This is a genomic window from uncultured Gimesia sp. (assembly GCF_963976445.1).
Taxonomy (GTDB): domain Bacteria; phylum Planctomycetota; class Planctomycetia; order Planctomycetales; family Planctomycetaceae; genus Gimesia.
On sequence record NZ_CAXBKP010000010.1, the window covers coordinates 57,672 to 115,342 of the forward strand.

The following is a 57,671-nucleotide window of genomic DNA, read 5'->3' on the forward strand; positions in this document are numbered from 1 at the left end:
GAATGGAATGAGGAAACACTCAATCACGAAGTGGCGCGGCGGATCTGCCATCGAGAAGTCAGGCACGGCTATGAGTGATCTGAAGCCGTATGAACTGATGCAGGCAGTGGTTGATTTTCTGGAAAGAGAGTCTGTCTCTTATCGCATCGTGGGTTCTATGGCGAGCATGATCTATGGCGAACCTCGATTTACCAACGACGTCGATATTCTGGTTGATCTGCCGCTAGTCAAGATCAATGCACTTTGTCAGGAATTTCCACCACCTGATTTCTATATCTCTGCTGATGCAGCCCGAGAAGCGGTGTCAGCTCGAAAACAGTTTAATATCCTGCATCTGCCTTCCGGTTTCAAAGCGGATTTGATTTTAACGATCGATACAGAATTCAGTCGATTAGACATCAGCCAGGGAAGACGAGTCAAAAGCGAGGGATTCTATGACGCGATGTTTGCTTCTCCGGAAAATGTGATTCTGAAGAAGTTATTATTTTACCAGAATGGTGGTTCAGATAAACACTTGCGGGATTGCGCCAGTATTCTTTTGGTACAAGAAAAGAATATTGACCAGTCTTATCTTGATAAGTGGGCTAAAAAACTCGGGGTTTCAGACGAATTCAAGCTTGTAAGCGATCGTTTGAATAAAGAGCGTGATTAACGGCGCACAAAAAAACGCTCGCTGTCATTTCTGACAACGAGCGTGATAAGCGAGGCCGACGGGACTTGAACCCGCAACCCCCGGATCGACAGTCCGGTACTCTAACCAATTGAGCTACGGCCCCTTACAGGTGGTCGGAAATGATAGGCAAAGATTTTCATGAATGCCACTCATGCGACACAAAATTCGTGAGAATGTTCGAAAATACTCTCACTGAACCTCTTGGGATGCCTCCCTTGAGTAATAACCCCAATATAACGCGACCTGCGACAGTCGGCAAGTCATATGAGAATCGTATCTTAGGAATCGGAATTCTCGCCGGAACTCATTAAATATAACCGCCGGTTTCAGTTAAAAATACGAAACTTGGCAGCCGTCCCGGGTTAGGCTGTAATCGTTGTGCGGTAAAAATCATTTGCAGCAGCTACGCCGGCACCGGGGGTCAGTTGATGGCCGGCATGCAACAGACACTGATCGAGAGCCGCCAGAAACAGCAGCACATGCGAACTATGGCTGCTTTCCCCCATCAGGCCAATTCGCCAGGTCTTGCCTTTCATGGGGCCGAGTCCCCCGCCAATTTCGATGCCAAACCAGTTCAACAGCTGGCTGCGAATGGTGGCATCATCAATCCCGTCGGGAATCTTGACGGCGTTGAGCATCGGAAGCTGATGGTCGTCTGCGACTGCAAACTGAATGCCCATCGCCTGCAGGCCTGCTTTCAGAGCACAATGGTTGGAGTAATGACGAGAAAATCGGTTTTCCAGGCCTTCGTCGAGCACCAGTCGCAGTGCCTGATGCAGGCCGTAGTTCATGTTAATTGGTGCAGTATGATGATAGGCCCGCGAGCCACCCCAGTAGGAACGGACCATTGACATATCCAGGTACCAGCTCGAAACCTTTGTCTTGCGGGCATCCATGGCTGCGACCGCGCGGGAACTGAAAGTGACGGGGGCCAGACCAGGAGGACAGCTGAGGCACTTCTGCGTGCCACTGTAAGCGGCGTCGATATTCCATTCATCAATTTTGACGGGCATTCCGCCGAGTGAGGTCACGCAATCGACGAGGAATAACGCGTCCGCTTCGTGGACGACTTCGGAAATTTCTTTCAGTGATTGGGCGGCTCCCGTTGAGGTCTCTGCATGCACGATGCCGACCACTTTCGGTTTTTCCTTTTTGACGATTTCCGCCACTTCTTCAGCAGAAAAGACTTCGCCGAAAGGGCGTTCAATCTGAACCACTTCTGCGCCAATCCGACTTGCGACATCCGCCATCCGAGCACCAAACACGCCGTTTGTACAAACAACAATTTTGTCACCCGGTTCGAGCAGGTTGACCACGCAGGCTTCCATTCCCGCACTGCCGGTACCACTGACGGCCAGCGTGAGTTCGTTTGTGGTATGGAAGATCGTTCTGAGCATATCCTGAACTTCGTCCATAATTTGCAGGAAATAAGGATCGAGGTGGCCTACCGTGGGTGAGGCCATCGCTGAAAGAACGCTGGGAGAGACATCGCTGGGACCAGGGCCCATCAGAGTGCGACGTGGAGGTTGAATCGGGCTGTGAAGATGGTGTTCTGTGATCATGGCTTTTGCTCTTTATGATTTGAAAGTGCTTAGAAGGGATTTGATTTCTTGCAAACGATATTTCAAGTCGGTGTTTATTTTTCGGCGTTTATTTTCCAGTCACCAGGCGACTGATCTGTTTAAATTCCTCGGTTCCAGCGACTTCACACCATTCGAATAAAATGGCTTCGGTAGTCGTGATGCTGGCTCCCGAATTTTCCATGCGTTTGATGGCGAAGTTCCAATCCAGTTGATTTCGGCTGGCAATCGCGTCTATGGGAATGATAACGCGATAACCGGCGGCTAACAAATCCAGAGCGGTTTGTTGTACACAGATATGCGCTTCAATTCCCGTCAGCACAATTTTCGTGCGGCTGTCGACAGTGTTGGATACGCTGCCCCAGCCCAAACATTCCGCCGCGCTAAATCGCAGCTTTTCACCAGGGGGCGGCAGCAGGGGGACCAGTTCAGGAATCGTGGGTCCCAGTCCTTTGGGGTATTGTTCTGTGCAACTCAGTGGAATTTGAAACAGGGTGGCTGCCTGGACTAGTTGTTGAATGCGGTGGACCAGTTTTTTAGCAACTGGAATCACGGGGACCAGCTTTTCCTGCACATCTATGACGACAAGCTGGCATTCCTGATGTGAGAGCAGATCGATACTGCGAGGAAACGAAGGAACAGACTCTGACATGTGTTGACCTGACTGGCAAAACAGAAAAGAGCGAGACCACAAGGTATTGAAGCAGGCACGAGGATCGCTCCAGACATCCATGTGCAGCCAACAGCAAACATCAGATGGAACAGCGACTCCACTTTCGGATTCCATCCCGCGTTGATAAAATATTGTTCAGAAGAGTACCCTAACAAATTCGGAACCAGTAGTGAAGCACATGAAACATCACAAAACGATTGCCGCGTCTCTCGGGCCGCTCATCCTGTCAGGAATGTTCCTGTCTTTTCTCGAAACCGGAATGTTGTCTGCAGACGAGAAGCAGGTGAAAGCCGCTGATGCCGCTCCCGATGCACAACAGATGGCGATACTGAAACAGTTTGTGAAAGAACTGGTGGCGATTACGCCCGGCAAAGGCAAATTTCCAAAATCGTTTCAAATGGGTTCGACGAAAGGTCAGCCTGCTGAAATGCCTGTTCATACGGTGACATTCTCCGATGATTTCTGGATTGGCAAGTATGAAGTGCCGCAGAATTTGTATCAGGCCGTCATGGGAAATAATCCGAGCCGCTGGGGAGGCCCGAGAAATTCAGCAGAAATGTTTGACTGGCGAACCGCTAATCGGTTTTGTCAGAAATTGACTGATTTGTTACGGAAAGAAGCACTCATCGCCGCCGATGAAGAAATCCGACTACCGACCGAAGCCGAGTGGGAATACTGCTGCCGTGCAGGAACGACGACCGAATATTGTTTCGGCGATGCAGCACAAAAACCGAAAGATGCAGGTAAATTGGCCCGAAATCTGGACGAATACGCCTGGCATACTGGAAATGCAGCCGGAAATGATCCTCCTGTCGGGGCACTTAAGCCAAATCCGTGGGGGTTGTACGACATGCACGGATACCTTTGGGAGTTCGTCGCAGATCCCTGGCATGAGACCTATAAAAATGCTCCCGTGGATGGTAGTGTATGGGGCTCAGGGGCTCCCAATTCGCCTCGCGTGATGCGGGGAGGGGCCTGGACCGACCGGTATGACCGTCTCCGATCGGCGTTTCGTGCGAAGGTGGAACCAACTAGTTCCAGTCCTGCATTGGGGTTACGTTGTGTAAAAGCAAAAGTGAAAAAATCGGAAAACTAGGCTCTGCGAATTGCAGGGGCGCAGCAGCGGTGATACTCTTTTACATAGTCCAAGTGGCTTTCAACTTGAAATCTGAAGTTCCAGTAAAAAATGGGATCGGATGTGCGTTGGGCCAAGCAATCGGTTTCGAATCAATCCTGTTTTAAAGTATGTAATTAGGCGAGAAAGTTCATCTCCCATGAGTTCAGAACAACCATCAACTGAAGAAATCAAAACCAGTGAAGAAGCAGTGGAAGCAAATGCCCCAACGGGGCAGGATCTCTCTGCACCAAATCAGGCTGGTGAAGCAGCTGGTGTGACCGAGGAAGCTGCTGCCTCTGCTCCACAGGAAGAACCTCAGGCCGAAACGGTTGCTGAATCGGCACCAACAGCTGAAACAGGCAATGAAGAGAGCCCGCAAGCTGCAGCAACTTCTGAGCAGCAGGAGCACGCTAAAACCGAACGTAAGATTCAGCTGAAGCCCAAGGTTGATCCGGAACAGTTCAAAGCAAAGCCTTCTCCTGGTACCAGTGTGCCCCCTCAACTAAAAACAGCCGAAGGGGAAGAAGCCTCATCTGAAGAGGCTTCGCAGGAAGAGCTTGATGAAGCGGCCATGCTACAGATCGCAGAAGCAGCAGTCCCCATTGATATTCCACCTGAAGTCGATGATCTGGGCGAAGGATTGGAAGCAGAACTGTCAGCCGCTCTGAATGCACAGGGAGGCCAGGTACTTCCCAAGACATTAAGCGATGAAGAAGCGGCCGCAGAAGCAGCTGCCGCAGGCGCAGTGACAACACCTGCAGCAAGCCCTGCTGAAGAAGGTTTGGCTGAAGGCGATCGCCTCAAGGGAAAAGTTGAGTCAATCAACAATGACGACGTCTTTGTCGATTTGGGAAGCAAGGCTCTGGGAATCCCCGGGATCGTGCCCCTGCGACAGTTTGGGGATAAGCCCCCTGTAGTAGGACAGGAAGTCGATGTCAAAGTCACGAGTATTAAAGAAGCGGAAGGCTTGGTCCAGCTTTCCTTACCACGTGGGCATCACAAACCCGCAGGTGACTGGGATGCCGTCTCTGCCGGACAAGTCGTTGAATGCATGGTGAATAAATCAAACAAAGGGGGACTGGAAGTGAATGTCGGAAGCCTGAGAGGCTTCCTGCCCGCCAGTCAGGTTGATCTGTATTTCGTAGGAGACCTGGAACCGTTTGTCGGGCAGAAACTGACCGTGGAAATTACCGAGGTAAATCCCAAGAAACGAAACCTGGTTGTCAGTCGCCGGAAATATCTCGAAGCAGAACGCGAAGAAATTCAGAAAGAACTGTGGGAAAAACTGGCCATCGGTCAGGAACATACGGGAATCGTCAAAAACATCAAGGACTATGGGGCATTTGTAGATATCGGGGGAATTGACGGATTCCTGCATATTGGCGAGATCAGCTGGAACCGCATCAAACATCCCAAGGATGCTTTGAGTGAACAGCAGCAGGTCAATGTGAAAATTCTTAAGATCGATAAAGAGAAGAACCGGATCAGTCTGGGCATGAAGCAATTGCAACAAGACCCCTGGCAATTGGCTCAAGATCGTTATGCGACCGATTCCACCGTAACCGGAAAAGTCACTCGAACCACTGATTTTGGTGCCTTCATCGAACTGGAACCCGGGCTGGAAGGCCTGGTTCATATCAGTGAGCTGGACCACCGCCGTATCAATCGGGTAACGGAAGTTTTGACCGTAGGTCAGGAAACAACAGCGAAGGTCCTCGAGGTTGATCAGAACCGAAAGCGAATCAGTTTGTCACTCAAAGCATTGATTGACAAGCCAGAGTCAGCTGCAGGTCAGGTAGAAGATCAACCGGCTTACGAGCGGAAACGCAAAGGGCCACTACTTGGTGGCAATGCAGAAGATAAGTCCAGTGGTGGTGGTTTATTTGGAAATCCCAACGATTTCAAATAGTCGACTCACTAGACTAATAATAAAAAACGGCAGCTCATGTTTTGATGAGCTGCCGTTTTTTTGTAGTTATTGACTGAAAATGCCTGAAAGCGGTTTCACATTAGATGACAACCGATTCCAAAAGCATTCGCAACTTGCGCAACTCCAAGGCACGGTCGACGTCTTTCAGTAAAGCCGGAAGAACCTCGACCGAGAGGAACTGTTGATATTCCTGTCGTTCCAGCATACTGATCAGGCGGCTGTAATCGATCTCCCCCAGTCCCACCGGAACCTGAATTTGATCGCTGGTAGAGTCCCTGAGATGCACATGGCAAACATAGGGAAAGACCATGTCATAAGACGTAGTACTGTAAGGACCACAGGTATAATAGCTGGGATCAAGTGTCAGCCCCAACCCTTTCACAGACTGACAAAGTTCCGCCGCCGTTCGCGGGTCTTCCGTAAGCTGACCCGTCTTAGTTTTAATCGAAAGACAGATGCCGTTGCGGCTGGCAATTTCCAGTAAGGTCTTTAAACGATCAATTTCAGAATTAAATGGAGTCCCCAGTGGAGAAGCGGGAATCGTAATCTGGGCGATTCGCATCAGTTTCGCTGTTTTGCACAACGATTGAAACGAATCGGGGGTAATATCGTTTTCCAGACAAAAAGCAATCGGAGTCAGCCTAGTGACTTGCTTAAAACGCGAATAAAAGTCTTCTGGTGAATTGGCCACCTCAGATGGCTTCAGGTGATCACTCTCTTCATCCATCCAGATTTCGATTTTATCGAATTCCAGATCGGTAAGTCGCTCACAACTGACTTCAAACGATTCATCAGAAAAACAACGTGATGATGCAGCTACAAACACGCCGAACACTCCCTTGTTGGCAAAGATCAAATCAAAACGAGCACTTCGTCACTGACGGTGTCTTGCCTTAAAAACGCAAACCTTAAAATAACCCACTCTCACCATATTTACATAGAACAAGTCATAGAGTAGGGAACCATGACAATCTATCCCGGTTTTAACGATTCTGCAAGGTCGATCAGTTTTGATTATTACAACGGTTTTCCATTTCTTGGGGATTTTAACAATTGTTTGACTCTAGCTGGCCGATAAAAGAAATAAGTCTTCTGCTGATCAAGATGGGATCTCTCAAAATCCAATGTCAGCATTAATTGCATTATGTGTCAACGTTTTGAGCAGAATCTAAGATTCGTTCATATTCAGGAATTCAGGGGAAGGGAAGCCAATGAAACCTCAATTGTTATGTAAAATGGCCGCTTGTTTGATTCTGCCATTATGTGTGGGGTGCACGAATGGCCAAGTTATTCGAGGGCAATCGTCCGACGCCGAATTCATGAAGCAGCAGCAGGCTGAAATGGTCAAATACCAGCAGCGCATGCAGCAACAGCAAATGAGCCAACAAGCTCCCATTCAGCAAATGGGCCACAATCCCCAAGGAGGCAACTATTGTCCTCCTGGCAGTAACGCTGGTGGTAACTACTGTCCTCCGGGCTGGAATAATGGCCACAAAAACGTCTACAACCACAAACAACGCCCCAGGAACTACCAGACATACAAATATAACCCTCCAGCGGCTGTCTATCCTCAGCAAAATCAGCCACTGGCAACCGTTCAATATCCCTACTACACACATAAGGGACCAGATGACTTCTTCCTGAAATAAGAAGACGCCTTCCAGAACGATCTATTGATTCAGGAGCTGACCGTATATGAATACGGTCAGCTCTTTTTTTATTGGGAGAATAGGCAGGAAGACTTACTCTTTTTTGATAAAGAATCGAGTTGTATAATACGCGGTATCAATAGGAACTGTTTTCAGTCTTGAATGAGTCGAGTATCACCACCGATTATGAATTCCAATAATTCCAATAATTCCGAAATTGCCAATGCAATCAAAATCATAGAGTCTGTTGCGCCGGACGGATATGGCCGAATGCTGATTCCCAGTGAGACAGATTCAGAACTCTACCAACAAATTGAATTTGCGCTGCAATCTGATTCCAGAGCCGATTTTCTGCTCAATCAGCATGGCGTGAACAATCTTTTTAAATTTGTAGAACGGATGGCAACGCACTGTTTGCGCGAAACAGAGTTTCTTCCTTGCAGCCATGCAGCAGAGGCACTGGAACTACTGTTGTGGCAGCCCGAGTACGATGAGCATATGATTCTGGTCGCGCTGGCGTTGACTCACGATGCTTATGAGCGCCTGCCCGAACCGCAGCCCGAATTTGACGGAAAACGATTACCTCGATTCAGTAAAGCATGGGACCACTTTTTTTCAGACTTGGATCACCACAAATCGATCTCTTCCGTTCACTTTCGGATTGGAGAAGAAAGAGACGGCCCACGCTATATTTGTTACTGGTGAGCCCTCTTTCTGTCCCTATTCACGTTTATTTCGTGAGTGGAATTTCCAGTTGCGAAGGCACCGGCTTGACCGTTTTCTGATGCTTTTCAGCAGCAGCCTTTAATTCCTTGATCACATCGGGATGGTCCTTGGCTACGTCATATTTTTCCGAGGGATCATGTTCGAGATGATACAGCACAGGGGGATCATGTTCCTTGAACGGTTCTCTGCCGTAGGCGGGCTTGGTGATGAAATGCGCTTTCCAGGGACCTTTACGCAGCGCCATCAGTTTGGTCCCTCGATAATAGACCATTTCTTCTCGTGGCCCTTTGCCGGTTTCCGTTAAAACGGGCGTGAGATCCACACCATCAATCACTCGGTCCGTGGGAACTTTGCCACCGGCGAGTTTGATAGAAGTGGTAAAGATATCCAGCGTACTACCCAGTTCCTGTGACACAGTACCGGAGGGTATATGGCCAGGCCACCAGGCGAGTGTTGGTTCACGCATTCCACCTTCCCAGGTACTGCCTTTTCCCTCACGCAATAACCCGGCAGAACCTCCCTGCTGATTGAAAATCAGCCAGGGACCATTGTCACTGGAGAACCAGACGATCGTATTTTGATCCAGCCCCTGAGCTTTCAATTCCTGCAAAACTTGCCCGACACTCCAGTCAATCTCTTCAATCACGTCGCCGTATAAGCCACGCAGACTTTTGTTGGCGAACTCTTTTGAACGAAAGAGTGGAACGTGTGGCATACTATGAGCCAGATAGAGATAGAAGGGTTGCTTTTGATTCTGCTTGATGAATTTGACCGCTTCTTCGGTGTAACGTTTCGTAATGGTTGTCTGGTCTGCGGGACGTTCAATGACTTCTGTATCTCGCATCAAGGGGACATCCCAGTATTTGATCTTTGGGTCCAGAAAAATACCGCGGCCCCGTTTTTTTTCCGCCACGCGATCCATGTCGTTGGAATAAGGAATTCCATAATAGGAATCAAAGCCATTGCTGGTTGGTAGAAACTGGGGCAGATGGCCCAGATGCCACTTTCCGACACAGGCTGTTTTGTAGCCGACGTCCTTTAATGCTTCGGCCAGTGTGACCTCGCTGGCAGGAAGACCACCACCAGAGTTCGGGAACAGAACCCGACGTTTATCACTGCACATTCCGGAACGAATCGGATAGCGGCCCGTCAGCAAAGCAGCCCGACTAGGCGTACAAACGGGGGCTGCAGAATAGAATTGGGTAAATTTCATCCCTTCCGCCGCCATCTGATCCAGGTGAGGCGTTTTAATTGTGGGATGCCCAAAGCAGGCCAGATCTCCATATCCCAGATCGTCAGCATAAATCACGATCACGTTCGGCTTGGACTCTGCGTAAACCTCGGCGAGTGAGAAGCACAGTAAGGCCAGGGTGAATAGAGGCAATAGGACGTGTTGTGTTTTACTACGAAAGAGTGCGGTCCGTTTCATGTAAAGCTTTCTCACGAATGGGTTTTTGAATTAAGGAATCACTGGCTGTCCCACTGATTGTTCACGCTTTTACGCTGAAGTGCAACCTAAAAACAAGATTTTACTTATGTAAAACTTTGCCGGTTATGCCGATAACTCCTTCAGATACTAATACTTCACGTCCGAAATATTAGTAAGGGCAACCTTTGTGCTCAAAGAGGCAGGGCGTCATTTTTAAACGAATTATCAAAGTGTGAGGCGGATGCGTATGAAACAGGATAGCAAACCCAATTCAGAAGCTCGATCTGGTTCTACAGACTGGAACTCATTACATCACCATGAATGTGTGGAACAAATTGATTTATTAATCCGAACCGCTCATTTGGTCAGGGCGGCGTTGAATAATAGTTTCGCACATCTGGAAATCAATGAAGTGCGCTATTCCGCTTTAAAGGTGATTGATGATATTTGTGAGACCGGTTGTTCCCAATCAGAGTTAGCGCGCAGACTGGGACAGTCAGAATCGAATATCTGTACGTTGATCGAACGGATGGAAGGCGATCAGTTAGTCATTCGCAGGCAGTCACTAAAAGACCGACGCAAACGCGTACTGCAGATAACCGATCAAGGGGCGCGTATTCTGGAGCAGGTCAAAGCGTATCACGGGATCGTGTCGCACCGTCTGTTGGGTACATTGAATCCGGATCAACGACGCCAGCTGACCAGCATTCTGCAGGCATTACTGAAGTCGGCCACGATTCAACGTTCCCAACGTGAAACGGTCAAAACGTTTCAGGATGTCTCCAGTCCTTATCCCTTCCAGGGCGCACCGGCGGCTTAGTTCGTTCGTTTGTTTTTCAGCTTACCTATCCAGGCATTTTTTAATTTCTGTAACGGATTCCCCTCTATGAGGCGCACAAAACTGATTCCATTTTGTGGCAATCTCAAACCATATTTGATGATCGCTTTGATTATTTCTATGGCCTTAGTTCACACTGGTTGCTCTCCGACCTTCTGGTTCGATCAGGCGAATAAGGATACGTATGAAATTCTCGCCGAAAACGCGAATGATCCTGCATGGCAAGTTCCTCGTTTCGACGTGGAACCGGACCCGCGCAGTCGATTTTATGATCCGTATGATCCAAACCATGAACCCCTGCCGCCGGATGACCCTGCTGCGAATGTTTATATGCACTGGCTGCAATGCAAAAAAGGTTATAAAAGCTGGCACAAATTGGGCCGCGCACTCAGTATCGAAAATCCTGACTGGCTTGTGCAGTATGGTATCAGTCCGGAACTCAGCGCGGAAATCGCCGCCTCTGGTGATGCACTGGAAGGCGTAGAGTTACCTTCGCTTGATGATCTCACACTCGATGAAACAATTGATATCGCCAATATCAATAGCCGTGAATATCAATTTCAAATTGAAAATTTGTTTCTGGCAGCCTTGGATTTAACCTTCGGTCGATTCCAGTTTGATGTTCGCTATCTTGGTGTTGGCGGACAGAATCCTCAGGTCGAACTCAATCGTCGTCGTTTGGCGAATGGCACACAGGAACTGGATCTCGCCAGCCGTATCGGAGTCAATCAGGTCCTCCCCAGTGGTGCCCAATGGGCCGTTGAATTGGCGAATAATACGCTCTGGTTGTTCTCTGGTTCGAATCAAACCAATTCCGTCAGTCTGCTCTCATACTCGCTGGTACAACCTCTGATGCGCGGTGCGGGACGAAAAATTGTGTTGAATAATCTGACACAGGATGAGCGGAATGTATTGTATCAGACACGGATTCTCGCTCGATTCCGAAAAGAGTTTTTTACTGACAACGTCGCTGGAGGGAATGGCTTTTTACAGTTACTCCAACAGATTCAGGTGATTGAAAACGAACGAGGAAACATCCAGCGGCTTGAACGCCAGGTTGAAATTCTGCGAGCTCTGTCTTCTCAAAAATCCAAAGTGCAATCAGAAAAACTCGATCAACTACCTCCCAACTGGATCATTCCGCCGGAGTTGGTTGAGAAACTCGAATTTGATGATGAATCAAGGATGCTCTCCTGGAATGGTGAGATGACCGAAGAACAGGAAAAACTCCTGCTGGCTCTGAGTGATGCCGATTCCTTTCAGGAGACTGCAAATGAACTCGTATCGCGCATTCGCACAGAGGTCGTGACATTGGATGTCGCTCAGCTGGAAACGCGACTGGCACAATCGATCAATCGATTGAGAACATTTGAACGACAGTATCAGGATTCACTGGGCTCGTTCAAAATCTTTCTGGGACTGCCTCCCAATATGCCTATGACAATTAATGATTCTCTATTGAAGCCATTTGAACTCATCGACCCCCTGCTCCCTCAGATCGAACAGGAAATCTATGACTACGTCGAAGTCTGGGCGAAGGTCTACGTCGAGAATTGGGATGACCCGAATCTGATGCCACCAACGACAGCGGAGTTAAAAGAAGTCGTAGCAGGTCTACAGCAACTCCTGACCAAGCTCCACGTCGATGCCCTGGCAACCTTAGAGCAGGATATCCAAAACGTGGAATTGCTGCTCGGAGACAATGCTGAAGGGGTGAACGACGAACTGCTGGCACTGCGTCAGCGCCGTTTTCTGTCGGAGGAGGATCGGGAACGGGTCCGAAAAAGTACCCAAAATGATATACGATTGTATTCAAGCATCCGAAAGGAAATGCAGAACATTGAAAGCCGTCTGGCAGGCCTGCAGAGCTTTTTGAGCGAGGACAAACTAACCAATGTACAAAAAAAGAAAATAATTCTGGAAATGGCTAACCTGCGAGAAGATATGCTGCGAACCTCTCAGGGAATGCAGGTGATCGAGATCGGTTTGCGTGTGGAACTTATTACACTGGAACCATTTACGATGGATATCGGCGAGGTTGTCCGGATCGGCCTTTCAAATCGGCTGGACCTGATGAATCAGCGTGGTTTGGTAATGGATACACGAAGATTGATGGAAGTGCGGTCTAATTCCTTAGAAGCGGTGTTAAATGTGGTAGTCGACGGGGATGTAAGTACGCCTCTTGGTAGAAACAAGCCTTTGGACTTTCGCGGTAGTCAGGCTGGTTTTCGCGCAGGAGTGGAATTTACAGCTCCTTTAGCATTAGTACAGGAGCGAAACGCGTATCGAGAGTCGCAAATTGATTATCAGCGAGAACGACGTGCTTTCATGGCAGCAGAAGACGCTGTGAAGTTTGAAGTCCGCCAAGGCTGGCGTCAACTGTCTGTCTTGCGACAGAACTTTGAGACCTCTCGAGTTCAGATTCGTTTAGCTGCTTTACAATATGATAATGCTGTCGAAGCGACCTCAGATCCATCCCAGGCAGGACGCAATCAGGGGTTAAATCTGTTAAATGCGTTAAATGCAGTATTAGACGCACAAAACAGTTTAATTAGCAACTGGGTAAATTATGAGCAAAACCGACTTAACATCTATCTAGATATGGGTATTATGGAGATAGATGAAAATGGAATTTGGAAAGACGATTTCTATCAACACCGCGCGGGAAGAATCAGGCCCACCAATGAGCACCGCCAATCCACCCCAGAAACAACCGAAGTCGGAGTCACTGCAGAAGAAGTCATCAGACCCGTTGTCTTCCGACCTGCCGGAGAACTCAACGCCCTCGCCACAGACAGCGAAGAAGCGCCGCAAGCTCCCTAGTACAACAGCGTTGCTCTTTTGGGCAATTGTGCTAATCGCGATCGCAGTCTTGATGGTTCCGGCAATTCGAAAGCCGTTATTTTCCTCGTTCTCTTCTGGGAGCAAGAAAAATACACTTTATATTACCGATCAGGTCTCACGGGGACCATTCCGCGTGACGGTGACCGAAAAAGGTCAGTTGGACAGCTTGAATAATGTCACCCTCACCAGCAAGGTCAAAGGCTATACGACGATCATCAGCATCGTTCCCGAAGGGACGATGGTCAAAGCGGGAGATCTGGTCTGTGAACTGGACTCTGCGATATTAGTCGATAAGGAAAAGCAGCAACAAATTCAGGTCACACAGGCAGAAGCAGAACTGAAACAGGCGACAGAAAACGTGGCCATTCAAATAACGCAAAATGAAAGTGACAACTCTGCAGCGGAACTGGCATTTGAATTGGCGAATCTTGACTTGGAAAAATTTCTACAGGGAGAATCACAACGGGATCTGAATGTCAAAGAAGGGGCGATCACCAAAGCCCGTGAAGACTTGCAACGTGCGGAAGAAGCATTTGAGTTCTCCAAACGAATTGCGAAGAAGGGATATAAAAATCAGAATGATGTGGAAGCCGACCGCATCAACGTTGTGAAAGCACAAATCGATCTGGAGATTGCCAAAGAAGACCTGGCAGTTGAAAAAAACTATGTACAAAAAAGAAAAGAACGAGAGTTAAGAGCGGACGTCAAAGAGAAAGAACGAGATCAGGAGCGCGTCCGACGTAAAGGGATTGCGACTTTGGCTCAGTTTGAAGCCAAACTCAAAGCCGGACAACTCACGTTCGAGGTTGAGAACAGCGAATTGGAACGATTTCGAGAACAGATTCTGGCTTGTAAATTAATTGCCCCACAAAATGGGCAGGTCGTTTATGCCAATCAAGACAGCGGGCGTCGTGGCAGTGGCGAAGATGTCATCGAAGAGGGCACAGAAGTCCGCGAACGCCAATCGATTATACAATTACCAGACTTCAGTCTGATGAAAGTAGATGCGCGGATTCACGAATCGAAAATCAGTATGATCCGAGAAGGATTACCCGTTGATATTCGTGTTGACGCCTTTCCAGAACATGCTTTCCTGGGTGAGGTCGATCAGGTCTCTTCCGTACCGATTTCCTCCAACTGGATGCGTCCCGACTTAAAAGAGTACAAGGCCTCGATCAAGATCGTCCCTAACGGAGCAGATATCACGAAGCTTAAGCCGGGCTTAACCGCGGAAATCGAGATTCGCATCGAAGAACGAGAAAATGTGCTGCAGGTTCCCGTTCAATCAGTCATCACGATCGGAACCCAACACTATATTTTCGTGCTGGCTGCGGATGGAGAGGCGATCAGAAAATCAATCAAAATCGGCCAAGCCAGTGATACCACGATTGAAATTCTGGAAGGCGTTGAGAAAGACGAAGAAGTGATTTTGAATCCTCGAACTCACTTTGCCGATCAACTGATTGACTTGGAAGAACAAATGGCGCTTGACCGGAAAACGCAGGCTGAAAAGCAACCAGCCAATGCCGGTGGTCAACGTAAAGGGGGCGCTCCCAATTCGCAAGCTCCTGGAAAACCGGGAGGAAAGCCACAAGGTAAAAGACCAGACAAATCTTCTGCCAGAGATGCAGGAGATGGTAAACCTCGTGGACAAAGACCACCTTCAGGAGGGCAAAAACCCTCTGGAGGCAAACGACCATGAAGTTGGCTGCACAAGTTGTCAACCTCACCAAATTCTACGATCTGGGCTCTGTTGTAGTAAAAGCGCTACGGGGTGTTTCCACTGACTTTCCCGAAGGTGATTTTGTAGCCATTATGGGCTCTTCAGGAAGTGGCAAAAGTACGCTTCTGAATCTTCTGGGCGCGCTAGACCGTCCTACCAGTGGTCAATATATTCTGGGGGGCCGCGATGTTTCGACTCTGGATGACGATGAATTGTCGGAGATGCGGAATGATATGATTGGATTTATCTTCCAGTCATTCAACCTGATTGCACAATATACGGTACTGGAAAATATCGAAGTCCCCCTGCTCTACCGAGCGGGCTATCCCGCCATTGGTCGCGAAGAACGTGAGTGGTGTAAGGAACTGGCCAACATGGTGGGACTGGGAGATCGCATGGATCATCGCCCGTTCCAGCTATCCGGCGGTCAGCAGCAACGTGTGTCGATTGCGCGTGCTCTGGTGAATGACCCTCAAATCGTTCTGGCTGACGAACCGACAGGGAACCTGGATTCCGCCACGGAAGCTGAAATTATGGATATCCTTCACAATTTAAATGCGGAAGGACGTACCATTATTATGGTGACGCACGAACCCGCTATCGCTCGGCAGACCAAACGCCAGATTATTATGAAAGATGGTCTCATCGAGACGGAAACCATTATACAGCAGACTCTCCCCACACGTTAACTCAACTCAAGCTTATTTCATTCCCTTTTAATTCCGATTCACTCAGGTCACCGTAATGACTCGTATTATTCGCATCATTCGACTCGCATTGAAAAGCTTATTGCTACATAAGCTAAGGTCGGGCCTGACGATGCTCGGAATTGTGTTTGGTGTATTTTCCGTGATTGCCATGCTGGCGATCGGTGAAGGAGCCAGCGCTCAAGCGCAGAAACAGGTGCTGGAACTCGGTGCAACAAATGTGATTGTCCGTAGCGTGAAGCCCCCACTTGAAGCGACGCAATCTTCCACTCGCTCTCGCGTTTTGCAATATGGCTTACTGAGATCAGACTATAAAATTTTAGTCGATACGTTACCCACGATTACCAAAGCGGTTCCGATTCGGGAAGTGGGGAAAGAAATTCGCTACCTGAAAGAAGCAATGAATGCGCGGATTGTGGGTTGTACTGCTGATTATTTAGAAATGAATCATTTGACACTATCACAAGGTCGTTTCCTGGCACACAGTGATCAGGCAAAGCTGCTGAATGTCGCTGTGATTGCCAACGAAGTCGCAAACTCCTTGTTTAAGCACGAAGATCCTGTGGGAAAATCCATTCGCATCGGTCCGATGTTTTATACCGTGATTGGTGTTACAAAAGATCGTACCGCCTCGGCCGCAATTGGTGGCAGTCTTTCCGGTCAGGATTATAACAAGGATGTTTATGTCCCTATCAAGACACTCCAGGTACGCGAAGGAGATCTTGATATCAAAAATCAGGCCGGTAGCATGACGGCAGAGCATATCGAACTGCATCAGATTACACTCCGTGTGAATGACAAAGACGCAGTGCTGCCCACAGCTCAGGCAATCAGAGAAACGTTAGAGCAAACACATTCGCGATCCAAAGACTACGCCGTTGTTGTTCCGATGGAGTTATTAAAACAAGCCGAACAGATTCGTCTGATCTTTAATGTCGTACTGGGTTCGATCGCCGCCATCAGTCTCGTGGTGGGAGGCATCGGGATTATGAATATCATGCTGGCGACTGTGACAGAAAGAACAAGAGAAATTGGGGTACGCCGGGCTCTGGGCGCACGCCAGCGAGATATTGTCGAGCAGTTTCTCACCGAGACCATTGTGCTGGCCGGTTCGGGAGGATTAATTGGCGTCGTGTTTGGTTTGCTCACGCCCATCACATTTTTGGGCATCCAATGGTTTGTGCAGAATTTCGTGATGGAAGGCGGTACGTCTGTCTCTGAAGTAGGGCGTATGTTTTTCGATCTGAAACCACAGATTGCATTCTGGAGTCTACCCGTGGCGTTTGGTATCTCGGTGACGATTGGAATTATTTCCGGTATTTATCCAGCCATTTCCGCAGCGAAACTTGATCCGATTGAAGCCCTCCGACACGAGTAACCATTCAAATAGTCACGTGTTGCTATCAGCATCAAATGACTGGCGTTGATCAATGAATCTTGATCCGTCTGTTGAATTTTCGCCCCTGAACTGTTCCCCTTAAATTGGGGACGCCTACAATAGATATGATGCTCTTTCAGAGTCATCGAATCTCTAACGTGAACCTACCTCAAGTCGCCAACCAAGACAGGGAGAATCAGGCATGCCGGGAAAGCGAACTTTTCTGAATCGAATCCACTTCATTGTTGCCATCATCGCATTTCTTTTTGCCGGCAGCACAATCCAAACCGCATCTGTTTTGGCTGATGAAAAACCGCCAGCAAAAGAGACAAAGCAGGCAGACCAGAAGAAAGAGCTGGCTGTGAAAAATCCGTTTCCGAATCGTCCCAAGGCGCCCAGCCTGGATGGCGGCAAAGAATGGTTGAATACAGCAGGGGAGATCACACTCAAGGATTTGCGGGGTAAAGTGGTCCTCATCGATTTCTGGACTTATTGCTGTATTAACTGCATGCACGTGCTCCCCGATCTGGCATATCTGGAAGCAAAGTATCCGAATGAACTGGTTGTCATCGGCTGTCACTCTGCCAAGTTCGATAATGAAAAAGAGACGGATAACATCCGCCGCGCGATTCAGCGTTACGAAATCAAACACCCGGTCATCAACGATTCCAATATGACGGTCTGGCGCAAGTTTGGCGTAAGGGCCTGGCCATCAATGGTGCTGATTGATCCTGAAGGAAATTACTGCGGGCATTTGTCCGGCGAAGGCAATCGCGAACTGCTTGACAAGGTCTTGGGGCAGGTCATCGCGTATCACCGTGCTAAAGGAACGCTTGATGAAACCCCCGTACATTTTGAACTGGAAGCAGCCAAGCTGAAACAGACGCCATTGAAGTTTCCCGGTAAACTGCTTGCTGATGCACCCAATCAGCGGTTGTTTATTTCCGACAGTAATCACAATCGCATTGTGATCACGTCACTCGATGGAAAACTGATCGATGTCATCGGCTCCGGGCAAATTGGAAAACAGGATGGCGATTATAAAACCGCTTCCTTTGATCATCCGCAGGGCATGGCACTGGTCGGCAACACGCTGTATATCGCGGACACAGAAAACCACATGCTCCGTACTGTTGATCTCGATAAAAAACAGGTCGCAACTCTCGCAGGAACCGGCGAGCAGGCCCGCTATCGTTCACCCGGCGGCAAGCTCAGAGAGTCGGCTTTAAATAGTCCGTGGGCGCTGGCAGAGATTAATGGTGTGCTTTATATCTGCATGGCCGGACCTCATCAAATCTGGCAACACAAGCTCGGCTCTGATGAAATTAGCGTGTATGCCGGCTCGGGACGTGAAGATATCACCAATGGGTCGCTGGAAAAATCCGCATTTGCTCAGACCTCCGATATCACAGTCGATGGCGATGTCTTTTACGTGGTTGATAGTGAAGGCTCCTCAGTGCGGAAAGTCGATACGAAGAAAAAAGAGGTGACTACGGTTGCAGGGACATCCGATCTGGAACGGGGACGATCCCTGTTTGAGTTTGGTGATCAAGATGGCATCGGAGATCAGGCACGCTTACAGCATCCTCTGGGTGTGTTGTTTGATAACGGTCGGCTCTTTGTAGCTGACACCTATAATCACAAACTAAAAACCATTGATCTCAAAACCAACGAAGTCAAATCATACCTGGGGACCGGCAAAGATGGTAACGCCCTCAATCCGGTTCAGTTCTCGGAACCATCGGGTTTGGCGCTCGCCGGGAAGCGGCTGTTTGTCGCCGACACGAACAATCATCGGATTTGTGTTGTGAATCTGGATGATAACAAAGTCACAGAGTTCAAAGTTCAGGGCTTGACGCCGCCCAGTCTGCCGAAAAAGGCGGATGACAGTTTTGCGCCCGCAAAGAACGCTCTGGCGGTCTCTGCGCAATCCGTGGCAGCAGGTAGCCCGATCAAAATCAGCATCACACCCCAGTTGCCAGCCGAATATAAACTCTCTCCGCTGGCACCGGTGAAGTTTTCCTTTAAATCAGACGCCGACCCAAAGCAGGCCCCCGTCAAAGGCAAGGGGACAGTGAAGGGCAATCAGCTCGTGCTGGAACTACCCGCTTTAAAAAGTCCGTCAGGAACCTACACGCTCAATCTGCGATTCGGATATTGTCGCGATGGGGTTGGCGGATTATGTAAGCAGCATTCTGCCCACTGGAACATCCCCATTCAATCTGTCGCCGGAAGCAAGACGACCGAAATTTCATTACCGTTGGATCTCTCAAAAGATTGATGTCTGGAATAAGAATGAGTATCACCAACGGTTGCTGATCTTTCGAAATGACTGATCAGCAACCGTTTTTTACTTGACCATCGGCAATATGCCCGTAAGTTTATTGAGAAGCTAAGGGAAGGGCAGCTGAATCGCTCCCCATCACGTTGGCATGGTACTTGCATCTTTGACAGGGAAGGATGAGTTCCATTTATGAATTGAGCTGTTTATTTCTAACAGACTGAAGTATAAATCCGTGATGCTGATAGGAGAATAAGCCATGTCCTATAAAGATAAAAACTACAAACAAGCCAAAGAACGCGTCGAGAAAAAAATTAGTTTTCTGATTCATGCCGGCGTGTATGTGGTGGTGAATGCCGGTCTGATTACGTTAAACCTGATGCGTTCACCTGAAAAATTCTGGTTTATCTGGCCTCTGGCAGGTTGGGGGATCGGGCTTGCATTTCACGCCTACAAAGCCTTTGGGGCCGGGAGTGCAGCGAACTGGAAAGAAAAAATGATTGAGAAAGAGCAACGGAAACTCGATCAGTGATATATCATACTCAGTAGGAAACAGGGTAAGCATGACCGCCATTGATCCCATTTGCCACATGGAAGTTGACGAGTCCACGGCGCTACAGGAAACCGTGGACAATCAAACTTGGTATTTCTGCAGTCCGAGTTGCCGCGATAAATTCCTGGCACAACATGCTGATGGAAAAGCACCAGAAAAAAACGCGGGAAAAAAAACGGAGCAGAAGTCTGGGTGCTGTGGTCATGGAAGCAGTGATCATGCAGGGCATCACGAACAGAAAAAAACGGAAGTCAATGCGCCCGCAGGCACAATCTATTCCTGTCCGATGCACCCCGAGATTGAGCAGGTAGGCCCCGGCAGTTGTCCGATCTGTGGCATGGATCTCGAACCACTCATGCCTCAAAAGGAAGACTCACCTGAAGAGGTCGCCGAGTATGCACTGATGGCCCGCCGCTTCTGGGGCGGTCTGGCACTGGGTTTACCCGTCTTTCTGCTGGCGATGCTGCCGATGACGGGGCTCCCCATTCATGATTGGGTTTCTGTCAAAGCGTCAGGTTGGATTCAATTCCTGCTCAGTACCCCCGTCGTGTTATGGGCGGGATGGCCTTTATACCAACGCGCTTACCGTTCGATTCTCAGTATGAACCTCAATATGTTTACGCTGATTGGCATCGGAACCGGAACCGCATATGTCTATAGTATTATCGCCCTCCTGTTCCCGGGCATCTTTCCCGAATCGTTTCGGACTGATGGCACCGTCGAACTTTACTTCGAAGCGGCGGTAGTCATTACCGTACTGGTCTTGCTGGGGCAGATGCTGGAACTGCGAGCGCGCAAGCGAACCAACAGCGCCATCCAGGAACTGTTGGCGCTGGCGCCTCCTACGGCGCATCTGGTGGTGGATGGCGAAGAACAGGAAATATCCCTGGAAGAAGTGCAGGCGGGCAATCTGCTCCGTGTGCGTCCCGGTGAAAAAATTCCCGTCGATGGAATCGTTCAGGAAGGGAAGAGCCTGATCGATGAATCGATGATTACGGGGGAACCGGTGCCGGTCTCCAAAACTCAGGGAGATGACGTGATTGGCGGCACGGTGAATCAGACTGGCTCCTTCCTGATGGAAGCGCAGAAAGTCGGCGGCGATACTCTGCTGTCGCAAATCATTCAAATGGTTTCCAGTGCCCAGCGCAGTCGCGCCCCGATTCAACGTGTGGTAGATACGATCGCGGCACGGTTTGTTCCCGCCGTTCTACTGACGTCGGTGGTTACCTTTCTCCTCTGGAGTTGGCTGGGTCCCGAACCCCGCTTTGCGTATGCGTTGATTAACGCGGTGGCGGTGCTGATTATCGCCTGCCCTTGCGCATTGGGACTGGCGACACCGATGTCGATTATGGTTGGTGTCGGACGGGGGGCCAAAAGTGGAATCCTGATTAAAAATGCCGAAGTGCTGGAGACACTGGAAAAAATCGATACGTTAATTGTCGATAAAACAGGGACCCTGACTGAAGGAAAGCCAAGACTCACTGAATGTATTACGTCGGGGAAGCTCAATGAAAATGAGCTTCTGCAAATCGCAGCTTCCGTGGAGCAGCATAGCGAGCATCCTCTCTCACAGGCCGTGGTAGTCGCGGCGAAAGACCGGGAGTTGCCCCTGTCTGATGTGCAGGATTTCGATTCGATTACCGGCGCAGGTGTCACTGGTATCGTCGATCAAAAACTGGTTTTGATCGGCAGTGCGGCTTTTCTGAACGAACAATCCATCTCTATTAAGGATGAATTGATGACGCAGGCCAATGCACTCCGCGAACAGGGGCAGGGGGTGATCTTTGTTGCTGTGGCAGGAGAGTTGGCAGGATTCCTGTCTGTTTCCGATCCAATTAAGGAGACCACGCCGCAGGCGATTGAGAAACTGCATGAACTGGGTCTCAAAATTGTGATGCTGACGGGCGACAATGAAAAAACGGCGAAAGCGGTAGCACAGTCGCTCAATATTGATGAAGTCGAAGCAGGTGTGAAGCCTCAAGACAAATACCAGAAGGTCAAAGACCTGCGCGCAGCAGGGCATAAAGTCGCGATGGCCGGAGACGGCATCAACGACGCGCCCGCACTGGCGGAAGCCGATGTGGGAATCGCGATGGGAACAGGCACTGATGTCGCCATCGAAAGTGCCGAGGTCACACTGGTGAAAGGGGACTTAAGAGGCGTAGCCGATTCGATCTATTTAAGCCGACTCGTGATGCGCAACATTCATCAGAATCTGTTGTTTGCCTTTGGTTACAACGCGCTGGGCATTCCCATCGCCGCCGGGATTCTGTATCCCTTCTTTGGGATACTGCTGAGCCCGATGATCGCGGCGGCGGCAATGAGCTGCAGTTCGATCTCCGTTATCGCAAATGCACTGCGACTCAGAACGCAGCGCTGATACTTATTTAGACTCGGATTTGTTTTTGGCTTTCCGAATCCGTTTGATTTCTTCCAGTAACAGAAAATGTCCCGGCTTGAGCATCGAGCCGTGAGTGAAACCGTCCAGCTCGAGTAACTGCACCTGTTTGTGTCCCACAACATTCAGCAGGCTGTGCAGGTAGGCGTTTTCTTCGTAGCGTGTCGGAAATTCAAGTTTGCGATCCCCGGTAATCAACAGGATCGGCGGCGCGTCTTTTCGGGCATGGAACAGAGGAGCCATGTCGTCAATAATCGGCTGGTCTCGCTCAATTCCCATTTCTTCGCGGACCGTCATATGGGTGATGCAGTGTCCGCTGTAGGGAATCAACCCGGCAATTTGATTCGGATCAATTTTATGAGGTGCGAGCCAGCGTCGATCGAGCCCCAGCATACTGGTGAGATAACCGCCGGCGGAATGCCCTGCTACAAAGATAAGATTGGGGTCACCACCATATTCAGTGATATGCTGGAACGTCCAGGCGACTGCAGCCGCTGCGTCTTCGAGGTACGCCGGTTTTTTTGCTTTGGGATACAAGCGATAATTTACAGCAACAATTGCGATGCCGCGCTGTTGCAATTCCTCAGGAATTCTTTTGCTACCCCCTTTTAACCCGCCGCCATGAAACCAGACCACGGTCGGATAGTTTTTGATGGATGTCGGATAATACAAATCCAGCTTGCAACGTTCGCGCATATATTCTGTTTGATCGGGGGTTTCGGGAGTGCGATAAGAAATATCTGAAATGGTCTTATAGCCGGTCTCTGTTTCGGCAGCCTGAAGTGTCTGGAAAATGAAACCCAGGCAGGCGGCAAATAAAACGGTGAATTGAACCAGACGGCGTTTCATGTTTGTCCCTCTTGTTGTGTGTTGAACTATCAAAGGTTGTATTGTTGTTGAGTCGTATGATTCCCGTGGTGGGCTCACGATGCGTCCAGACGTGCTTTCAGTTCCGGAAAGCGTTCGTCGGTATCTCCCACCTGTTGTTTGAGCTGTTTTAACTGCTGTTTCAGTTTTTTCACAATCGGCGCATAAACGGGATCTGCAATGACGTTCTGCATTTCATATGGATCTTTTTTCAAATCGTAGAGTTCCCAGTGTGGTGGCGTGGGAGTCTTGAGTGCTCCGGGTGCATCCAGTGGGAGACCATAGAAGAAGATCAACTTATAGTCTTTGGTGCGAATTCCATAATGGGCGGGATTGTCATGATGCGTCATATGCATCCAGTAACGGTAATACGTTGCCTCGGGCCAGTCGGCGGGAGTTCCTTCCCCTTTCAAAATGGGTAAAAACGAACGTCCCTGCATGAACTCTGGTTTCTCGACTCCTGCCATCGCAAGCAACGTCGGGGCGAAATCGACGTTGTTGATGATGGTTTCATCTTTCGACTTGGCTTTGATCCATTGGGGATAACGTACAATGAACGGCATGCGTAATGATTCTTCATACATCCAGCGTTTGTCGATGTAGTCGTGTTCGCCCAGCATGAAGCCCTGATCCGCCGTGTAGACGATGATCGTATTATCGAGTTCGCCCGTTTGTTCGAGGTGCTCTAACAGTCGTTTTACATTGTCGTCGACACCGCGGACACAACGCAGGAACTTTTTCAGATAACGCTGATACGCTTCGCGTGTGTACTCCTCACTCGAACGGCCTTCATCCACAAACATATGGTGCCCCATGTTCCGTCGCTGATTGCGCTGTCCGACTGATGTGCCGTAGCGCGCCAGATTCAGCGGGCCATGATTTTTCCGCTGCCAGAGTGATTCGGGTTCTGGAATGGTCACATCCTGATAGAGCCAGTCATACCGTTCTGCATTTTCAAAATTGTCATGGGGGGCCTTGAAGTGATGCATTAAAAAAAACGGTTTCTTTTTCTGCTTCCGATTCTTAAGCCATTTCAGAGAGATATCCGTAATCGCATCGGATGAATGCTTCGAGTCATATCTGCTGACGCGAAATTCATTTTTCGGCCAGGGTTTGGGACCTCGCACGCGGAACACGGGATTAAAGTAACTTCCCTGTCCGGGAAGCACTGTATAAAAGTCAAATGCGGCGGGCTCTTTTTTGAGATGCCATTTGCCAATCATCGCCGTTTCGTAACCGCCGGTCTTCATGAGCCGTGCGAGATGTTGCTGATCGGGACCAATTGCACCATTGAGTGTCGTGACGCCGTTCACGTGAGAGTATTGTCCTGTCATCAGCGTGGCTCGGCTGGGCGTACAGATTGAATTGGTGCAGAAGACGTTCTTGAGCAACATGCCTTCGTTGGCCAGGCGATCCAGTGTGGGCGTCGGATTGACGGCTGCCAGACGTCCACCGTAAGCACCAATGGCATGCGCGGCGTGATCGTCTGACATAATGTATAAAATGTTGGGTTGCTGCTCGGCCCCCCGCGCAACGGGTAGCGTAATCAAGCATAGAGCAATGCTGTACAGGATCAGACTGGTGAAACGCTTAGTTTGCATGGCGAGGCTCGTATTTCAGGGGTAAGAAGTGATTCACCTTTTGACAGACGGCCCCTCGATAATCTATTTGCAGTGACCCTGCCAAAACCATAAACTGAGATTATAGCATGCCGAATCAGGGGTTTAAAATCGTTGTATCCACCTGATCCTGAGATTCGTCATTTATTCTCGTATACCCTAGTTTCAATCCTTGCCTCTGGATCAGACAACATGACATTCTACAAATCAAATTACCTCATCGGTACCATTCTCGTTTCACTGATGTTCTGCAATCTGACCTCTGAAGCCAGTGCAGCAAAGCATACCAATGTGATCCTGATCATGACCGATGATCAGGGGGGCTGGGATTATGGTTTTATGGGAAACAAAATCCTGAATACGCCGAACCTGGATGCCATGGCGGCAGGGGGGGCTCGCTTGAGCCGATTTTATGTCAGTCCCGTCTGTACGCCGACGCGGGCCAATCTGATGACGGGCCGCTATAACTATCGGACCCGCGCCATTGATACCTACATCGGCCGCGCGATGATGGAACCGGAAGAGACCACGATTGCCGAAGTCTTAGCGCCAGCTGGTTACAAGACCGGAATATTTGGGAAGTGGCATCTGGGAGACTCCTATCCGATGCGGCCGCAAGATCAGGGGTTTCAGGAAGCACTCGTGCATCGTGGCGGTGGGATCGGGCAACCCAGTGATCCGCCGGAAGGAGCTGGTAAATACACGGACCCGGTTCTGTTTCACAATGGCGAGCAAAAGCAGATGAAAGGCTATTGCACCGATATTTATTTTGATCATGCGATGAAATTCATTCAGCAAAATGAATCAGAGGAAAAACCAACTTTCATGTATATCGCCACTAACGCGCCGCATGGTCCATTTCATGATGTGCCTGAAGATTTGCGTCAAAAGTATAAAGCCATGGATTTGAACGACGCCTACGGTTTCGATTTGAACAAAAGGAGAAAGAACGCGAAACAGTTTGATAAGACCTCGCGTGTTTTTTCGATGATCGAAAACATCGATCAGAATATTGGAAAACTGTTTCAGCATTTGAAACAAATCGGCGCATATGAGAATACGCTGGTTCTGTTTCTGAATGATAATGGTCCAAATGGCCCGCGTTTTGTAGGCGCGCATCGTGGCATGAAGGGGCGTGTCAATGAAGGCGGCATTCGCTCTGTGCTGCTGGCACATTGGCCCGCGGAGCTCAAAGCAGGAACCGTCAATGATCGGATCGCCGCGCATTATGATGTCTTTCCGACGATTCTGGCTGCGACGGGAGTGGAACAGCCAGAGGCTCTCGAACTGGATGGCGTGAATGTGCTACCATTACTCAAGAATCAAGCTCAGAGCTGGCCGGAACGCACACTGTTCCTGCAATGGCATCGGGGCGATGAACCCACGCCACGGACGAATGCCGCGGCAGTCACACAAGATTATAAGATGACCTTCTCGAAGGAGAACGAACCAGGCAAACTGTTTCACCTTGGGAATGACCCGAGGGAAAATAAAGACCTTGCCGGCGAAAAAGCGAAGCTGGCGAAGAATCTGACACGTCAATATAACGACTGGTTTGCCGACGTCAGTTCAACGCGTCCCGATAATTATGCGCCGCCGCGAATCCATGTGGGCAATTCCAAAGAGCCCACAACAGTATTAACGCGTCAGGACTGGCGCTATGCAGGTCCCAAAGGAAAGGGCTGGACACGTGATGCCCGCGGCAACTGGCTGGTGACGGTTGAGCAAGCTGGTTCGTACGACATTAAAGTCCAATTTCAGAAGCAACAGGATCGGGTAACAACCGAATTAACAGTCAAGGTCGGCGACGATCGGTTTCAGGCGAAGGTTCCCGCAGACCAGTCAGAGTACATCTTCAAAAATGTCTCTCTGCATCAGGGAAAACAGACGGTCGATGTGAAAGTCGCTGAAGGCAGCATTGAGCGGGGGCCGATGTTTGTTTATCTCACGAAAAACAAATAGGACGCTGAACTCTGTACCCAAACATTTTCTGGTACCTGTACGCACCTGATTCTTTCTGGAAGAAAGTACAAAAGTAACCCAATCTGGAATGGTCACAGGGGGCAATTCAAATTACCATAAATAAGGAACATTAAATTAGGGTCGAGAAAGTTCGATTGCCGCTGGTTTTCCTGTTTCTTCTTCACAAACATCCAGCAGAATGGAAGAGGGAGCGTAGAAAGTGCAGGGCAGACGTTGAGCCGAACTCGTTCTACTTTTTTAAACGAAACAAAAACTTAATTATCACTCCCACTTGCCGATGTCTCCGTCGGCCCGCCTTTTTTTATAGGACTGAAGAATGCAACAGAATTCAAATTTTAGCCGTCGTGAGTTTCTTAAGTCGACCACTGCCGGAGCAGCTGCGATTTCTACCGGTATCTGGACTGGATTTGCCCCTGCAGCGACCAAGTCCGCCAATGGCAAATTGAACATCGCCTGTATCGGGACCGCCAACCGCGCAGCGGCTGACGTGGATGGAGTGAAAGGAGAAAATATTGTCGCGCTGGTGGATATTGATAGTAACTACCTCGACCGTGCAGGAGCCAACTTCCCAGGCGCTCGACGTTATGCTGACTATCGCGAGATGCTCGAAAGCGAAGATGGGAAAATCGATGCTGTTGTGATTGGTACGACCGACCATCATCACGCCCCTGCAACCATTCGTGCGATTCGTAAAGGGCTGCATGTTTATTGTGAAAAACCACTAACGCATACCGTTCAGGAAGCACGCATCATTGCTCAGGAAGCGAAAAAGCATGGCGTCGCGACTCAACTGGGAACACAGATTCACGCCGGCGACAATTACCGCCGCGTTGTTGAAATCGTTCAGTCGGGTGTGTTGGGCGACGTCAAAGAAGTTCATGTCTGGGTCGGAAAAGGCTGGGGGGGCGACGATTTACCCACAAAGACTCAGGAACCGCCTAAGAATTTGAACTGGGATTTATGGCTCGGACCTGCACCTGTTCGTCCTTATGCCGCCGGACGTTATCATCCCGCACAATGGCGTCGCTGGTGGCAATTCGGTCAGGGAACGCTGGGTGACATGGCGTGCCATTATATGGACTTGCCTTTCTGGGCGCTGGAATTGCGTCATCCCACACACTGTGAAGCAGAAGGCCCGGAAGTCCATCCAGAAGCCTGTCCGCATGGTTTAACCGTGCGATATCAATTCCCTCAACGAGGGAAACTGGCTCCGGTCAATTTGACCTGGTACGACGGAAATATGATTCCTAAGAAAGTGGCCGGCCAACGTGTTCCCGGCAGTGGTGTCATGTTCGTTGGTTCGGAAGGTACAATGTTTGCCAATTACGGCAGCTACAAATTATTTCCCAAGGAAAAATTTGCAGACTTCACACCACCTAAGCAATCGATTCCAAAATCGATTGGCCATCATGCTGAATGGATCAAAGCCTGTAAAGATGGTTCTCCAACCACCTGCAACTTTGATTATTCTGGGGCTCTGACGGAATCTGTGCTCTTAGGCAATGTGGCTTTCCGTTCGAAGTCACCCCTGGAATGGGATGCGGCAAACCTCAAAGCGACCAACTGTCCCGCAGCCGACGAGTACATCTCGAAAGAGTACCGTGAAGGCTGGGAAGTGGTTTAGTCAAGTTTAAGCGATGACCAGAAACCGCCCGGTTCCTCACTGATGAGTGAACCGGGCGGTTTTTTTATTGGCCTTCAATGTACTTCAACTGAATTTCCGTATTCGGTAATTTCTTCTTCAGTTCTCCGACACCCTTTTCTGTGACTGCAGTTCGCGTCAGCTTCAAGTCTTTGAGACTCGCCAGCCCTTCCAGGTCAGGCAAGCCTGCATCTGAGACGGCTGTTGAACCCAAGTGCAGAAACTCCAGCTGCTGCATATCTTTCAGGTATTTAAGACCTGCATTACTAAGGCGTGTATTATCCAGATTGAGCCACTGCAGCTTCGTCAAGCTCTGTAACGGTTCCACGCCAGCGTCGGTCAACCCAACGCGCCATAGGTTGAGTTTTTTCAACTCACCCAGTCCGGACAGATGTTTCATCCCCGTATCGGACAGCAGGCTGTTTTCGCTCAGATCGAGTTCTTCCAGTTGCGGAATCTTGGTCAGTGCTTTCAATCCATCGTCGGAAATCTGATTCTGTGAGAGACGCGTTTTCTTCAGCTTGGGAAATTGGTTCAACGCGGCCAGGCCTTCATCGTCGACGAGGGTCTTTGCCAGATAGAGCTCTTCCAGTTTGTTGAGATCTTTCAATTGTGATATCCCATCGCCGCTAACCCAGAGGAAGTCGAGCATTAATGCTTTCAGGTTCTTCAACTGATTGATATCTGCCATCGCATCGTCGTCGATATCCGAATTGCCGGACAATCGCAGTGCTTTCAGGTTCGAGAGGCCGGTCAGATGCGAGATTGCTTTGTTGTTTAAGGAACAGTTGCGCAAATCCAGATTTTGCAAAGTGGCGACTTTTCCCACCGGTTCCAGAGCGGCGTCGGTAATAGCCGTTTTATTTAAGAGCAGGGACCGCAGGCGTGTTAAACCGGCGATTTCTTTGAGGGCCGCATCATCGATCTTCGCGCCCCGGAAATCGACTTCGATTACATAACCGTCTTTGTCCTGTTTCAGTTTGGCTCCCAGCCCTTTCAAGGATTCTGCCAGCTGAACTTCTGCTTCGGGGACGGGTGCCTGGGCCGTTGTTTTGGTTTTTGTGACCTCAGGCTTTTTTTCAGAACTGAGCTGTTTATCTCCTGGCTTTTCCGAAGAACAACCGGCAATGAGTGAGAGAAACAAAACGAGAATCAGAGGTTCCCGAAACGGTTTCATAGCAGTTTCCTTAAATCATAAGTAGCAAAGGGTTTCATACACAATTAAGCATACCGTTTGGAGAATATGCTCAATACCGATGTCGGCAGATCAATTCTATATTTTGAAGAATTGACGAGCAGTGTAACAAAGAGACGCTGACAGGGAACGTACCCGCTCTCAGATGGACTAGATATCACCGCCGAGAACTTCGATTCACCTAAAAACTGGCAGTCTCCCGATTCGTTTTGTCAGCAGCACATCGTGCTGATTTTGCGAATTATTCAGCCATACACTTTTACATAGGGGAGTAATCCCTCCTGTTTTAATTTGACGACCAAGGAACTCTCTTAAGTCCTGATATGTCTGCACTTACAAAATGACGCCCATTTCAAAGGATCGGTTTGCTTTGTGTCACGCACAGGAATTTATTAAAAGCTGCCATTCGAGGGGAAGATTAATACTATTTTTAGAATGTGAAAGTAACGCAACTTCCTCCAGGAATTGCTTTTTTTACGGCGGATTAAAAAACCAGAGGCTCTCTTTATTTAGAGAGCTGAGTTCCTTAAAAGTTGTTGAATCCCACAGCATCCGAGAACCATGTCGATGACAACAAATTCTTATCATTTAACGACGCATTCGACGTTAGCCGATCTTCAGTTACAAAATGAATCTGTAACACCAGACACAATGATTTCAGAGGTCGGCGTTTACTTTAAATCTCGACCAGAGGTCGTCGGCTTGCTTGTTCAGGATGACAAAGAGTTTTATGGACTTCTTTCAAGAAATTCCTATTTTGAGCACATGTCGCAATTTTTCAGCGGGTCGATATTCTCTCGGAAACCGGTGTCGAAATTATTACACCGTATCAATTCGACGGCTCTCGAACTCAATGATACTTCTCCCATCGTCGACGCAGTCCAGGAATTATTTAACCGTCCCCCATCAGAGTTGTATGAGCCCCTGCTCATCAAATGTGAAAACGAGGAATACCGTTATTTGGATGTCGCGAGACTGGTCCATTTTCAATGTCAAATTCTGCTGGAACAGAAAACCATTGCTGAAATAGCCAATCACGAAAAGAGCTACTTTCTAGCGAATATGAGTCATGAAATCCGTACTCCGTTGAACGGGATTATGGGATTCACTGATGTATTACGACGCGGGGTTGGATCGAAAGACGAGCAACAAGAATATCTGGATGTGATTTACAAAAATGGAGAGCATCTGCTGGGGTTGATCAATGACATTCTGGATCTGTCAAAAATTGAAGCAGGTCGAATGGAGTTTGAAAAACAAAATTACTCGCCCCATAAAATCATCTCTGAAGTGCTTTCTACGATGCGTGTGCAGGCGAAAGAGAAAGGGCTTACTCTGGAATGCCAGTGGACCAGTAGCGTTCCTGAAACGATTTACACTGATCCGATGCGGTTAAAGCAAATTCTAATCAATCTTGTTGGTAATGCACTGAAGTTTACAAAACACGGAAGTGTGAAATTGATGGCCACTCTCGATCAGAGTCAAGTCAATCCACGGTTCGTTGTTGAAGTGCACGACACAGGAATCGGGATCAAAGCCAATAATTTGAAGAATATATTTTCTCCTTTTACGCAAGCCGATTCTTCCATCACGCGCTGTTTTGGTGGTACGGGTTTAGGACTGACAATCTGCCGACAGATTGCAGAAGGGCTGGGGGGAGATTTAACGGTTGAAAGTGAAGTCGGCAAAGGCAGCTTGTTTCGATTGTGGGTCGATGTGGGGACCCTGGATGGTGTTCACATATTTGAAGCCCCCCCCACAGAAGCGTTTACTTCAAATGAAGAATGTAAACCGAAAAACCGCGAAACCAGCTTTCTTCAGGGGACCCATGTCTTGCTGGTTGATGATGGGAAAACCAATCGTGATTTGATTTCACTGGTGCTGAGAAATGCACATGCGACGGTCACATGTGCCGAAAATGGAGAAGAGGCACTGCTGGAATATGAGCGTGATGAGTTCGATTTAATCTTGATGGATATGCAAATGCCGCTCATGGATGGATACACCGCGACCAGAACACTACGTTCGCGAGGCTGCTCGTTGCCGATCATTGCTTTAACGGCCAATGCCATGCGCGGGGATCGAGATAAATGCCTGTCTGCAGGTTGCTCTGATTTCCTGACAAAACCAATTAGCATTGATAGCTTGCTGCAAACAGTCGCGTTGCATTTACCTGCACTAAAGCAATCTTCCAAGTCCCAGACAGATTTACAAATGGTACCCAAACCATGTTGCCTGACTTCAGATGACATCACTCCGATCATCTCTGATCTCCCCACAGAGATACCACAGATCTTTGCTATCGTCGAAGAATTTATTACGCGATTGTCAGTTAAGATTGAAGAGATGCAAAATGCTTTGAACCGATCTGACTGGTCGCGACTGGGAGATTTGGCCCATTGGCTCAAAGGGACGGGAGGGACAGCGGGGTTCAGTTGTCTCACTGAATCTGCCTTACAATTAGAGCTGGCAGCGAAATCAAAAGAAAAAGAGCCAGCCGCGGCATTGCTCATGGAGCTGGCAAAATTGAACCAACGTCTCACCGCGAGGAAAACAGAGATTAACGATTTGCAGAACATTTGGTAATGAGAGAAGCTATGATCCGTTCGACGCTGGATAGTCCATTGACTCAGAATAAAAAAAAACTCACCGATCGAAATGAATTCGAACAGTGTTGTATTGCCATTATTGATGATGAAAGCATCAATATTGATATGATCCGGTATTATCTGGAAATGGAAGGATTTAGTAACCTGATTTCTACTGATAATTCCAGTAACGCATTTTCCATGATTCAGACTGAGCAACCCGATTTAGTGTTATCGGACATTAATATGCCCGAAGTATCCGGCCTGGATCTACTGGGGCAGATTCGAGGTCATCAGGATTTACAGACCACTCCGGTAATTATTCTGACAGCCAGTTCTGATAATGAAACAAAAATATCAGCACTGAAACAGGGGGCAACGGACCTGCTGGCTAAACCCATCCATCATGGAGAGTTAATTGCCCGAATTCGAAATGTGTTAAATGTGAAGATTTATCAAGACCAGCTCAAAGCGAATTCCGAGTCACTCGAAGAAGCAGTGCGTCAAAGAACGGCAGAACTGGAAGCATCTCGCTTGAGTGTGATTCAGTGTCTGGCGCGGGCTGCCGAATTTCGAGATGATGATACAGGGCAGCATGTGATTCGCGTGGGTAAATACGCGCGGATTATTGGAGCGGAACTTGGTTTATCAGAAAGAGAACTCTGTTTACTGGAACCCGCTGCCCAGTTACATGATGTAGGTAAAATCGGAGTCGAAGATTCGATCTTGCTCAAACCTGGCAAGTTGACGCCGGAAGAGTATGATACGATGAAAAAACATTGCGGTTTCGGTAAGAAGATCGTCGATTGCCTGCCCGAGCGAGAGGCGCAATTGATCCGGATGCATACGGAGATGGGGGCAAAAATTATGGACATTCCTGATTCCCCCATTCTGAACCTGGCAAAGATCATCGCTATGACTCATCACGAGCGTTGGGATGGGAATGGGTATCCGCTGGGATTGAGTGGAGAAGATATTCCCCTGGAAGGACGCATTACCGCCGTGGCTGATGTATTTGATGCGCTGATGAGCAAACGCTCTTACAAACCAGCCTTCCCACTTGTTAAATCTCTAGAGATTCTGGAGGAAGGGCGGGGGACTCAGTTTGACCCGAATGTACTGGATGCGTTTGCAAAGCGACGTCAGGAAATCATTCAGGTGCAAATTGATTATGCCGAAACCGATTGAAGTCGGCTCACCTAAAACGGTTTTTGCTGAAATCTGATCATCGTCGTCTGATTCTTGAACCTGCATCTCTGCAGAGAACTGTCAGACATCGACTCGCGCCAGAAATTGAACGCCGTACTCCCAAAAATTATCCAGGACTTTTCGCCTGCGTACAATTTTGGAACTGAACCAAGTGTGAACCGGGCTGTTTAAGGGAAGCTTGATGAAGATTTCTTCTTGTGGAATCACATCTGGGCTTACCAGTGAGATGCCAGATTGAGAGAGCGAGCGTCCCAGTACGGTGACCATTTCTCCGGAGTAGATCTCAATTGCTTTGGAGAAGCCTTCGGGAATCGAAACGACAATTAAGCCGCGATAATCGATTCTTTTATGTACTCGCTGGTCGGCATAGATCCGCTTAGCACGCTCTTCGACAAGACCGAGAATATTCAGCGCTTTGCTGAGTAAATGTTTCTGCTGGGTAGAATACTGATAGTAATCTGTAAATCTCTTCAATACTGTTTGTCCTTTATTGTGGAACCGAGTGAGAAACCTCCAAAAAACATTTGTTACACCGAAATTTATGCTACCACCGCAAAAAATCAAATGAAAACACCCTGAAGTGCACCGCTCTGTACACTGGGGGATTCCTGCAGCCGACAATCTTTCACGGATAGCACACATTTATCGAATGGGAGAATCGGTTTGATTCTATCGATTCATCCCATTTGAATGTCCGAGTTTGTTAAAAAGTTCTGATGTCAACCGGGAATGGATGATTAAAAACGGAATAGATAGGCCTGCTGTTCAGCATCTTTGCCCAGAGAATCGATCATTTCAATTTCTGCCCGTTTCATGGTGACATAGTCAGTGACGCGACGTACTCCCAGTCCGTCGCGTAACACATCGTCCTGTTCCAGTGCGCTGAGTGCTGCTGCCAGATCGATGGGATATCTTGTCAAACCACGCCTCTCTCGTTCTTGTGGTGATAATAGCGCGGGATCGGTTAAAACCGGTTCTCCAGGGTTCAACTCGTTCTCGATTCCATCCAGGCCCGCGCAGATGAGACTTGATAATGCCAGATAGGGGTTACACGTTGGATCGGACGGTTTATACTCCAGATTTACCGTAGCAGATTCGCGTCCTCGAAACCCGGAGGCCGCACGAACTGTCGCTTCACGATTATCGGGGCCCCAACAGACGTAACACGAACTCCAGCATCGCTCGACAAACCGGCTGTAAGAGTTTGTTGTCGGTGCAGTAAACGCCATCAACGCGGGTAAGTGGCTCAAGATGCCAGCCATGAAATGTCGGGCGGTCTGAGAAAGGCCATACTCTCCCCCGGCATCATAGAATAGATTTCGCTCGCAGTCGGAATCCCACAAACTAAAATGGATATGGCAACCATTTCCGGCCGTTTCCGGTGCAGGCTTAGGCATAAAGGAAACACGAAAGTTATTCGCCAACGCCGTGCCACGAACGGTTTCCCTGAATACAACCTGTTGGTCTGCGGCCTGCATTCCGGGTTGATGCCGAACCGGAATTTCATGTTGTCCGTGTCCGGCTTCCGGATAGTATTTTTCAACCATGACCCCCTGTTTTTCAAGAGCCGCTATGATTGGTAAAATATAAGGGCTGGCCAAATCCATAGCCGCAGAACTGAAACAGTTCAACTGGTCGAGAGGCTGCCATTCTCCATTTTCATTGATGAAAATCGTAAATTCATTTTCAAAGGCCGCGCGAATCACCATTCCCTTTGCAGACAGTTGATTCAAAAATGTCTTAAGCAGACTGCGCGGGCAGAGTTCCCAAGGCTGGCCATCAATCGTTTCAATATCCGAAAGCATTCTGGCATGCCCCGGGAGGTACGGCAATACTTGAAATGTATCGAGGTCCGGGCGAATCCGAACTTCACCCACCGGTTGAAATTCGCTTTCGGGGGGCAGATGATCGAATACGGTTACTGAAGCCTGTGCCTGAGTCAGCCCCAGACCGGATTCCAGAATTTCATTGAGGCTACTTGGTCGGAACGCTTTGCCGCGAGTGATCCCATCGGGGCCAACATAGATGGCACGTACCAGTTCTACGTTGTGTTCGATTATCTGTTTCTCCAACGTGTCACGCTGCATCTGTTGCTCAGTGCTGAAAAGGCTCAGTATGTGAATGACCTCGGTGGTACTTATTTCATCACAACAACACTTTTCTTAATCTGTTTATGACAGGCGATGCAGGTCATGGTCAGATGCAGGTAACTGAGTGAAGCGCCATCAAGATTCTTTTTCTTGGCGTAATTTAAGACTTCTTTCGCGGCATTACGAAATTCCGCACTTTGTTGCGCAAAAACCGGTCCTTCGACGACTTGCCATTCAGTTGCGTTGCTCATTTCGATCATCTTTTTAGTCCCTTTTTGGATGAGATCGAAATCTTCCGTTACAAGTCCTTCCAGAACATCTTTGGAACTGTCCAGCTTAGCCTGCATGAATTTAGAAACGTTTTCTTGCGTCGGATTATTTTTACCTTTGCGCTGTTTCACTACAGTGGACTTTTCGTTCGCCTGGAGTGAGGAAAAGCGGTCTGCCTGGTCTCCCCAGCCTGTAATCAATACTCCACAGACGATGACTGCAAAAAGACTTCTCATGGTTCGCTCCTCAATGTGCGCTTGACTGACGAAAAACAACAGACTCTATTATAGTTCATTTCGCTGATTCTGAATAAGAACTAGATCACAGTAGAATTCAAAAAATACAATCTTCGTCTTAAACAGACAATGGCAGTGTTTCAGAAATACGTTCTAAGAATGACAGTCATTCTATACCCGGTACTAATTCAGGCTACGAACCCTTTGCTCATGTCCAGGCGGGAGGGTCACTAGCAGGAAACGATTCTTCAGAAGCTTCATCGACTTCATCGATCGGTGGACTGGGTGTGTGTGAACGAACGATGGTCAGTAACAGAGCAGCCGACTCCAGGCACTCCACGGCATGGGGCTCGGCATCGGGTAAATGGATCAGCTTGCCTGCGGTAAGTTCATGCGTCTGATTCAGACACTTAAACTGGACACGTCCTTCCAGGCAATGAACCGTTAAAATTCCCGGGGCGGTGTGATTGGGGAGCGACTTTCCGGCTTTGAGAATCAGACGAATGATTTCCAGATCATCGGTTTTTACCAGAGTCGCTGTTTTGGTTGACTCCAGCTCGGATCCCAAGGGACTCACATCGATTAGTTCACCGGCTTTTATATATGATTGTGTCATGATTTTTAATCCTTTTGTAAGAGTCTATGGATTTCCCTTTCATTTTATGACTCTATAGCCAGGAGTGAAAGGCCTTGATTGGAAATACCACTTGGATATCAGTTTCAGACTGGTTTGATCTGCTGCACGCCCGCTTCCAGAATGCGCTGGGCTTCCAGGCTGGTATGCGGGCTACAGAGTCCCCAGGGTTCTTCGCCGGTACGGATGCAATGTGTGAAGTGTTCGGTTGCCGTCTGTAAATCAAGTAGTGGGCATTGCACTTTGACCTCTTCGCCCAGAGGCTGTGATTCCGTAGCCAGCATTAACCGCCCCTTCTTTTGGGGTTCGACGATGAGCGTGCCTTTCGTTCCATAAATGGCAGTCGCATAGGCGGTTAGTTTTCCAATTTGAGACCAGGAGCCTTCAGCGGTGGCGATCGCGTTCGGGTATTGCATGACAATGAGCGCGTTGTCTTCCACACCTAATGGCTCAGGTCGATACACGCCACCAATTCCCGTGATCGATTCGGGCATACCCAGTAAGAGACTGGAGAGCACGCAGCCATAGCAGCAGTAGTCCATCATGGCTCCGGCGCCATTTAAGTCGGCATCAAACAGCCAGTCACAAAAGTAATCGCTGCAACCCAACTCTTTAGGGCCAGCATGGGCGGCCCGGTATTTGACCTGCCAGATCTCTCCAATTTCTCCTGCTTGCGCCATGGTAATCGCGTGTTGCATTTGTGGCCACCAGGCAAACGGCCAGTTCACCATCAGGCACACATTCTGTTCACGGGCTGCCGTCAGCATTGCTTCTGCCTGTGTCAGATTCGCCGCCATCGGTTTTTCGATCATGACAGGGATGCCTCGGCTGATTGCTGCCAAAGCCAGTTCTGCTCCTTGTTTATTACTGCTGAAAATATAGACGCCGTCCAGTTCATGCTGCGCAAATAGTTCATCGGGGGTCGCATACACGGGACAATGATATTCGTCTGATATGCGATCGCGCAGTGCCTGATTGCTGTCAAAGGCGGCGACCAGTTCTGCATTCTGGGAATGCTGCAATTGCGGCAGGTGATCCCAGACATGATCATGAATTAAACCCAGGACTCCGATGCGTAATGGTTGATTGGTCATGGTGCTGTTTTATCTATGGCAAGGTGTTTCAGTTTTTGATGAATCTGGTTTTTGTCAGATCTGGGTTGTTTGAGTCGGAAGGAATTTATCAAACGCGTCTTTGATGACTGTGATTTCCGAATCTGTGTAAGCCTGTGATTCTGCTTGACCCCACACGGGAGCAGGCCAGTAAGGATCGCTCTGCTTTCTTCCAATGACATGAATATGCAATTGACTGACCACATTGCCCAAAGTGGCGATATTTAGTTTATCCGGAGCCAATGTCTGTTGGATAAAACGGGCCACCAGATTGACTTCCTTTAAAATCGCTGCCTGCTGTTCAAAAGGGAGGTTGGTCAATTCAATTTCTTCACAGCGGGGTACCAGGATGAACCAGTCTACCAGCGCATTATTCATTAAGAGCAGCGTCGATTCTCCGAGCTCACTAATCAGTGTGCAGTCTGCCTGTAGTCGGTCATCCAGTTTCATAATGGAACCTATTTCATAACCTGAGGGAAAGACAAATCATTAGCTGGCTTGATTGATTAAAAAAGTTGCTATCTGATCAAAAAAGGATTCGAGTGCCTGCCTGACATCAGCCGGAAGTTCTGTTTCATCCATCGCACTTTTCATTAATTCCATCCAGCGATCACGGGCACTTTGATTGATGGCAAAGGGAGCGTGCCGCATTCGCAGAGCAGGATTCCCTCGTTCATCCAGATACCGCTGAGGGCCGCCCAGTCGATAAACTAAAAATTCCTTTAAGCGATATTCTGCACCTTTCAGATCATCAGCCGGGTACATGGGGTTCAGAATGTCATCCGTTTTCACGCGTTGATAAAAGGCGGCGATCAGTTGCTGCAGTTTCTCCTCGCCCAGGTGATCGTAAATTTCTTCGACGGTAATCTGGCTCATCTGCGTTTGTTTTCTGTATCCTGATGCGAGAAGATTTCTGTTTTATGTGAAAGAATGAAGCAAATCGTGTTTTCATCATTCGGTGAGATTATGGTATCTTAGAAATTGACACAGAAGATTCCTACCCTGTAGCTGCTTCATCCTGTGGGAGTTTTCGATCTGATCCTTGAAGGTCAAATGGTATGCAGAGCCGACTCACCTGTTTTATTATTGTGATTGCCCTGTTTTGTACTTCGTTTTTGCAAACAGTCGAAGCTGCGCAGCCTGTCTGGCCTGGCTTTCAGACAAGCCCCTGGTTTCATGAGCAAATCTCTTACCTGCAACTGGAACCGGAAGTGCGGTTGATTATCGTCGCTCCCCGATCAGAGCGGATTGTTCCAGAGAATCCGAGTCGTGTGATCCTGTTCTCGACTCCGAACGGAAGTACGATTGAGCAGACACTGGGCTGCCAGCAGAGAGAGGGCCGCGACTGGCACTTTGATATTCAGCATATCGCAGCCCAGCACCGGAAATGGCAGACTCTGAATCAACGTGAAAACCTGATCCTGGTCTGCTTGGAAGCACAGGGTTTAAGTTGGCCACGCTGGCGCGCCAGACATCCGGATAACCCGAAGCTGATCCGAACGATGGTCCACACAATCCTGGAAGCGATTCCACTGAAGGGACTGCAGCTCACTCTCGCCTGTCATAGTGGCGGGGGAAGTTTTTTATGGGGATTCCTTAACGGATCGGATGCGATTCCGGACCAGGTCGACCAGTTTATATTTCTGGATGCAAACTATTCATTCAGCGAAAAAGATCAGCATGGCAAGAAGTTTCTTGGCTGGCTGAAAGGGAGTAAACGACGTCGACTGGTTGTTCTGGCTTACGATGACCGGAATGTCTTGTTCCGTGGCAAAAAAGTAGTGAGCCTCACGGGAGGAACTTATCGTGCCACGCATCGGATGCAGGATCGCTTCAAGCAGGATCTCAAATTCAGCGAGTCTTCAGCGGGCGATTTCGTGACCTATGCTGCTTTAAAAGATCAGGTCCGCTTACTGATTCACCTCAATCCCCAAAACCAGATTCTGCATACGCGGCTGGTGGGAGAGATGAACGGCTACCTGTATGCAGTCACTCTGGGGACGCCGGAAGAGAAAGGGAACCATTTACCGGGAGCACCTCGCGCGTATACGAAGTGGGTTCAACCCGAGCCCTTCAAGCAGTCTGAAACAGAGTGATCTCAGAAATTAAAAGAGGGGCGGTTTTCCCAGGTTCCGTCTGACAACCGCCCATTGTCCGGCGTGCATCATCCAGTGCGTGGATTCTCCCGCAAAGATACAGCCCACAGTAGGTCCCAGATAACTCACGGTTTCGGGCGCGGGCTGCATCAGTTGTGGATCGCTAAGTCCCGCGAGGACTTTGAGCGTGCCCTGTCGTTGTTCCTGTATCAATTGCAGGTATTCTGCCTTCGTATGAAAATCAGCCGGGTTCTGACTGGCTGCCGTTTCTTTTGTATATTGCTCTTGAAAACCATCCGGTAATGCTGGCATGGTACCGGGGAAGACCTGCGTCACATGAAAATGCTCGCTCTGAATCAAATGCCCGAGCTGCCAGGCAATATGGTTCATCTTTTCAGCCGGCCTGACGAACAGATCGGCGTCTGATAAATCTTCGAGATATTGATGGACGATGAATGTCGGAAGTTCCAGAGTCGTTTTAATGTGTTCTGCCAAACTCATGGGAATGCTTTCGGTGTGTGTATCTGAATGAATCAATCTGGAAGTCGGCCTTGTAGTATGAGCTTATCAGATTTCGACAGGAATTCTGATTGTGTATCACACGTTTTGATGATAGTTTGATCGGAAGCGAAAGGCAATCAAACAGACGGAATTAGTAAAAAGGTGAGACGTTCAAATTCACTATTGCCGATGCCAAGGCATTCATTGAAAACATCAGCCTGCCCCACGATCGTGGGACAAGCTGATGTTTTCGTTGATGGAGTGACGTAGAAACGGTTAAGCCAGCTCAGCGACTTGTCGCGAATTGGCGATAAAATACTCCAGGTATTCTGCCTGACATGTCATGAGATCATGGAACTCTTCAGCGGCTTCAAGATTCTTGGTTTCAATGATATCTTTAATCACTTCGCAGAGTGCTTGTGCCGGCGAATAAATGTCGATAGGCGTTGCTTCCGAGAGTTCGCCCAGGGTCTCTTTTAATGTATCAGCGAATGCATCTTTGAGCTCTTCGCGATCACGGGTTTTGTAGATGACGCCGGTGATTCCCAGTTTTTTGGCAAGTTCCAGTCGTTCTGTTTGACGACATTGGGCTTTATTAGCAGGCTGGATACTCGTCATCAGGAAATACATGGGGGCTTCCATTTGCCCATCATCATTATAGTGCTCTTGTTGCTGGACCTTAAGAAACAGGTCCAGACCGTCAAGCTCTCGCATTACCAATTCGGAGAAGACAATTTTAATGTCACTGTTTTTCTCTAGAATAGAGAGTGCTTCAAATCCAGAAGAGGCACATAAGACTTCGTAGCCAAGCTCTTCTAGAAGTCTGGTATGCACATAACACGTGTATCCAACATCATCGACTACTAGTACTTTCATACGCCCCTTTTTCTATTTAAACAATACAACAATTAAAGTCCCCTGATTGAACTACATTTTGCAACAGAATTCAGATTGGTTGTGAAGGTCATTACTTACAACAAACAAAACTTACAACAAACAAAAAAAGCTCGCCCTGCAGGAGGGGCGAGCTTTTGAGTTATGAGTTATTTAACAGTGATGGATTCTGTTCCCTGACAGAAGTCCATCGTTCTTAAAATGTTACAGGTTGTGTTTTTAATGTTATTCATGTTTTGTCCTTCAAAAGTATAACACAATTTTTTTCTAACTCGGACTATTTTCAGTAAAGCAGCTGCCAGATCGCTGGTGTTAATCGCTACAGAAACCATTTTTGAAGAGTAATACCTGTCGCTTAAAATCAACGGTTTGTAGTACTCTCAGTGATGTCAAATCGGTAATTTATGGTAAATCAAGCATTTACAACACGCTGCATTGTGTTGCAAGAATGAATCAATGACATGCCCTTACAGTCGGAACTACTTTTCCAGAAATTTCTGTGGAGGTTATTTAAGGCGAAGATCATTCATAGTCTGGACATTGCCTGACCAGAAACTTACGATATTCTAAACACGGAAGCATGCGTCTAAGACGGTCTACTTCCTGTTTCAATGCATCACAAGTTAACACTAAAAAGGATAAATTATGAGCGAAGTCACACGACGCAATTTTCTTCAAACCAGCGCAGGTGCTGTGGCTGCGACTTCGTTGCTGGGAAATACGGCACGCGCAGATGTAAATGGAAAAATCAGAGTCGCCGTTCTGGGAGTGAATGGGCGCGGTCGTACACATATTAAAGCCATTGGTGAAATTGATGGTGCGGATGTCGTATTACTTTGTGATCCTGACAAACAAGTACTGGCAAAGCGGGCTACCGAATTCGAGAAAAAATACGGTCGTAAAGTCGAAACAGAAACAGACATGCGAAAGGTGTTCGACCGTGATGATATTGATGTCGTAACAGTGGCCACCCCCAATCACTGGCATTCCCTGGCGACGATCTGGGCTTGTCAGGCTGGAAAAGACGTTTATGTGGAAAAACCGGGTTCACATAATCTGTTCGAAGGTCGCAAAATGATTGAAGCGGCAAAGAAATACAAACGGATCGTGCAGCATGGGGTCCAGCTTCGCAGCCAGACCGCAATCCAGGAAGGTGTGGAACATCTTCGCAACGGAACGATCGGCAAGGTGTATATGTCACGTGGTCTGGTCTACCGTTGGCGGCCCTCGATCGGAAAGAAACCGAATGAAAAGGCCCCCGAAACGCTTGACTGGAACCTGTGGCAGGGGCCTGCTCAGGAAACGGAATTCTCCCGCCGCCTGGTTCACTATAACTGGCACTGGACCTGGGACTATGGGAACGGCGATGTTGGAAATCAGGGAGTGCACGAAACCGATATGTGCCTGTGGGGCTTGGATGTAAAGCTACCGTCACAGATTACGGCGATGGGAGGCAAGTTCCTGTGGGATGACGATAAGGAAACTCCGGAAGTGCTCTCCACAAATTACTTCTATCCTGAAGAAAACAAGATGATTCAGTTTGAAGTCCGCCATTGGAACACGAACACTGAAGATGGCGCCACGGTCGGCAATATTTTCTACGGTTCGGAAGGATACATGGTCGTTAAGGGATACAATTCCTACGAAATCTTTCTGGGGAGAAAACGGGAACCTGGTCCAAAAAACAAAGGTGACGATCCCGTTGTGGCTCACTTCACTAACTTCCTGGACGCTGTCCGTTCACGCAAATCAGAGACGTTGAACGGTCCTGTGGAAACGGCTCACACCAGTTCCGGGATTGCCCATTTGGGGAACATTGCATTCCGATTGGGACGTCAATTAAATTTTGATCCGAAAACGGAGCAGTTTGTGAATGATCCGGAAGCGGATCAATTCCTGACACGACAGTATCGCAAGCCATTTGTTGTACCGAACGAAGTCTAAGACTGCGGCGGTGAATCAGAAGCTTGATCAAAACAAAAAACAGCATCGGAAAATGAATCCGGTGCTGTTTTTTTTGCAGGCACTTCAAACTTTTAAAAAAAGAGGCTGACCTACGCGAATGCAGGTCAGCCTCTAGTCAATTTTCGTTAGGATCGAGGTGACCCTTACGAGTGGTGGCTGTCAATGACAACCCGCCAGTAGTCGCTAAGAACAACCACCTTCCTGGCTACAACAATAACTGTCCACTCAATCACCTCCTTTTCTTGGATAAACTCCCTGATTCTTCATCGGTTTGTAGCTCCAACTTGAACACAGGCTTTAGTCCTATCGCACTGCGTGGGTGCGATACATGATCTACACTTATTTTTACCATTCCCCTCAATGAGGCAATACCTTTTTGTCATAAACCCGAGGAAAATCTCTAAACCGGGAATGACAGTCAGCCGTAACTTATTCTCTCAGAATAGGATATGGATTTATCGATTCATCCGATTTTTACAGAGATTAACAACACGGGACTGCGTACTGCAAAAAGGTACTGATTTCCTGTGTACTGACACACGGAGAAAGAAAGTGGTTCGGACTATTTCTGATCTTCGGGCGCCATGTGCGGTTCAAAAACGGTACGGCCTGCTTTTTCTGCCTGCTTGATTGCTGCCACCGCTTCTTCATACAGCACCTGCTGGCAGCGCACAACGTTCTTTTCCTTGCTCGGGGTAATGCGTTCGTAGACGCCGTTGCTGTTCAGGACACGGGCCTTGGCGTTGTCTTCAAAATAAGTATTGAGGAGCTTGATCACTTTTCGATGACTTTTTTCTTCTTCAATCGGAACCAGTAATTCCACCCGTCGGTCCAGGTTGCGAGGCATCCAGTCAGCACTGGAGATAAATACCCGTTCGTCTCCGCCGTGATAGAAATACAGAATCCGCGCGTGTTCCAGGAAGCGGTCGATGATACTGACTACTTCGATATTCTTACTCAATTTGGAAACGCCGGGCCGTAGACAGCAGATGCCCCGAATATTCAGTTTAATTTTGACGCCTGCTTCTGATGCTTCATATAAGGCATTGATAATTTCCGGGTCCACAAGCGAATTGACCTTGGCGATAATGCGCGCTTTCTGTCCCTGTTTTTTGCGTTCTGTTTCATGATGAATCAGATCCAGGATTTTATCCCTTAAGCTGATGGGAGCCGCTTCCAGTTTTTGATAATTCTGGGGTAACGAATAGCCGGTAATCGAATTGAAGAAGTTGATTGCATCAGAGGCCAAAACTTCGTCGCAAGTGAAATAACTGATGTCGCTATAAATTTTCGACGTGGCATCATTGTAATTCCCCGTACCAAAATGCAGATAGCGTTGAATTCCCTCTGGCTCCCGACGGACAATGCAGCAGACCTTGGCGTGCGTCTTAAGCCCTTTCACGCCGTAGATGACCTGCACGCCCGCGTGCTCAAGGTTTTTGGCCCATTCGATATTGCGTGCCTCATCAAAGCGAGCCTTGAGTTCCACGATGGCCGTGACATGCTTGCCTTGTTCTGCCGCACGGATCAAGGCCGCGACAATGGGACTGTGTTTGCTGGTGCGATATAAGATCTGTTTAATGGCCAGCACATCGGGGTCCACAGCGGCTTCTTCAATCAATCTGACAACCGGCTCGAAGCTTTCATAGGGATGGCATAACAGAATATCCTGACGGGAAATATTCTCGAACATACTGATGCGAGGATTCACTTCAGGAGAAGGTTGAGGTGGCCAGCTTATATCTTTCTGCGCATCAAATCCGGAGATGTCGGTCAATCTCATAAACGCGGTGAGATCCAGCGGACCGGGTATCCGATAGACGTTTTCATCGAGGACGCCTAAGCCCCGCCCCAGGAATTCCAATGTCTCTGCCGAAACGGCTTCGGCGATTTCCAGCCGGATGCAATCTCCCTGCTTCCGTTGATCGAGCATGTCTTCCATCTGGTGCAGCAGATCTGAGGCAAATTCGTCCTGTAGACTAACGTCGGCGTTTTTGGTGACCCGGAAGGGAATACTTTCCAGTACTTGCTCTCCCCCAAAATACTGCTCGATAAACAGACAGACGGCGTCTTCCAGGGGCAGATATTGATATCCGCCTTCGGAAGGGAGCGTGATAAACCGAAATTCTGTTCTCCCAAATGGGATGATCGCAAACCGATCCTGTGGTTGTTTTGCTTTTTCATCAGGGGCCAGACGGACTACGATATTTAATGTATGATTCACAAGATACGGGAATTCCATCTCAGGCGTGACCGCCATTGGCGTCAGGACGGGATAGATTTCGTCTCTGAAAACCTGTTCGACAATCCGCCGTTGCGCATCGGTCAGTTCCTGAGGATTTGCTCGCTGGAACCCGGCTGCTGCCAGAGGAGGCTCAATTTCTCCCAAGAGGCACTGATATTGTTCCGCCATCATTTGATGAGCGCGGAGGCTGATGGCGTTCAGGATCTTTTTGGGGGTCATTCCGGAAGGGTCTGAAGTCGTGTTTCCGCTGGCCTGTAATAAATGGAGGCCTCCCACGCGGACCATGAAAAATTCATCCAGATTCGAACTGGTGATGGCCAGGAATTTGAGACGTTCCAGTAAGGGAATCTCGGGGTCATGGGCTTCATCTAGTACCCGTTGATTAAATTCCAACCAGCTTAATTCCCGGTTGAGATATTTCGAAGCTTTAGGGGCCATGAGCAACCTGTTAAATTAGTAAGATTGTTATATTCATAGAGCGGCCTTAGGAGGCACTACAGCCGCGACTTTTTTACTTGTTATTTTTTTCTCAAATGTACTTTGAGCCCGAATACTTCTTCAAAAAAAGGGCCTTTTTCGACCAACGCAATTTGTTCCAGAGAAACATCTTCCACATGCGGGATAGAAATAATCAACTGTCCATTCGCAATCTCGCATTCAATTTCCTGGACGCGTTGACTGTAGGAATAATCCAATGCATCGGCGACCCGCAGGATTGCTGCCATCTTGGCGATGGCAATCCGGCTGAAGCGATCCAGTGTTGAATATCCCGGATGTGTAGCTTTGGGAGAGGCCCGCCGATGGTAGCGAGCAATTAACGCAACCAGTAATAAATCGGACTGTCCCAGTCCAAACAGATTCCCATTACTGATTAAATACATCGAATGCTTATGGTAACCACTCTGATTTACATAAATGCCGATTTCATGCAGTAAGGCAGCCGTGTATAATAACAGCCGATTCCGTAAATCGAGTTTATGTTCATTTTGCAGCGACTGGAACAGGGTGTCCGCCAGAAACGCAACGTGCCGTGCGTGTGCTTCATCAAAATCAAAGCGTTTGCCGAAATCAATCGTCGAACGAATGACCTGTGTATAAAATTCATCCGACCAGGTGCTCTGGTCTGCCATTTCTTTCAGCAAACCATCGCGAAAGTTGGCTTTGGTGACGTAAATATATTTCAGCTGATACGCCTGAGCCAGCTTGGTGTAAGCCAATAGGGCTGGTCCCAGTGTTTCTGCATCGGTGAACGCAAGATGGTAGTTTTGCACCAGTTCATCTTCGTTTTTCTGCAGAATTTTATCTGTAAACTTGCTGAGTTCAGAAACTTTGAGTCTGTCCAGTTCATCCGGTGAATTTCCTGGCTCTGGAATTTCATCCTCGGGACGTAATTGTGCCAGAGCAAACCGCACGTCGCCGCCCAGCACAACCAGTTTGATTGATTTATCTGCTGGAACTTCATGTACAATCTGCTGAATCACTCGCTCGATCTGATTCTCCATAATCGTACGTTCTTTGGCTAAAGGCACGCGATAGCCTTTGAGCATTTCACGCAGGCGCAGCGCCCCCAGGCGATAATTACTGGAGAACAACACATTTCCGTTTTGCACCAGCAGCAGTTCGGTCGTACCTCCGCCGATCTCGGTCACGATGGTCTGAGATTCATCCAGATTTGGTTTTGCTGCCAGGTAGGGGCGAATTCCCTGGTAGGTAATTCGGTTGACTTCTGCTTCGTCTAACGGAGAGACTTCAAAACCGGTTGCGATGAAAATGCGGTCTGTAAATGCCAGTCTGTTGTCTGCTTCACGAACCGCACTGGTGGCAACAACGCGAATTTGATCATCGCGGGAAATTTGATATTCATCTAAGCGCCGGCGGTAACTTTTGAGAATCCGCACGCATTCTTCCATCGTCGCCTTCTGAATATTACGCGTCTGAAATGTATCTTCTCCCAGCGTGACTGCCTGGGAAAGCCGCTCCAGTGCATAGACGGTTCCGTCTTCTTTCACTTCCGCGATTGCCATACGAATCGCGCCGGTACCGATATCGATGACCGCAATCAGGCGATTGGGGGCAGAATCGGAACGATTGGAACTGGTGGCTGTTTCAGCCAACGTGGAATCTTTTGTATTCATACTTTGGTTTCATTTTTTAATAATGCCGTTTCCTGAATCACTGTTCGAGCCCAGGCAGCCACTCCCATGACGGAAGAATCATCTCCCAACTGTGCGGCAACGACTTTGAACGAGTCCTTAAAAGTCGGCATCACATTGCGGCGTGTGGCTTCCGCAACGGCTGGCACAAACAGATCGGGCATTGCTTCCACCAGCCCGCCTCCCAGAACAATGACTTCGGGAGAAAAAATATGGACCATATTTCCGGCAGCGATTCCAATATATTCCGCAGCGCGGAGAATGATTTTTTCGATACTTCGATCGCCACCCTTAATCGCGGAGGCAAGTATTCCGCTTCGGATATCGGAAATGTCTGTCCCTACCATGGACCGCAGGGTCGGGGCATCACCTCGATAGGCAGCCTGTGCGGCCGCGGCAGAGATTGCCAGACGGCTGGCGAGGGCTTCCAGACAACCATGCTGACCACAACCACATTCCGGACCTTCAGGTAAAATTTTGATATGTCCAATTTCCATACAGGAGCTTTTACTGCCCTGAATCAGATGGCCACGATAGACGGCGCCTCCTCCAATTCCTGTACCGGGAAAGATGCCCATTGCAGATGTTGAGCCTTTCGCTGCACCGAAGCGATATTCACCATAGACGCCGGCATCCACATCATTGCAAATGACGACAGGGCAACCGAAGGCTTTTTCCAGAACCTCTTTTACCGGTGCGTTGTACCAGCCTAAATTGGGCGCTTCGAAGATGATCCCATTTTCCAGGTCCAACGGCCCCGGGCAGCCAACGCCAATTCCCGCTAATTCATTGGGAGTCAATCCCGCTTCTTCCAATGCCTGATGGATCGTTTGAACGATCCGTTCCAGGCCTTGTTCGACACCTGTATGACCTTTGGTTTTTCTTCGCTTCTTTCCGAGTGTTTTGTATTGTGAATCGAATATTTTGGCCAGCATTTTGGTGCCGCCCAGATCGAACCCGGCCCAGTAGCGGTTCGTTGTTTCTGGTGATTCAGTAGACATGTATTAATTTTCTATTTTTAAAGATATGATCTCCGCTCGAAACATCGTCGGATAAAGAACATATTTCGTATTAATGGAATTACAACGAGCTGCCCCCAGTATAACGAATTGTTCTTATGTCGTGTATTCTGGTGAATTTAGATCTTAATTAACAAGCTTGGATACTTTTTTTTTCTAATTGACCCTGGAAGAGTGTTTGTTTGTATAACCTAGCCGTCTCAAGACTAAGGGTAGGCCCTGATAAAACAAGGTCTTTGGGTAGATTCAAAGAATGCTGTGGCTTGTTGACTTTAGACTCAGCGACACCTTGGATAAACTGGCAAGAATGATTTCCACTTGGATTATTTTCCAAAATGTCACTGCACTAAAGATTACAGTCCCCTGGGGTTCCTTCCATGTATTTCCAGTTTCCCTGTGAAAAATGCTCTAAAAAACTCAAAGTTCGTGATGAAAATGTAGGGAAGAAAGTTCGCTGTCCTTACTGCCATCATACGATGCTGGTCAAAAAACCTGAAACGCCGATTATTGATACATCGATTGATGTGACAAGTTCGGCAGCAGGAAGTACTTCAAGCAAGCCAGCGACCAGCAGTCGGGGGGGGAAGAAACATGTCTCTAGTGGCTGGGCCGATGGTACCGAGGTCAGCCTCTCCAAGAGTGGTGTCATTGCCATCGCGGCGTCTGTCATATTTATCGCGTTGATGTTCCCTTTCCGGAATTATTACCTGGGAGAATTGTTTTTAGACCGGGGCTGGGTGCCATTCGCACTGGTCTTTTTGATGAGTTGGTCTGCCACAATTCTGATTTTGAAATCCCGCAAGCTTGCCAAACAGAAGGATTCGATGCTGTTTGATACGCTGCCGACAGATATTTCAGAAGAGATCTCCGAGAAGACCGTTGCCAATTTCATCGAGCATGTCAAAAACCTGCCCGTTGATCCACGTGAAAGTTTTCTCGTGAATCGCGTACTTCGAGGACTGGAGCATTTCAGTGTTTTGAGAAGCAGTTCCGAGGTTTCCAACCGTCTACAATCACAATCAGAAATTGACGCAACGGCGGTCGATTCCAGTTATACCATTCTCAAAGTCTTCATTTGGGCGATTCCGATTTTAGGGTTCATCGGTACCGTGATCGGGATTAGTGCCGCGGTGGGGGGCTTCGCTGGGGGGATGGATAAAGCCTCAGACATCTCTGCTCTGAAAGAGTCTCTGGGGAGTGTGACTGGCGGACTATCAACTGCCTTTGATACGACTCTGGTCGCACTGGTGATGAGTATGCTGGTGATGTTTCCCAGTAGTTCCATGCAGAAATCGGAAGAGGATCTGCTGAACTGGGTAGATGAATACTGTAATGAAAACCTGCTGAAACGACTTAAGGAGAGCGAGCCTGGTGGTGGCGGAGGTGATGAAAAAGATCATCGACGTCTGATCCAGCGTACTATTGATAAAGCGATGGCGAACCATCATGCGGAGTTGCAGACCTGGATTGAAAAACTGGAGGGGATCGGCAGTACCCTGTCCCAGTCCGTAATGAAATCCTGGGGCAAAATCGATGAGAAAATTCGTTCTCAGCAGGAGGAGCAGCTCAATCAGGTGCAACAGGTAATGAAGCAGTTGGAAACGGTTGAAGAGAAAATGACCGCACTGCAGTCAGCACATGCAACAAACCTGGAAAACATGAATGGAGATGCAACGGAAATGGCTGAAGCAGCCGGCGTGCTGACACAATCATTTAATGGGGTCCAGCAGGGTTTGAACGGACTCAACACGGTTTTGTCTGATCTGGGAGAAAAGCAGGTGCTGATTCAGCAGGTAGAAGCCCCTCGCAAACGCTGGGGACTGTTTGGGAATTCCAGGAAAGTACGATAACCAGAGTTATGGTGATTCAGTGGTAAAGAAAAAGCAAAACGATACAGAAACGGTTTCTCTGTTTCCGTTTCTCAGTATTCTGGCGTGCGTTATTGGTGTTCTGACGCTCATGATCACTGCCATGGCGCTGAGCCAGATGGATCAACAGGATGATGTCTGGAAGCGCGTTGAAGAATTTGAACAAGAGCAACAGAAGATTACAGAGAAACAAGAGAACATTGACGAAGTCAAAAGCCAGATTGAAGATTTGTCAAAACTGAATCGTGATCTGATCCTGGCTCTGGAGGAGCTCAAGAAACTCAAACAGGAAAAAACGAAAATTCCAAATGACATCACGCCAGAAGAAAAAGTGAAACTTCTGGCGGAATCGAATCGTCTGGAAAAGCGTGTTGAAGCGATCAAAGATGAACCGATGATGCTGCAAAAGGAAATCGATAAACTCAAAGTCGAATTAAACAAACGGGAAAACCCAGTTGCCGCGGAAGTAAGAATTCAGCCAGGTGGTACGGGCGTTGATCTGAATCCGACTTTTATTGAATGCACGAAAAATGGAATTTTGGTTCTGGATGGTCCTTCTAAGGATTTACGCGTTCGCCGAGACGATTTGAGGAAAAGTCTGCCGTTTGTGGAATTGCTCGATAAAATTGGCGCACAAAATAAAGGGACGGTGATCTTTCTGATTCGTGAGGACGCTGTTTATACCTATAATATCGCCTCCAGCGTGGCCCGCTCCCGTTACTGTCCCAACGGAAAATTACCCGTCGAAGGGAATGGGAAAATTGACTTAAGCAAATTTAAGAACGCGGCAGGTTGAGCAGGCTCTGATTGCATTTTTCGCAGGAAGTCACCCGCTCATGGAATACGTTGATTCTGATCAGAGAAGTCTGAAGCAGTTTTGAGTGTTTCGTGCGACAATAAAAAAAGCTCTGCCGAGGTATCTCGACAGAGCTTTCTGTTTCAGATCATTTGTTGATCGAAGATTATTCTTTCAGATCATAGCACATCAGAACATCCTGTTCTCGCAGATACAGCTTTCCGCCGCAAACGACAGGATGAGCCCAGGCTTTCCCTAAAACCTGATCTGCTTTGAAGCTGCCTTTCAGTTTGTACCCTTCAGTCGTTGCTTCGATGAGAGCCAGATCGCCACTTTCGTAACGGAAAATCAGGTGGCCATCGGCGAGGGTCGTTGCAGCTGAGCCTGATCCTTCGCCCCGAATTTTATCTTCTTTTTTGCCCCAGATAACCTTACCTGTTTTCAGTTCAACACAGATTGGAAACCCTTTGCCGTGTCCATGTCCACAATAGATATGATCTTTGTAGAGGATCAGGCCACCATGGTGATTTTGCAGCGTTTTCGGATCAAGAAAATAAACTTCTTCGGCTTTAATCCCGTCACCCTCTTTCGAAAGTTTCACCAGAGCACTGCCTGTTCCGTATCCAGTTGAAGTGAATACATAGTCTCCGGAAACAATCGGGGTTGGAATATTGGCGACGCCGTTAGCAACCGGGTTGTAGTTCCACAACAATTTTCCATCACTGGCACGAACACCAATCAGCCCACGGCCGGTGAGTTGGACATATTGCTTCACGCCACCAGCATTTGAAATCACGATTGAAGAATAGCCGGCACCGTCTTTCCCTTTTTCGCCCAGGTCAGAGACGGATGTTTTCCAGACTTCTTTTCCCGTCGTTTTATCCAGTGCGACCATCATCGCTTTTTTCCCACCGGGCGTGCAGATTACCAGGTCGCCATCGACAAGGGGCGATTCCGAAAACCCCCATTTGGACATCATCTTTCCGTCCCATTCTTCTTCGAAATTTTTCGTCCAGATGATCTCCCCATCTTCAACACTAAGGCAGGAGATCGCGCCATTGGAAGAAACCGCATACAGTCGATCGCCGTCAATGGAAGGAGTGCAGCGTGCGCCGGGATATCCATGTTTGGGGTTCAAATCCACCAGATTTGTCTTCCACAAAATTTTTCCATCATCAGTATTGATGGCAATCACAGCCTGACCATCTGGAAGATTTCCCGTAGTAAACAGGCGATTGTCCTTGATCGAAACGCTGGCGTATCCTTTTCCCAGACCAGTTGTAGTCCAGACCAGTTTGGGGGGAGTCGCATTCCAGTCTTTGAGTAGTCCTGTATCAGAGGAATGGTTCAGGCGATTGGGGCCTCGCCATTGTTCCCATGACTTTGAAAGTTTCGTGGGCTCAGCCGCTTTGGATGACAGGGGAAGTCCGCAAACCAGCAAGGCTCCCAGGAGCAGGCGAACGGGCATTGAATAACTCATAGTCAAATAGTCCTTTTGTGAGATCTTATAGACCAGGTGGGGAATTAAATTCGAGATTCTCGCAGCCGCTTTCTGCTTGTGGGAATTCAAAAAACAGGGCGATGGCCTCTTGGGGGTAAGATACGGGCACACGACTCATAATTATATGAGTCTATTCAGGTCGCTGCAATCTACGTCCCAAAGATTCCTAAACAGGAAGCAGCGGATTCCATTCTCAGCGAAGAGGCTAGGATGAGGGAATGCGACTAATCCAACCCGTTTGAGACATGTCTCAGCAGACGGGAGTTATCCGGAGTGTTCTAAGGCATCCTGAATCTTGTTGCGCAATTCATCTGGCGAGATATCGGTAATCCGGAATACTTTCAGGCCCGCCGTTTCCCCTTTGTATAGCTCGATTTGTGATCGTTTCAGTTGAAGTCCGTCTTTGATCACTTTCAGCAGGGCTTTGTTCGCTTTGCCCTTTTCCGGTGCCTGTGTGACACAGACTTTGAGCCTGCCGTCGTGAATCCCTTCAATGCGGTTCTTACTGGATTTGGGTTGCGCGCGAACAGGAAGCAGAACCGCCGCGCCATCGAATTCAAGCTGTATGTCTATTGTCACGTCGCATTCTCAATTTCCTGGTTCTGATTCCAATCCTTCATACAGAGCGCTCCCGATGCGTACTAACGTTGCCCCTTCTTCGATGGCCACTTCAAAGTCACCACTCATGCCCATCGAAAGTTCCTCCAGCGACACCTGCGCAGGGGACATCGCCTGGAGTTGGTCGCGCAGCTGCGATAATTCTCTAAAAACAGGGCGGGCCAGTTCCGGATCGGTCGCGTGTGGTGCCATTGTCATCAATCCCGCGATCGTAACGTGAGAGACTGCACAAACGGAATTCCAACTGGCTAAGAGTTCGTCTCTGGAGAATCCTTTTTTATTCGGCTCGCCGGAAAGATTGACTTCAACCAGCGCTCGTGGTTGTAAACCGGATTCTGCGGCGATGCGATCAATGGCCGTCAGTAACTTCAGGGAATCAACCGAGTGGATCAGGCTGCTGTGCTGGATGGTGCGTCTGACTTTATTACGTTGCAGCGGGCCGATGAAATGCCAGTGTAAATGATCGGGGAGCAGCATAGCCCGTTCTTCCAGTTGTGAAGTGCGGCTTTCACCCAGGTGAGTCGCCCCCAGTTCAATCAACGCGGAAACCCATTCCATGCGGGCATATTTTGTTACCGCGATTAATGTGACTGACTCTCGGGAGCGTTTCGAACGTACGCAGGCCGCATTGATGCGGCTTTGAATCTGTGCGTCGTTTTTTTGAATGATGTCAGTTTGGTCGTCCATTCCCGGGTTTTCCACAGCTGGGGGCAAAAGTCTCTATATCCGTTAAGCGGGGTCCGTTAAGCGGGGTCCGTTAAGCAGGGTTCGTTGATCAGGATTGAATGTTTCTATAAAGAGGCAGGCAATCATACGTTTGTATTTTGCCTGAAATCAACTGATCGCAAAGAAAACTGGTAGCGCTTAGGTAATCATTTTTCCCAGGAACCTGACACCATACTCCCAGAAATGTTCTTCTTCAATTTCCTTCTGCCTGACGATCTCCGAACGGAACCAGGTAACCTGATCTCCCTGTACGGGAACTCCTACGTGGATTGACTTCTGAAAAATAGGTAGGGGGTAAATGAAAGACAGGCCGGATTGTGAAATAGAGCGGGACCAGACTTTGATTGTGTTAAGTTTGCCCTCTTCAGCATACTCTTCATCAGGAATGGAAATCCAGACAACCCCGCGGAAGTTTTTACGCTCATGAGCACGTTTATTTGAATAATGGAGGCTCATACGTTGATCGAGACGATCCAACGTATCCAGAACGCGCGAAATGGCACGGTTCTGCTTCTCAGTATATTGTTCCAAGTTAATGAGGCTCATTGGCCGTATCCACTTAAAATAAGTCAGGTTAAATACAGTATTCAACCGAGATGATTTGCTGTTTAGGTCAAGGTTTGTATATGTCTTAGTTAACGCAACTATATGTCTTGTTTAAAGCCAGTCAAACCCCTCCCCAAGCGAATCAATAGATTTGCATCAATTCGTGCTATGTTGCGTATAATAAACGTTTAGTTTTCAACAGTTTCCAGTTTATCCAGAAATGTTTGCAGGCTTGTCGCTTCTTCATTTAAACATTCAATAAACTGTTCAGCAGCCCCACCATTTCCGGAATCGATGATCTCTTTGACGGCTTCTTTCAGTTTTTGGGTAGGCGTGAACAGATCCAGTGATTTCCCACTGGAAGCGGTATTGGGAGCCCCCATTGCCATGTCTTTGAGAGTTGCTTCCAGTTCATCCTGGTCGAGAGGTTTGAACATGATCTTCGCCACGCCTAACTCTTTTGCCAGTTTAAGACGTTGGACGTCTTTATCCTGCGAGTTCTTTTCCATGCGTAACGCGGTCATCACAATAAACTGGGGAGGGTCGAGTTGTCCCTCGTCGGTAAAACGTTCCAGATTTTGTGCTTCCTGGAAGAGATCCACTCCATCCATGCCCCGCATCATCAGGTCTGAGACCACGATGCTGATATCATTGTCTGTCTTCAGATAATTCAAAGCCTCGTAACCGGATGTGGCCGAGACGGCCGTATAGCCAAACTTTTCAACAAGACGTGAGTGGAAGTGGCATGTGTAACCAACATCATCTACTACTAAGATTTTCATTTTATTGCCTTTGGGTTAAACCTACATGCTCAGATGATGATCAAACATTGCTACACTCTTGAGCCTTCAATACCTTTAATTCAACGACAAGTTGTGCAATTTCTTTTTCAAGTGAACCGAATTTGATCTGGGATTCATCTAATTGTTCTGATTTTCCATCATTTTCCAATGACTGTAGCAGGAGATAGGGTTCCAATTTTGTATAGTTTCCCACGGTTCCCTTGCAGGCATGTGCTGCTTCTGCCAATTCTTGAGAATCATTATTTTCAACGGCCTGTTGAATGTCATTCATCTGCTGTGGAACATAGCTGAAGAACAGTTCGATCATTTCAGCGAGAAATTCGACATCTCCCACCGCCATGTCAAGAACCTGTTCCCGGTTAATTAATCGCCAATGCCCTTTAGTAGATGCCAAGTTTAAACTTGTCATAACTCAATACCTTTATCCTGTGATGTACGCGTCAAAAATGATCAATGCTGAACCACAGACATTGAACTAACAGCGCAGACTCTGACTTTGAGAATTAAATCAGCAGGCCTAAAATAAAGGTTAGGTTCTCTTTTTGAGAGAAACCAACGCTGATCATCAACAAGACAAATTGGAGGGGAGTTTTTATATCGATCCTGACGGGTGTAATGCTTGATCGAAAAGAAGGGGCTATGATATAAGTGTTTTCTGTATGTGGGTAGGTATTAGTACAGTGCTGCTGGTCGCAAACCTGAGGTAAATTGCCTACGGATTGCGACAGTTGTTTTCCGCAAGAAAACAAAGCCTTAGATTTGAAAGTCGTCATTTCCGGTTTGGGAGTGTGCCAATTCATCAAGAACTTCTCTGACGAGTGACTCCGGAATGTCTTTGAAAACTTCCACGCGTCCAATACAGGTAGGAAGGACAAACCGCAGTTTTCCGCCAACGGTTTTCTTATCCAGTTTCATGCGGTCAATAATTTCGTCATTCACTAAGCGGGTTCCTTCAGGCAATGAAACTGGTAACCCCAGCGCCTGCAGAAGCTGAATCTGACGTTCTGTTTCCTGATGCGCGATCAAATTGAGTTTTTCTGCCAGATCACTGGCGTAGACCATCCCAATGGATACAGCTTCGCCGTGCATCAATTCTCCATAGCCGCAGAGTGCTTCAAAGGCATGGGCAAACGTATGACCGTAATTCAAAATGGCCCGTAAACCAGTTCGCTCATGCTCGTCCTGTTCAACCACTTCCGCCTTCAACTCACAACTTCTGGCAATCACTGTTCTCAACACTTCGGGCGATCGTTGATTCAATCCTTCAATATTCTGTTCGAGATACTGAAAGAATTTTGAATCCAGGATAACACCATATTTTACGATTTCCGCGAGACCACTGCGATAATCTCGCTCGGGAAGTGTTTCAAGAGTCGAAGTATCAATGAACACACCCAGTGGTTGATAGAAAGCACCGATGAGATTTTTCGCTTGCGGATGATTCACGCCGACTTTCCCCCCCACGGAACTATCGACGTGTGCCAGTAACGAAGTCGGCACTTGTACGAACGGCAGTCCACGGACATACGTTGCAGCGACAAAGCCTGCAGCATCCCCCGTCACACCACCACCAACCGCGATTAAGACTGTCTGACGATCCGCCTTCAGTTCTACCAGTCGGTCATACAGGCTGGAAATGACGGCCAGAGATTTCGATTTCTCACCGGCTTCGATGATTGCTGTTTCCCACTTCCAGCCCTTTGCTTCGAGGCTTTTTTCGATTTTGGGAGTATGTAGCGCTGCCAAGTTCCGGTCGGTGACAATAAACGCGGTTTTGTTGCCTTCTGCTACCGAGTTACGAAACGCCGGATTGTTATTCATCCAAGTTTCCAGGGCGTCAGCAAACTGATCGAACTGGTTACTTACAACAGAAATATGATAACTGCGCGGCCCCAGAGCGACATTGACATCGAAACTATCTGACACGTTGTATCCTTCATTATGGTAAAATCAGGCAAGTTACTACGCCGCTCTTGCGAAATCGGTCTTATGTTCT

At 48.3% G+C, this 57,671-nt stretch carries 48 protein-coding genes and 1 tRNA gene (1 of these 49 only partly in view); 22 read left to right on the forward strand and 27 right to left on the reverse strand.

Features of this window, described 5'->3' with window-relative positions; translation table 11 throughout:
• Together AAC022_RS13055 and AAC022_RS13060 are read left to right on the forward strand one after the other, a co-directional pair.
• Positions 1-78, forward strand: the end of a protein-coding gene (locus tag AAC022_RS13055) for a hypothetical protein (RefSeq protein WP_339731550.1). Its footprint begins 153 nt before the window's first position; 78 of the gene's 231 nt are visible here — the last part of the coding sequence; its start codon lies beyond the left edge, outside the window; the stop codon is at positions 76-78.
• The gene (locus AAC022_RS13060) at positions 71-652 is read left to right on the forward strand and encodes a hypothetical protein (protein WP_339731551.1); all 582 of its coding nucleotides are present in this window, start codon (positions 71-73) and stop codon (positions 650-652) included. The genes AAC022_RS13055 and AAC022_RS13060 overlap by 8 nt, the downstream gene beginning before the upstream one ends.
• Positions 653-702: 50 nt before the next feature.
• On the opposite strand, the gene AAC022_RS13065 is transcribed toward AAC022_RS13060, so the two are convergent.
• From AAC022_RS13065 to AAC022_RS13075, 3 genes are all read right to left on the reverse strand, one after another.
• A tRNA-Asp gene (locus tag AAC022_RS13065) sits at positions 703-776 on the reverse strand.
• Positions 777-1,035: 259 nt separating this feature from the next.
• Positions 1,036-2,235 carry an alanine--glyoxylate aminotransferase family protein gene (locus AAC022_RS13070; protein ID WP_339731553.1) on the reverse strand — a complete coding sequence of 400 codons (1,200 nt, stop codon included), beginning with the start codon at positions 2,233-2,235 and terminating at the stop codon, positions 1,036-1,038.
• 88 nt (positions 2,236-2,323) lie between these two features.
• A complete protein-coding gene (locus AAC022_RS13075) occupies positions 2,324-2,905 on the reverse strand; it encodes an isochorismatase family protein (protein WP_339731555.1) in 582 nt (193 codons plus the stop codon).
• A gap of 199 nt (positions 2,906-3,104) precedes the next feature.
• Between AAC022_RS13075 and AAC022_RS13080 the strand changes: the two genes are divergently transcribed.
• Positions 3,105-4,022: a formylglycine-generating enzyme family protein gene (locus AAC022_RS13080; RefSeq protein ID WP_339731557.1), complete on the forward strand. Its 918-nt coding sequence runs from the start codon at positions 3,105-3,107 to the stop codon at positions 4,020-4,022.
• A 178-nt stretch (positions 4,023-4,200) separates the two neighbouring features.
• Positions 4,201-5,952 carry a S1 RNA-binding domain-containing protein gene (locus tag AAC022_RS13085; RefSeq protein ID WP_339731559.1) on the forward strand — a complete coding sequence of 584 codons (1,752 nt, stop codon included), beginning with the start codon at positions 4,201-4,203 and terminating at the stop codon, positions 5,950-5,952.
• Between the two features lie 100 nt (positions 5,953-6,052).
• On the opposite strand, the gene AAC022_RS13090 is transcribed toward AAC022_RS13085, so the two are convergent.
• Positions 6,053-6,799 (reverse strand): sugar phosphate isomerase/epimerase, encoded by a 747-nt coding sequence (locus tag AAC022_RS13090; RefSeq protein WP_339731561.1) that lies wholly within the window; start codon positions 6,797-6,799, stop codon positions 6,053-6,055.
• Positions 6,800-7,184: 385 nt separating this feature from the next.
• Here AAC022_RS13090 and AAC022_RS13095 point away from each other — a divergent pair, with 385 nt between their 5' ends.
• Positions 7,185-7,622, forward strand: coding sequence for a hypothetical protein (locus AAC022_RS13095; protein ID WP_339731563.1), 438 nt, complete (start codon positions 7,185-7,187; stop codon positions 7,620-7,622).
• A 186-nt stretch (positions 7,623-7,808) separates the two neighbouring features.
• Positions 7,809-8,327, forward strand: a complete 519-nt coding sequence (locus AAC022_RS13100; RefSeq protein ID WP_339731564.1) for a hypothetical protein — start codon at positions 7,809-7,811, stop codon at positions 8,325-8,327.
• 25 nt (positions 8,328-8,352) lie between these two features.
• Here AAC022_RS13100 and AAC022_RS13105 read toward each other — a convergent pair whose 3' ends face one another.
• Positions 8,353-9,777, reverse strand: a complete 1,425-nt coding sequence (locus AAC022_RS13105) for a sulfatase (protein WP_339731566.1) — start codon at positions 9,775-9,777, stop codon at positions 8,353-8,355.
• Positions 9,778-10,024: 247 nt separating this feature from the next.
• Between AAC022_RS13105 and AAC022_RS13110 the strand changes: the two genes are divergently transcribed.
• From AAC022_RS13110 to AAC022_RS13145, 8 genes are all read left to right on the forward strand, one after another.
• Complete coding sequence (locus tag AAC022_RS13110) at positions 10,025-10,597, forward strand: MarR family transcriptional regulator (RefSeq protein WP_339731567.1); 573 nt, start codon at positions 10,025-10,027, stop codon at positions 10,595-10,597.
• A gap of 66 nt (positions 10,598-10,663) precedes the next feature.
• The gene (locus AAC022_RS13115) at positions 10,664-13,438 is read left to right on the forward strand and encodes a TolC family protein (RefSeq protein ID WP_339731569.1); all 2,775 of its coding nucleotides are present in this window, start codon (positions 10,664-10,666) and stop codon (positions 13,436-13,438) included.
• Positions 13,439-13,490: 52 nt separating this feature from the next.
• Positions 13,491-15,161 carry an efflux RND transporter periplasmic adaptor subunit gene (locus AAC022_RS13120; RefSeq protein WP_339731570.1) on the forward strand — a complete coding sequence of 557 codons (1,671 nt, stop codon included), beginning with the start codon at positions 13,491-13,493 and terminating at the stop codon, positions 15,159-15,161.
• Positions 15,158-15,871: an ABC transporter ATP-binding protein gene (locus tag AAC022_RS13125; RefSeq protein WP_339731572.1), complete on the forward strand. Its 714-nt coding sequence runs from the start codon at positions 15,158-15,160 to the stop codon at positions 15,869-15,871. The genes AAC022_RS13120 and AAC022_RS13125 overlap by 4 nt, the downstream gene beginning before the upstream one ends.
• A gap of 55 nt (positions 15,872-15,926) precedes the next feature.
• Positions 15,927-17,267, forward strand: coding sequence for an ABC transporter permease (locus tag AAC022_RS13130; RefSeq protein ID WP_339731574.1), 1,341 nt, complete (start codon positions 15,927-15,929; stop codon positions 17,265-17,267).
• Positions 17,268-17,469: 202 nt separating this feature from the next.
• On the forward strand, positions 17,470-19,548 hold the full coding sequence (locus tag AAC022_RS13135; RefSeq protein ID WP_339731576.1) for a thioredoxin-like domain-containing protein: 2,079 nt from the start codon (positions 17,470-17,472) through the stop codon (positions 19,546-19,548).
• A 259-nt stretch (positions 19,549-19,807) separates the two neighbouring features.
• Complete coding sequence (locus AAC022_RS13140) at positions 19,808-20,080, forward strand: 2TM domain-containing protein (RefSeq protein ID WP_339731578.1); 273 nt, start codon at positions 19,808-19,810, stop codon at positions 20,078-20,080.
• 31 nt (positions 20,081-20,111) lie between these two features.
• Positions 20,112-22,481, forward strand: coding sequence for a heavy metal translocating P-type ATPase (locus tag AAC022_RS13145; RefSeq protein WP_339731580.1), 2,370 nt, complete (start codon positions 20,112-20,114; stop codon positions 22,479-22,481).
• Positions 22,482-22,484: 3 nt separating this feature from the next.
• Here the strand turns inward: AAC022_RS13145 and AAC022_RS13150 are convergent, their stop codons facing one another.
• Entirely contained in the window at positions 22,485-23,348 is an 864-nt protein-coding gene (locus tag AAC022_RS13150; protein WP_339731582.1) for an alpha/beta hydrolase, read from the reverse strand.
• 74 nt (positions 23,349-23,422) lie between these two features.
• Positions 23,423-24,967 carry a sulfatase gene (locus AAC022_RS13155; protein ID WP_339731584.1) on the reverse strand — a complete coding sequence of 515 codons (1,545 nt, stop codon included), beginning with the start codon at positions 24,965-24,967 and terminating at the stop codon, positions 23,423-23,425.
• Between the two features lie 210 nt (positions 24,968-25,177).
• Here AAC022_RS13155 and AAC022_RS13160 point away from each other — a divergent pair, with 210 nt between their 5' ends.
• Both AAC022_RS13160 and AAC022_RS13165 read left to right on the forward strand, forming a co-directional pair.
• Positions 25,178-26,947: an arylsulfatase gene (locus tag AAC022_RS13160; protein WP_339731586.1), complete on the forward strand. Its 1,770-nt coding sequence runs from the start codon at positions 25,178-25,180 to the stop codon at positions 26,945-26,947.
• A 337-nt stretch (positions 26,948-27,284) separates the two neighbouring features.
• Complete coding sequence (locus AAC022_RS13165; protein WP_339731588.1) at positions 27,285-28,592, forward strand: Gfo/Idh/MocA family oxidoreductase; 1,308 nt, start codon at positions 27,285-27,287, stop codon at positions 28,590-28,592.
• A 64-nt stretch (positions 28,593-28,656) separates the two neighbouring features.
• Here the strand turns inward: AAC022_RS13165 and AAC022_RS13170 are convergent, their stop codons facing one another.
• Positions 28,657-29,787, reverse strand: a complete 1,131-nt coding sequence (locus AAC022_RS13170) for a hypothetical protein (protein ID WP_339731590.1) — start codon at positions 29,785-29,787, stop codon at positions 28,657-28,659.
• Between the two features lie 585 nt (positions 29,788-30,372).
• Here AAC022_RS13170 and AAC022_RS13175 point away from each other — a divergent pair.
• Both AAC022_RS13175 and AAC022_RS13180 read left to right on the forward strand, forming a co-directional pair.
• Positions 30,373-32,391, forward strand: a complete 2,019-nt coding sequence (locus AAC022_RS13175) for a response regulator (protein WP_339731591.1) — start codon at positions 30,373-30,375, stop codon at positions 32,389-32,391.
• A gap of 11 nt (positions 32,392-32,402) precedes the next feature.
• A complete protein-coding gene (locus AAC022_RS13180; protein WP_339731593.1) occupies positions 32,403-33,581 on the forward strand; it encodes an HD domain-containing phosphohydrolase in 1,179 nt (392 codons plus the stop codon).
• 81 nt (positions 33,582-33,662) lie between these two features.
• Here AAC022_RS13180 and AAC022_RS13185 read toward each other — a convergent pair whose 3' ends face one another.
• The 7 genes from AAC022_RS13185 to AAC022_RS13215 all read right to left on the reverse strand — a co-directional run bounded on the left by AAC022_RS13185 (position 33,663) and on the right by AAC022_RS13215 (position 38,820).
• Positions 33,663-34,076 carry a PilZ domain-containing protein gene (locus AAC022_RS13185; RefSeq protein WP_339731595.1) on the reverse strand — a complete coding sequence of 138 codons (414 nt, stop codon included), beginning with the start codon at positions 34,074-34,076 and terminating at the stop codon, positions 33,663-33,665.
• A 263-nt stretch (positions 34,077-34,339) separates the two neighbouring features.
• Positions 34,340-35,689 (reverse strand): glutamine synthetase family protein, encoded by a 1,350-nt coding sequence (locus AAC022_RS13190; RefSeq protein WP_339731596.1) that lies wholly within the window; start codon positions 35,687-35,689, stop codon positions 34,340-34,342.
• 50 nt (positions 35,690-35,739) lie between these two features.
• A complete protein-coding gene (locus AAC022_RS13195; RefSeq protein WP_339731598.1) occupies positions 35,740-36,198 on the reverse strand; it encodes a hypothetical protein in 459 nt (152 codons plus the stop codon).
• A 208-nt stretch (positions 36,199-36,406) separates the two neighbouring features.
• Positions 36,407-36,814, reverse strand: a complete 408-nt coding sequence (locus tag AAC022_RS13200; RefSeq protein ID WP_339731600.1) for a cupin domain-containing protein — start codon at positions 36,812-36,814, stop codon at positions 36,407-36,409.
• A 104-nt stretch (positions 36,815-36,918) separates the two neighbouring features.
• Positions 36,919-37,926, reverse strand: coding sequence for a Gfo/Idh/MocA family oxidoreductase (locus tag AAC022_RS13205; RefSeq protein WP_339731602.1), 1,008 nt, complete (start codon positions 37,924-37,926; stop codon positions 36,919-36,921).
• A gap of 54 nt (positions 37,927-37,980) precedes the next feature.
• Positions 37,981-38,394: an HIT domain-containing protein gene (locus AAC022_RS13210; protein ID WP_339731604.1), complete on the reverse strand. Its 414-nt coding sequence runs from the start codon at positions 38,392-38,394 to the stop codon at positions 37,981-37,983.
• 39 nt (positions 38,395-38,433) lie between these two features.
• Positions 38,434-38,820 (reverse strand): globin, encoded by a 387-nt coding sequence (locus AAC022_RS13215; RefSeq protein ID WP_339731606.1) that lies wholly within the window; start codon positions 38,818-38,820, stop codon positions 38,434-38,436.
• A 182-nt stretch (positions 38,821-39,002) separates the two neighbouring features.
• Here AAC022_RS13215 and AAC022_RS13220 point away from each other — a divergent pair, with 182 nt between their 5' ends.
• A complete protein-coding gene (locus AAC022_RS13220; protein WP_339731608.1) occupies positions 39,003-40,040 on the forward strand; it encodes a hypothetical protein in 1,038 nt (345 codons plus the stop codon).
• Positions 40,041-40,049: 9 nt separating this feature from the next.
• Here the strand turns inward: AAC022_RS13220 and AAC022_RS13225 are convergent, their stop codons facing one another.
• Together AAC022_RS13225 and AAC022_RS13230 are read right to left on the reverse strand one after the other, a co-directional pair.
• Positions 40,050-40,541: a DinB family protein gene (locus AAC022_RS13225; protein WP_339731610.1), complete on the reverse strand. Its 492-nt coding sequence runs from the start codon at positions 40,539-40,541 to the stop codon at positions 40,050-40,052.
• A gap of 276 nt (positions 40,542-40,817) precedes the next feature.
• Complete coding sequence (locus tag AAC022_RS13230; protein WP_339731612.1) at positions 40,818-41,417, reverse strand: response regulator; 600 nt, start codon at positions 41,415-41,417, stop codon at positions 40,818-40,820.
• 663 nt (positions 41,418-42,080) lie between these two features.
• On the opposite strand from AAC022_RS13230, the gene AAC022_RS13235 reads away from it, so the two are divergent.
• A complete protein-coding gene (locus AAC022_RS13235; protein ID WP_339731614.1) occupies positions 42,081-43,379 on the forward strand; it encodes a Gfo/Idh/MocA family oxidoreductase in 1,299 nt (432 codons plus the stop codon).
• Between the two features lie 583 nt (positions 43,380-43,962).
• Here the strand turns inward: AAC022_RS13235 and ppk1 are convergent.
• The 3 genes from ppk1 to AAC022_RS13250 all read right to left on the reverse strand — a co-directional run bounded on the left by ppk1 (position 43,963) and on the right by AAC022_RS13250 (position 48,799).
• Positions 43,963-46,083 (reverse strand): polyphosphate kinase 1, encoded by a 2,121-nt coding sequence (ppk1, locus tag AAC022_RS13240; protein ID WP_339731615.1) that lies wholly within the window; start codon positions 46,081-46,083, stop codon positions 43,963-43,965.
• Positions 46,084-46,163: 80 nt separating this feature from the next.
• On the reverse strand, positions 46,164-47,780 hold the full coding sequence (locus tag AAC022_RS13245) for a Ppx/GppA phosphatase family protein (protein ID WP_339731617.1): 1,617 nt from the start codon (positions 47,778-47,780) through the stop codon (positions 46,164-46,166).
• Positions 47,777-48,799 carry an ROK family protein gene (locus AAC022_RS13250; protein WP_339731618.1) on the reverse strand — a complete coding sequence of 341 codons (1,023 nt, stop codon included), beginning with the start codon at positions 48,797-48,799 and terminating at the stop codon, positions 47,777-47,779. Before AAC022_RS13250 ends, AAC022_RS13245 begins: the two co-directional genes overlap by 4 nt.
• A 395-nt stretch (positions 48,800-49,194) precedes the next feature.
• On the opposite strand from AAC022_RS13250, the gene AAC022_RS13255 reads away from it, so the two are divergent.
• Both AAC022_RS13255 and AAC022_RS13260 read left to right on the forward strand, forming a co-directional pair.
• Positions 49,195-50,667, forward strand: a complete 1,473-nt coding sequence (locus AAC022_RS13255) for a MotA/TolQ/ExbB proton channel family protein (protein WP_339731620.1) — start codon at positions 49,195-49,197, stop codon at positions 50,665-50,667.
• 19 nt (positions 50,668-50,686) lie between these two features.
• Positions 50,687-51,481, forward strand: a complete 795-nt coding sequence (locus AAC022_RS13260) for a hypothetical protein (RefSeq protein WP_339731621.1) — start codon at positions 50,687-50,689, stop codon at positions 51,479-51,481.
• Positions 51,482-51,647: 166 nt separating this feature from the next.
• Here the strand turns inward: AAC022_RS13260 and AAC022_RS13265 are convergent, their stop codons facing one another.
• The 7 genes from AAC022_RS13265 to aroB all read right to left on the reverse strand — a co-directional run bounded on the left by AAC022_RS13265 (position 51,648) and on the right by aroB (position 57,601).
• Positions 51,648-52,961 (reverse strand): PQQ-binding-like beta-propeller repeat protein, encoded by a 1,314-nt coding sequence (locus AAC022_RS13265; RefSeq protein ID WP_339731623.1) that lies wholly within the window; start codon positions 52,959-52,961, stop codon positions 51,648-51,650.
• Between the two features lie 285 nt (positions 52,962-53,246).
• Positions 53,247-53,561, reverse strand: a complete 315-nt coding sequence (locus AAC022_RS13270; protein WP_339731624.1) for a DUF167 domain-containing protein — start codon at positions 53,559-53,561, stop codon at positions 53,247-53,249.
• Between the two features lie 9 nt (positions 53,562-53,570).
• Complete coding sequence (locus tag AAC022_RS13275; protein WP_339731626.1) at positions 53,571-54,287, reverse strand: YggS family pyridoxal phosphate-dependent enzyme; 717 nt, start codon at positions 54,285-54,287, stop codon at positions 53,571-53,573.
• A 177-nt stretch (positions 54,288-54,464) separates the two neighbouring features.
• Positions 54,465-54,872: a PilZ domain-containing protein gene (locus AAC022_RS13280; RefSeq protein WP_339731628.1), complete on the reverse strand. Its 408-nt coding sequence runs from the start codon at positions 54,870-54,872 to the stop codon at positions 54,465-54,467.
• A gap of 188 nt (positions 54,873-55,060) precedes the next feature.
• A complete protein-coding gene (locus AAC022_RS13285; protein ID WP_339731629.1) occupies positions 55,061-55,654 on the reverse strand; it encodes a response regulator in 594 nt (197 codons plus the stop codon).
• A 40-nt stretch (positions 55,655-55,694) separates the two neighbouring features.
• Entirely contained in the window at positions 55,695-56,084 is a 390-nt protein-coding gene (locus tag AAC022_RS13290; RefSeq protein WP_339731630.1) for an Hpt domain-containing protein, read from the reverse strand.
• Between the two features lie 344 nt (positions 56,085-56,428).
• Complete coding sequence (aroB, locus tag AAC022_RS13295; RefSeq protein ID WP_339731633.1) at positions 56,429-57,601, reverse strand: 3-dehydroquinate synthase; 1,173 nt, start codon at positions 57,599-57,601, stop codon at positions 56,429-56,431.
• Between the last annotated feature and the right edge of the window lie 70 nt (positions 57,602-57,671).

Excerpts from the sequence above, each read along its gene's own strand:
- AAC022_RS13060 (WP_339731551.1), top strand. The coding sequence starts at position 71 with ATGAGTGATCTGAAGCCGTATGAACTGATGCAGGCAGTGGTTGATTTT.
- AAC022_RS13070 (WP_339731553.1), bottom strand. The coding sequence starts at position 2,235 with ATGATCACAGAACACCATCTTCACAGCCCGATTCAACCTCCACGTCGC.
- AAC022_RS13075 (WP_339731555.1), bottom strand. The coding sequence starts at position 2,905 with ATGTCAGAGTCTGTTCCTTCGTTTCCTCGCAGTATCGATCTGCTCTCA.
- AAC022_RS13080 (WP_339731557.1), top strand. The coding sequence starts at position 3,105 with ATGAAACATCACAAAACGATTGCCGCGTCTCTCGGGCCGCTCATCCTG.
- AAC022_RS13085 (WP_339731559.1), top strand. The coding sequence starts at position 4,201 with ATGAGTTCAGAACAACCATCAACTGAAGAAATCAAAACCAGTGAAGAA.
- AAC022_RS13095 (WP_339731563.1), top strand. The coding sequence starts at position 7,185 with ATGAAACCTCAATTGTTATGTAAAATGGCCGCTTGTTTGATTCTGCCA.
- AAC022_RS13100 (WP_339731564.1), top strand. The coding sequence starts at position 7,809 with ATGAATTCCAATAATTCCAATAATTCCGAAATTGCCAATGCAATCAAA.
- AAC022_RS13105 (WP_339731566.1), bottom strand. The coding sequence starts at position 9,777 with ATGAAACGGACCGCACTCTTTCGTAGTAAAACACAACACGTCCTATTG.
- AAC022_RS13110 (WP_339731567.1), top strand. The coding sequence starts at position 10,025 with ATGAAACAGGATAGCAAACCCAATTCAGAAGCTCGATCTGGTTCTACA.
- AAC022_RS13115 (WP_339731569.1), top strand. The coding sequence starts at position 10,664 with ATGAGGCGCACAAAACTGATTCCATTTTGTGGCAATCTCAAACCATAT.
- AAC022_RS13120 (WP_339731570.1), top strand. The coding sequence starts at position 13,491 with ATGGTTCCGGCAATTCGAAAGCCGTTATTTTCCTCGTTCTCTTCTGGG.
- AAC022_RS13125 (WP_339731572.1), top strand. The coding sequence starts at position 15,158 with ATGAAGTTGGCTGCACAAGTTGTCAACCTCACCAAATTCTACGATCTG.
- AAC022_RS13130 (WP_339731574.1), top strand. The coding sequence starts at position 15,927 with ATGACTCGTATTATTCGCATCATTCGACTCGCATTGAAAAGCTTATTG.
- AAC022_RS13135 (WP_339731576.1), top strand. The coding sequence starts at position 17,470 with ATGCCGGGAAAGCGAACTTTTCTGAATCGAATCCACTTCATTGTTGCC.
- AAC022_RS13140 (WP_339731578.1), top strand. The coding sequence starts at position 19,808 with ATGTCCTATAAAGATAAAAACTACAAACAAGCCAAAGAACGCGTCGAG.
- AAC022_RS13145 (WP_339731580.1), top strand. The coding sequence starts at position 20,112 with ATGACCGCCATTGATCCCATTTGCCACATGGAAGTTGACGAGTCCACG.
- AAC022_RS13150 (WP_339731582.1), bottom strand. The coding sequence starts at position 23,348 with ATGAAACGCCGTCTGGTTCAATTCACCGTTTTATTTGCCGCCTGCCTG.
- AAC022_RS13155 (WP_339731584.1), bottom strand. The coding sequence starts at position 24,967 with ATGCAAACTAAGCGTTTCACCAGTCTGATCCTGTACAGCATTGCTCTA.
- AAC022_RS13160 (WP_339731586.1), top strand. The coding sequence starts at position 25,178 with ATGACATTCTACAAATCAAATTACCTCATCGGTACCATTCTCGTTTCA.
- AAC022_RS13165 (WP_339731588.1), top strand. The coding sequence starts at position 27,285 with ATGCAACAGAATTCAAATTTTAGCCGTCGTGAGTTTCTTAAGTCGACC.
- AAC022_RS13170 (WP_339731590.1), bottom strand. The coding sequence starts at position 29,787 with ATGAAACCGTTTCGGGAACCTCTGATTCTCGTTTTGTTTCTCTCACTC.
- AAC022_RS13175 (WP_339731591.1), top strand. The coding sequence starts at position 30,373 with ATGACAACAAATTCTTATCATTTAACGACGCATTCGACGTTAGCCGAT.
- AAC022_RS13180 (WP_339731593.1), top strand. The coding sequence starts at position 32,403 with ATGATCCGTTCGACGCTGGATAGTCCATTGACTCAGAATAAAAAAAAA.
- AAC022_RS13190 (WP_339731596.1), bottom strand. The coding sequence starts at position 35,689 with ATGCAGCGTGACACGTTGGAGAAACAGATAATCGAACACAACGTAGAA.
- AAC022_RS13195 (WP_339731598.1), bottom strand. The coding sequence starts at position 36,198 with ATGAGAAGTCTTTTTGCAGTCATCGTCTGTGGAGTATTGATTACAGGC.
- AAC022_RS13200 (WP_339731600.1), bottom strand. The coding sequence starts at position 36,814 with ATGACACAATCATATATAAAAGCCGGTGAACTAATCGATGTGAGTCCC.
- AAC022_RS13205 (WP_339731602.1), bottom strand. The coding sequence starts at position 37,926 with ATGACCAATCAACCATTACGCATCGGAGTCCTGGGTTTAATTCATGAT.
- AAC022_RS13210 (WP_339731604.1), bottom strand. The coding sequence starts at position 38,394 with ATGAAACTGGATGACCGACTACAGGCAGACTGCACACTGATTAGTGAG.
- AAC022_RS13215 (WP_339731606.1), bottom strand. The coding sequence starts at position 38,820 with ATGAGCCAGATTACCGTCGAAGAAATTTACGATCACCTGGGCGAGGAG.
- AAC022_RS13220 (WP_339731608.1), top strand. The coding sequence starts at position 39,003 with ATGCAGAGCCGACTCACCTGTTTTATTATTGTGATTGCCCTGTTTTGT.
- AAC022_RS13225 (WP_339731610.1), bottom strand. The coding sequence starts at position 40,541 with ATGAGTTTGGCAGAACACATTAAAACGACTCTGGAACTTCCGACATTC.
- AAC022_RS13230 (WP_339731612.1), bottom strand. The coding sequence starts at position 41,417 with ATGAAAGTACTAGTAGTCGATGATGTTGGATACACGTGTTATGTGCAT.
- AAC022_RS13235 (WP_339731614.1), top strand. The coding sequence starts at position 42,081 with ATGAGCGAAGTCACACGACGCAATTTTCTTCAAACCAGCGCAGGTGCT.
- ppk1 (WP_339731615.1), bottom strand. The coding sequence starts at position 46,083 with ATGGCCCCTAAAGCTTCGAAATATCTCAACCGGGAATTAAGCTGGTTG.
- AAC022_RS13245 (WP_339731617.1), bottom strand. The coding sequence starts at position 47,780 with ATGAATACAAAAGATTCCACGTTGGCTGAAACAGCCACCAGTTCCAAT.
- AAC022_RS13250 (WP_339731618.1), bottom strand. The coding sequence starts at position 48,799 with ATGTCTACTGAATCACCAGAAACAACGAACCGCTACTGGGCCGGGTTC.
- AAC022_RS13255 (WP_339731620.1), top strand. The coding sequence starts at position 49,195 with ATGTATTTCCAGTTTCCCTGTGAAAAATGCTCTAAAAAACTCAAAGTT.
- AAC022_RS13265 (WP_339731623.1), bottom strand. The coding sequence starts at position 52,961 with ATGAGTTATTCAATGCCCGTTCGCCTGCTCCTGGGAGCCTTGCTGGTT.
- AAC022_RS13275 (WP_339731626.1), bottom strand. The coding sequence starts at position 54,287 with ATGGACGACCAAACTGACATCATTCAAAAAAACGACGCACAGATTCAA.
- AAC022_RS13280 (WP_339731628.1), bottom strand. The coding sequence starts at position 54,872 with ATGAGCCTCATTAACTTGGAACAATATACTGAGAAGCAGAACCGTGCC.
- AAC022_RS13285 (WP_339731629.1), bottom strand. The coding sequence starts at position 55,654 with ATGAAAATCTTAGTAGTAGATGATGTTGGTTACACATGCCACTTCCAC.
- AAC022_RS13290 (WP_339731630.1), bottom strand. The coding sequence starts at position 56,084 with ATGACAAGTTTAAACTTGGCATCTACTAAAGGGCATTGGCGATTAATT.